General features: G+C 40.0%; 54 protein-coding genes and 1 pseudogene (1 of these 55 running past the window's edge). 45 read left to right on the top strand and 10 right to left on the bottom strand.

Annotation, left to right across the window (positions count from 1 at the left end):
- Positions 1 to 507 precede the first annotated feature (507 nt).
- From flhA to ESZ39_RS08145, 15 genes are all read left to right on the top strand, one after another.
- A complete protein-coding gene (flhA, locus tag ESZ39_RS08075; protein WP_146879407.1) occupies positions 508 to 2,610 on the top strand; it encodes a flagellar biosynthesis protein FlhA in 2,103 nt (700 codons plus the stop codon).
- Positions 2,611 to 2,654: 44 nt separating this feature from the next.
- On the top strand, positions 2,655 to 4,229 hold the full coding sequence (gene flhF, locus ESZ39_RS08080; RefSeq protein WP_146879408.1) for a flagellar biosynthesis protein FlhF: 1,575 nt from the start codon (positions 2,655 to 2,657) through the stop codon (positions 4,227 to 4,229).
- 351 nt (positions 4,230 to 4,580) lie between these two features.
- Complete coding sequence (locus ESZ39_RS08085; RefSeq protein WP_146879409.1) at positions 4,581 to 5,423, top strand: MinD/ParA family protein; 843 nt, start codon at positions 4,581 to 4,583, stop codon at positions 5,421 to 5,423.
- A gap of 242 nt (positions 5,424 to 5,665) precedes the next feature.
- A complete protein-coding gene (locus ESZ39_RS08090; protein ID WP_146879410.1) occupies positions 5,666 to 6,379 on the top strand; it encodes an RNA polymerase sigma factor FliA in 714 nt (237 codons plus the stop codon).
- A gap of 52 nt (positions 6,380 to 6,431) precedes the next feature.
- Positions 6,432 to 6,815, top strand: a complete 384-nt coding sequence (cheY, locus tag ESZ39_RS08095; RefSeq protein WP_146879411.1) for a chemotaxis response regulator CheY — start codon at positions 6,432 to 6,434, stop codon at positions 6,813 to 6,815.
- A 29-nt stretch (positions 6,816 to 6,844) separates the two neighbouring features.
- Positions 6,845 to 7,594, top strand: a complete 750-nt coding sequence (locus ESZ39_RS08100; RefSeq protein ID WP_146879412.1) for a protein phosphatase CheZ — start codon at positions 6,845 to 6,847, stop codon at positions 7,592 to 7,594.
- A 13-nt stretch (positions 7,595 to 7,607) separates the two neighbouring features.
- The gene (locus tag ESZ39_RS08105) at positions 7,608 to 9,740 is read left to right on the top strand and encodes a chemotaxis protein CheA (protein WP_146879413.1); all 2,133 of its coding nucleotides are present in this window, start codon (positions 7,608 to 7,610) and stop codon (positions 9,738 to 9,740) included.
- A 57-nt stretch (positions 9,741 to 9,797) separates the two neighbouring features.
- On the top strand, positions 9,798 to 10,919 hold the full coding sequence (locus ESZ39_RS08110) for a chemotaxis response regulator protein-glutamate methylesterase (protein ID WP_146879414.1): 1,122 nt from the start codon (positions 9,798 to 9,800) through the stop codon (positions 10,917 to 10,919).
- Complete coding sequence (locus ESZ39_RS08115) at positions 10,912 to 11,658, top strand: flagellar motor protein (RefSeq protein WP_146879415.1); 747 nt, start codon at positions 10,912 to 10,914, stop codon at positions 11,656 to 11,658. Before ESZ39_RS08110 ends, ESZ39_RS08115 begins: the two co-directional genes overlap by 8 nt.
- Positions 11,655 to 12,665, top strand: a complete 1,011-nt coding sequence (locus ESZ39_RS08120) for a flagellar motor protein MotB (protein ID WP_146879416.1) — start codon at positions 11,655 to 11,657, stop codon at positions 12,663 to 12,665. Before ESZ39_RS08115 ends, ESZ39_RS08120 begins: the two co-directional genes overlap by 4 nt.
- A 9-nt stretch (positions 12,666 to 12,674) precedes the next feature.
- A complete protein-coding gene (locus ESZ39_RS08125) occupies positions 12,675 to 13,451 on the top strand; it encodes a ParA family protein (RefSeq protein WP_146879417.1) in 777 nt (258 codons plus the stop codon).
- Positions 13,452 to 13,455: 4 nt separating this feature from the next.
- Positions 13,456 to 14,304, top strand: a complete 849-nt coding sequence (locus tag ESZ39_RS08130; RefSeq protein ID WP_223270294.1) for a chemotaxis protein CheW — start codon at positions 13,456 to 13,458, stop codon at positions 14,302 to 14,304.
- 86 nt (positions 14,305 to 14,390) lie between these two features.
- Positions 14,391 to 14,885 carry a chemotaxis protein CheW gene (locus ESZ39_RS08135; RefSeq protein WP_146879418.1) on the top strand — a complete coding sequence of 165 codons (495 nt, stop codon included), beginning with the start codon at positions 14,391 to 14,393 and terminating at the stop codon, positions 14,883 to 14,885.
- Positions 14,886 to 14,943: 58 nt separating this feature from the next.
- Entirely contained in the window at positions 14,944 to 15,411 is a 468-nt protein-coding gene (locus tag ESZ39_RS08140) for a DUF2802 domain-containing protein (protein ID WP_223270295.1), read from the top strand.
- Between the two features lie 165 nt (positions 15,412 to 15,576).
- A complete protein-coding gene (locus ESZ39_RS08145; RefSeq protein WP_223270296.1) occupies positions 15,577 to 16,383 on the top strand; it encodes a VacJ family lipoprotein in 807 nt (268 codons plus the stop codon).
- Positions 16,384 to 16,435: 52 nt separating this feature from the next.
- On the opposite strand, the gene ESZ39_RS08150 is transcribed toward ESZ39_RS08145, so the two are convergent.
- The gene (locus ESZ39_RS08150) at positions 16,436 to 16,744 is read right to left on the bottom strand and encodes a DUF6170 family protein (protein WP_146879419.1); all 309 of its coding nucleotides are present in this window, start codon (positions 16,742 to 16,744) and stop codon (positions 16,436 to 16,438) included.
- Between the two features lie 780 nt (positions 16,745 to 17,524).
- On the opposite strand from ESZ39_RS08150, the gene ribE reads away from it, so the two are divergent.
- The 6 genes and pseudogenes from ribE (at position 17,525) to ESZ39_RS08180 (ending at position 22,585) form a co-directional block, all read left to right on the top strand.
- Positions 17,525 to 17,989, top strand: coding sequence for a 6,7-dimethyl-8-ribityllumazine synthase (gene ribE / locus ESZ39_RS08155; protein ID WP_146879420.1), 465 nt, complete (start codon positions 17,525 to 17,527; stop codon positions 17,987 to 17,989).
- A 12-nt stretch (positions 17,990 to 18,001) separates the two neighbouring features.
- Positions 18,002 to 18,418, top strand: a complete 417-nt coding sequence (nusB, locus tag ESZ39_RS08160) for a transcription antitermination factor NusB (RefSeq protein ID WP_146879421.1) — start codon at positions 18,002 to 18,004, stop codon at positions 18,416 to 18,418.
- A gap of 18 nt (positions 18,419 to 18,436) precedes the next feature.
- Positions 18,437 to 19,408, top strand: a complete 972-nt coding sequence (thiL, locus tag ESZ39_RS08165; protein WP_146879422.1) for a thiamine-phosphate kinase — start codon at positions 18,437 to 18,439, stop codon at positions 19,406 to 19,408.
- 2 nt (positions 19,409 to 19,410) lie between these two features.
- A pseudogene (locus tag ESZ39_RS08170) lies at positions 19,411 to 19,605 on the top strand (phosphatidylglycerophosphatase A); the annotation flags it as partial.
- Positions 19,606 to 20,131: 526 nt separating this feature from the next.
- Positions 20,132 to 20,824 carry a uracil-DNA glycosylase gene (gene ung, locus ESZ39_RS08175; RefSeq protein WP_146879424.1) on the top strand — a complete coding sequence of 231 codons (693 nt, stop codon included), beginning with the start codon at positions 20,132 to 20,134 and terminating at the stop codon, positions 20,822 to 20,824.
- 228 nt (positions 20,825 to 21,052) lie between these two features.
- Positions 21,053 to 22,585 carry an aminotransferase class V-fold PLP-dependent enzyme gene (locus tag ESZ39_RS08180; protein ID WP_146879425.1) on the top strand — a complete coding sequence of 511 codons (1,533 nt, stop codon included), beginning with the start codon at positions 21,053 to 21,055 and terminating at the stop codon, positions 22,583 to 22,585.
- A 66-nt stretch (positions 22,586 to 22,651) separates the two neighbouring features.
- Here ESZ39_RS08180 and ESZ39_RS08185 read toward each other — a convergent pair whose 3' ends face one another.
- On the bottom strand, positions 22,652 to 23,221 hold the full coding sequence (locus ESZ39_RS08185) for a GNAT family N-acetyltransferase (protein WP_146879426.1): 570 nt from the start codon (positions 23,219 to 23,221) through the stop codon (positions 22,652 to 22,654).
- 105 nt (positions 23,222 to 23,326) lie between these two features.
- On the opposite strand from ESZ39_RS08185, the gene ESZ39_RS08190 reads away from it, so the two are divergent.
- Complete coding sequence (locus ESZ39_RS08190) at positions 23,327 to 24,664, top strand: NAD(P)/FAD-dependent oxidoreductase (RefSeq protein WP_146879427.1); 1,338 nt, start codon at positions 23,327 to 23,329, stop codon at positions 24,662 to 24,664.
- Between the two features lie 72 nt (positions 24,665 to 24,736).
- Here the strand turns inward: ESZ39_RS08190 and ESZ39_RS08195 are convergent, their stop codons facing one another.
- The 4 genes from ESZ39_RS08195 to ESZ39_RS08210 all read right to left on the bottom strand — a co-directional run bounded on the left by ESZ39_RS08195 (position 24,737) and on the right by ESZ39_RS08210 (position 27,727).
- Entirely contained in the window at positions 24,737 to 25,690 is a 954-nt protein-coding gene (locus ESZ39_RS08195) for a D-2-hydroxyacid dehydrogenase (protein ID WP_146879428.1), read from the bottom strand.
- 156 nt (positions 25,691 to 25,846) lie between these two features.
- Positions 25,847 to 26,875 carry an NnrS family protein gene (locus ESZ39_RS08200; RefSeq protein ID WP_223270298.1) on the bottom strand — a complete coding sequence of 343 codons (1,029 nt, stop codon included), beginning with the start codon at positions 26,873 to 26,875 and terminating at the stop codon, positions 25,847 to 25,849.
- Positions 26,876 to 27,008: 133 nt separating this feature from the next.
- Complete coding sequence (locus ESZ39_RS08205; protein WP_146879430.1) at positions 27,009 to 27,215, bottom strand: NnrS family protein; 207 nt, start codon at positions 27,213 to 27,215, stop codon at positions 27,009 to 27,011.
- A gap of 266 nt (positions 27,216 to 27,481) precedes the next feature.
- Positions 27,482 to 27,727 (bottom strand): DUF2164 domain-containing protein, encoded by a 246-nt coding sequence (locus ESZ39_RS08210; protein ID WP_146879431.1) that lies wholly within the window; start codon positions 27,725 to 27,727, stop codon positions 27,482 to 27,484.
- Between the two features lie 584 nt (positions 27,728 to 28,311).
- Here ESZ39_RS08210 and iscX point away from each other — a divergent pair.
- The 12 genes from iscX to ESZ39_RS08270 all read left to right on the top strand — a co-directional run bounded on the left by iscX (position 28,312) and on the right by ESZ39_RS08270 (position 41,938).
- Complete coding sequence (gene iscX / locus ESZ39_RS08215) at positions 28,312 to 28,512, top strand: Fe-S cluster assembly protein IscX (protein WP_146879432.1); 201 nt, start codon at positions 28,312 to 28,314, stop codon at positions 28,510 to 28,512.
- A gap of 155 nt (positions 28,513 to 28,667) precedes the next feature.
- Complete coding sequence (locus ESZ39_RS08220; RefSeq protein ID WP_146879433.1) at positions 28,668 to 30,374, top strand: NAD-dependent malic enzyme; 1,707 nt, start codon at positions 28,668 to 28,670, stop codon at positions 30,372 to 30,374.
- A 336-nt stretch (positions 30,375 to 30,710) separates the two neighbouring features.
- On the top strand, positions 30,711 to 31,142 hold the full coding sequence (gene ndk / locus ESZ39_RS08225; RefSeq protein WP_146879434.1) for a nucleoside-diphosphate kinase: 432 nt from the start codon (positions 30,711 to 30,713) through the stop codon (positions 31,140 to 31,142).
- 278 nt (positions 31,143 to 31,420) lie between these two features.
- Positions 31,421 to 32,566, top strand: a complete 1,146-nt coding sequence (locus tag ESZ39_RS08230) for a bifunctional tRNA (adenosine(37)-C2)-methyltransferase TrmG/ribosomal RNA large subunit methyltransferase RlmN (protein WP_146879435.1) — start codon at positions 31,421 to 31,423, stop codon at positions 32,564 to 32,566.
- A 42-nt stretch (positions 32,567 to 32,608) separates the two neighbouring features.
- Positions 32,609 to 33,979, top strand: coding sequence for a type IV pilus biogenesis/stability protein PilW (gene pilW / locus ESZ39_RS08235; protein WP_146879436.1), 1,371 nt, complete (start codon positions 32,609 to 32,611; stop codon positions 33,977 to 33,979).
- 12 nt (positions 33,980 to 33,991) lie between these two features.
- The gene (locus ESZ39_RS08240; protein ID WP_146879437.1) at positions 33,992 to 34,993 is read left to right on the top strand and encodes a RodZ domain-containing protein; all 1,002 of its coding nucleotides are present in this window, start codon (positions 33,992 to 33,994) and stop codon (positions 34,991 to 34,993) included.
- Between the two features lie 47 nt (positions 34,994 to 35,040).
- Positions 35,041 to 36,162 (top strand): flavodoxin-dependent (E)-4-hydroxy-3-methylbut-2-enyl-diphosphate synthase, encoded by a 1,122-nt coding sequence (ispG, locus tag ESZ39_RS08245; protein WP_146879438.1) that lies wholly within the window; start codon positions 35,041 to 35,043, stop codon positions 36,160 to 36,162.
- 133 nt (positions 36,163 to 36,295) lie between these two features.
- Positions 36,296 to 37,570, top strand: a complete 1,275-nt coding sequence (gene hisS / locus ESZ39_RS08250; protein WP_146879439.1) for a histidine--tRNA ligase — start codon at positions 36,296 to 36,298, stop codon at positions 37,568 to 37,570.
- Positions 37,571 to 37,579: 9 nt separating this feature from the next.
- Positions 37,580 to 38,218 (top strand): YfgM family protein, encoded by a 639-nt coding sequence (locus ESZ39_RS08255; RefSeq protein WP_146879440.1) that lies wholly within the window; start codon positions 37,580 to 37,582, stop codon positions 38,216 to 38,218.
- Between the two features lie 14 nt (positions 38,219 to 38,232).
- Positions 38,233 to 39,441: an outer membrane protein assembly factor BamB gene (gene bamB / locus ESZ39_RS08260; protein WP_146879441.1), complete on the top strand. Its 1,209-nt coding sequence runs from the start codon at positions 38,233 to 38,235 to the stop codon at positions 39,439 to 39,441.
- 153 nt (positions 39,442 to 39,594) lie between these two features.
- Complete coding sequence (gene der / locus ESZ39_RS08265; protein ID WP_146879442.1) at positions 39,595 to 41,070, top strand: ribosome biogenesis GTPase Der; 1,476 nt, start codon at positions 39,595 to 39,597, stop codon at positions 41,068 to 41,070.
- A 184-nt stretch (positions 41,071 to 41,254) separates the two neighbouring features.
- Entirely contained in the window at positions 41,255 to 41,938 is a 684-nt protein-coding gene (locus tag ESZ39_RS08270; RefSeq protein ID WP_146879443.1) for a PilZ domain-containing protein, read from the top strand.
- On the opposite strand, the gene xseA is transcribed toward ESZ39_RS08270, so the two are convergent.
- Complete coding sequence (gene xseA / locus ESZ39_RS08275; protein WP_146879444.1) at positions 41,935 to 43,272, bottom strand: exodeoxyribonuclease VII large subunit; 1,338 nt, start codon at positions 43,270 to 43,272, stop codon at positions 41,935 to 41,937. The two genes, ESZ39_RS08270 and xseA, sit on opposite strands and share 4 nt — an antisense overlap.
- Positions 43,273 to 43,462: 190 nt before the next feature.
- Between xseA and guaB the strand changes: the two genes are divergently transcribed.
- From guaB to ESZ39_RS08295, 4 genes are all read left to right on the top strand, one after another.
- Complete coding sequence (guaB, locus tag ESZ39_RS08280; RefSeq protein ID WP_146879445.1) at positions 43,463 to 44,935, top strand: IMP dehydrogenase; 1,473 nt, start codon at positions 43,463 to 43,465, stop codon at positions 44,933 to 44,935.
- Between the two features lie 369 nt (positions 44,936 to 45,304).
- A complete protein-coding gene (gene guaA, locus ESZ39_RS08285; protein ID WP_146879446.1) occupies positions 45,305 to 46,882 on the top strand; it encodes a glutamine-hydrolyzing GMP synthase in 1,578 nt (525 codons plus the stop codon).
- A 264-nt stretch (positions 46,883 to 47,146) separates the two neighbouring features.
- Positions 47,147 to 47,506: a RidA family protein gene (locus ESZ39_RS08290; RefSeq protein ID WP_146879447.1), complete on the top strand. Its 360-nt coding sequence runs from the start codon at positions 47,147 to 47,149 to the stop codon at positions 47,504 to 47,506.
- Between the two features lie 356 nt (positions 47,507 to 47,862).
- Positions 47,863 to 49,815, top strand: a complete 1,953-nt coding sequence (locus ESZ39_RS08295) for an ATP-dependent DNA helicase RecQ (protein ID WP_146879448.1) — start codon at positions 47,863 to 47,865, stop codon at positions 49,813 to 49,815.
- 101 nt (positions 49,816 to 49,916) lie between these two features.
- Here the strand turns inward: ESZ39_RS08295 and ESZ39_RS08300 are convergent, their stop codons facing one another.
- Positions 49,917 to 50,411 carry a peptidylprolyl isomerase gene (locus tag ESZ39_RS08300; RefSeq protein ID WP_146879449.1) on the bottom strand — a complete coding sequence of 165 codons (495 nt, stop codon included), beginning with the start codon at positions 50,409 to 50,411 and terminating at the stop codon, positions 49,917 to 49,919.
- An 8-nt stretch (positions 50,412 to 50,419) separates the two neighbouring features.
- Positions 50,420 to 51,397 (bottom strand): tRNA-modifying protein YgfZ, encoded by a 978-nt coding sequence (ygfZ, locus tag ESZ39_RS08305; RefSeq protein ID WP_146879450.1) that lies wholly within the window; start codon positions 51,395 to 51,397, stop codon positions 50,420 to 50,422.
- 185 nt (positions 51,398 to 51,582) lie between these two features.
- Here ygfZ and ESZ39_RS08310 point away from each other — a divergent pair, with 185 nt between their 5' ends.
- Entirely contained in the window at positions 51,583 to 51,834 is a 252-nt protein-coding gene (locus ESZ39_RS08310) for a succinate dehydrogenase assembly factor 2 (RefSeq protein WP_146879451.1), read from the top strand.
- Between the two features lie 7 nt (positions 51,835 to 51,841).
- A complete protein-coding gene (locus tag ESZ39_RS08315) occupies positions 51,842 to 52,273 on the top strand; it encodes a hypothetical protein (protein ID WP_411266866.1) in 432 nt (143 codons plus the stop codon).
- A gap of 37 nt (positions 52,274 to 52,310) precedes the next feature.
- Here the strand turns inward: ESZ39_RS08315 and nadB are convergent, their stop codons facing one another.
- Positions 52,311 to 53,912: an L-aspartate oxidase gene (gene nadB / locus ESZ39_RS08320; protein WP_146879453.1), complete on the bottom strand. Its 1,602-nt coding sequence runs from the start codon at positions 53,910 to 53,912 to the stop codon at positions 52,311 to 52,313.
- A gap of 239 nt (positions 53,913 to 54,151) precedes the next feature.
- On the opposite strand from nadB, the gene rpoE reads away from it, so the two are divergent.
- The 5 genes from rpoE to lepA all read left to right on the top strand — a co-directional run.
- A complete protein-coding gene (rpoE, locus tag ESZ39_RS08325) occupies positions 54,152 to 54,730 on the top strand; it encodes an RNA polymerase sigma factor RpoE (RefSeq protein ID WP_146879454.1) in 579 nt (192 codons plus the stop codon).
- Positions 54,731 to 54,851: 121 nt separating this feature from the next.
- Complete coding sequence (locus ESZ39_RS08330) at positions 54,852 to 55,445, top strand: sigma-E factor negative regulatory protein (RefSeq protein WP_146879455.1); 594 nt, start codon at positions 54,852 to 54,854, stop codon at positions 55,443 to 55,445.
- The gene (locus tag ESZ39_RS08335) at positions 55,442 to 56,464 is read left to right on the top strand and encodes a MucB/RseB C-terminal domain-containing protein (protein ID WP_146879456.1); all 1,023 of its coding nucleotides are present in this window, start codon (positions 55,442 to 55,444) and stop codon (positions 56,462 to 56,464) included. The genes ESZ39_RS08330 and ESZ39_RS08335 overlap by 4 nt, the downstream gene beginning before the upstream one ends.
- On the top strand, positions 56,461 to 56,937 hold the full coding sequence (locus tag ESZ39_RS08340; RefSeq protein WP_146879457.1) for a SoxR reducing system RseC family protein: 477 nt from the start codon (positions 56,461 to 56,463) through the stop codon (positions 56,935 to 56,937). Before ESZ39_RS08335 ends, ESZ39_RS08340 begins: the two co-directional genes overlap by 4 nt.
- An 88-nt stretch (positions 56,938 to 57,025) precedes the next feature.
- A protein-coding gene (gene lepA / locus ESZ39_RS08345; RefSeq protein ID WP_146879458.1) for a translation elongation factor 4 crosses the window boundary here: on the top strand, positions 57,026 to 57,671 show its beginning. 1,145 nt of this gene lie beyond the right edge of the window; only the first 646 of its 1,791 coding nucleotides appear in the window; the start codon lies at positions 57,026 to 57,028; its stop codon lies off the right edge, out of view.

Raw genomic sequence — 57,671 nt, forward strand, 5'->3', positions numbered from 1 at the left:
TAGTTAAAATAGCTCAAGGCTGTGTTGCTCTCACTCCCAATAGCCAGCTATTGCTCAATCGAGCGCCTTACCTTGAGTTATTTTTCCTGCGCACAACAAGATCACAAACTTAATGGAACTGGTATTATACCAATCCCATTAAGTTATTGCTCACTTGTACTAGTTAAAATAGCTCAAGGCTGTGTTGCTCTCACTCCCAATAGCCAGCTATTGCTCAATCGAGCGCCTTACCTTGAGTTATTTTTCCTGCGCACAACAAGATCACAAACTTAATGGAACTGGTATTATTTTTCCTGCGCACAACAAGATCACAAACTTAATGGAACTGGTATTACCGGTTGACAGACTGAAGTATAAGCTACAAAAAAAATCATTAAGTCTAGATTGAACAGACAAAAGAATACCCCTCAGCGCTATAAAATATAAACGCTTAAATCGCAAAATCAATGACATTGGTCTGATTATTGCTAACTACAAGACACGTCAAAAAATTATCCTTAAGCACTCATGCAGTTAGCCGAAACTTTTAATAAGTTAAAGAAACAAAAACTTAACCTACTTTCAGGTTTAGGTACGCCATTTCTCGTAATGGCGGCGCTCGGTATGGTGATCTTACCTATGCCGGCATTTTTGTTGGATATTCTTTTTTCTTTCAATATTGCCTTGTCTTTGGTGGTCTTACTGATCACAGTTTATACCTTAAAGCCGCTTGAGTTTGGTTCGTTCCCAGCGGTATTGTTAATTGCGACTATTTTGCGCTTAGCGCTCAATGTTGCCAGTACCCGAGTGGTATTACTTGAAGGCCATGAAGGTCCCGATGCGGCAGGAAAAGTTATTGAAGCTTTTGGCTCGGTTGTTATTGGCGGCAATTACGCGGTGGGATTAGTGGTTTTTGCCATTCTAATTATTATTAATTTCGTTGTTGTTACCAAAGGTGCAGGGCGTATTGCTGAAGTTACTGCGCGCTTTACTTTAGACGCTATGCCAGGTAAACAAATGGCGATTGACGCGGATTTAAATGCCGGCTTTATAACCGCAGATGAAGCCAGAGAACGCCGAGTTGAAGTCACCAGTGAAGCCGACTTTTATGGCTCAATGGATGGTGCGAGTAAATTTGTTAAAGGTGATGCTATTGCGGGGATTTTAATTCTTTTTATCAATATTGTTGGTGGCTTAATTATTGGTATGGTGCAACATGATCTTTCGTTTGACCGTGCGGTGGAAATTTATACCCTACTGACGATTGGAGACGGTTTAGTTGCACAAATTCCAGGGTTGTTGCTATCAGTAGGCACAGCAATCGTAGTGACTCGCCAAAACACCTCTCAAGATATGGGCGAGCAAGTCAGCAGCCAACTTGGCCAAGAAAAATCACTTTATATTGCCGCTGGTGTGATGTTTATTATGGGTATTGTGCCCGGCATGCCCCACGTTGCCTTTTTAACTTTTTCGGTATTAATTGCTGCGGTTGCGTTTTTTAATAGTAAATATAAAGCCGCGGCAGCAGCACAATTAATCGAACAAGGTCAGGCGGCAGAAGTTGAAAATCAGCAACAAGAAGCTGAAGTTAAAGACTTAGGCTGGGATGATGTGAACCATGTTGACATTATTGGCCTCGAGATAGGCTACCGTTTAATTCCTTTGGTTGATAAAGCCCAAGGTGGAGAGCTACTTAATCGCATTAAAGGCGTGAGAAAAAAACTGTCACAAGAATTTGGCTTTTTGGTGCCAGCCGTTCATATTCGTGACAATTTAGACTTAGACCCTAACAGTTACCGGATATCGCTGATGGGAGTCACAGTAGGAGACGCGGAAATTCGCCACGATCAAGAACTGGCTATTAATCCAGGTCAAGTTTTTGGCAAACTTGATGGCGTTGCGACCAAAGACCCTGCTTTTGGCTTAGATGCTGTGTGGATAAAAAAAGAGCAACGAGAACACGCACAATCGCTAGGCTATACGGTGGTTGATTCAGCCACGGTACTAGCAACACATTTAAGTCAAATTTTAACTAATAATACCGCGCAGTTATTAGGGCATGAGGAAGTTCAAAACCTACTTGATATGTTAGCTAAGAGTTATCCTAAGTTGATTGAAGGCCTTATCCCAGACGTCTTGTCATTAGGCACAATAGTAAAAGTACTACAAAACCTAATGAATGAAGGGGTGGCGGTACGTGACATGCGTAGCATTATTCAAACCTTAGTCGAATATGGTCCTAAGACCCAAGACCCTGAAGTGTTAACGGCGGCGGTTCGGATAACTTTACGAAAATTCATTGTGCAAGAGTTAGTTGGGCCTGTAATAGAAGTACCTGTCATAACTTTGTCACCAGAGTTGGAACAAATGTTGCATCAGTCTATGCAAATGGCTGGAGATGATGGCGCAGGTATCGAACCAGGTTTAGCAGAAAGACTACAAAAATCTTTGACCGACGGTGCACAACAGCAAGAAATGGCTGGCGACACACCAATTTTATTAACGTCAGGCATTTTACGGGCAGTTTTAGCTAAATTTGTTAAATATACCATCCCGGGATTACGGGTGATTTCTTATCAAGAAATTCCAGATGATAAGCAAATCAAAATTGTTAGTGCTATCGGCCAGTAAAAAAATACTTCAAAGTAAGTTGTACTGAATTATAAGGGTTGGCGATGAAAATTAGACGTTATGTAGCAAAAGATATGAGAAGCGCACTCGCACAAATTAAAGAAGATTTGGGTGTTGACGCCGTCATTATGTCTAATAAAAAAATTGCTGAAGGTGTCGAATTAATGGCAGCGGTTGACTATAACCAAAGTGTTAAGCCCGCCCAACCATCAGTATCTGAGCACAGTAAAACTAGCACGGCTAGTAATAGCCAGCCGACTAATCGAGTGGACCGATTCGATAGTGTCGAAGATACAGTAGCGATTAGCAGTTCACCTCAGTCAGCAGAACAGTCAACAACTTTGCCAGCCGACAGCTTAGCCGCGTTATTGAGCCGACAAGTACAACAAAATGGTTACGATAAATCTCCAGCAACACAGGCATTTAATAGTCAGATAGCCAGTTCAACAGCTGAGGCTAATCATCAAGCTGACAACAAGCCTGGTGCTGCAGCACAAGATATTGAGCAACAGTTTAAAAACTTTACTACGCGTTTAGAGCAAACTACTGATGTAGATTCATCTGATCATGGTGCCAATCAACCAGCAGATGCTAGTCAGCATGGGTCAAATAGTTCAAATTTCAATAACTCGACTGACTCGTCAACAGCTAGACCTGAGAAAATGACTTCACAGGGCGAACGTCAAATAAGTGGCAGTGAATTTGACAATATGCAAAAAGAAATGTCTTCTATTCGTCAGCTGTTAGAACATCAAATGTCAGGGTTAATGTGGCAAGATATGGCACAAAAAGATCCGATGCGCGCTGTCTTGGTGAATAAACTAATGGCGATGGGTCTTAATGAACAAGTGGCGGATCAAATTGCTGGCTACATTCCTGCTAATAGCCTTGAAAAAGATGCCTTTGAGCAAGCAAAACATATTATAGCGCAGCAATTAAATACCACTAACAATGATATTATTCAACGTGGTGGTGTGGTTTCTCTGGTTGGGCCAACAGGCGTGGGTAAAACCACCACTATTGCGAAATTAGCGGCCCGCTTTGCCCAGCTTCACGGCGCCGATCAAGTGGTATTAATTTCTACTGATAGTTATCGTATTGCGGGTTTTGAACAGCTTGCTACTTACGGTCGTATTATTGGTTGCCACGTTAAGTTGGCCAATGACGGTGATGAGCTAGACAGCCTGTTACAACAGTTTTCACAAAAGAAATTAATCTTGATAGATACCGCCGGCATGGGGCAAAGAGATATGCGCCTAACTGAGCATTTGACTACCTTAATCTCGAATGCTCGTGTTAGAATTCGTAACTACTTAGTGCTAGCGGCAAATACGCAGCAGCGTGTTATGCAAGAAAATGTTGAACGCTTTAAACGTATACCTTTAGCGGGCTGCATTTATACTAAATTAGATGAAAGCTTAAGTGTTGGTGAAATTATAACTACGTCATTACAAAATGGTTTAGCTATTGGTTATCTTACTGATGGACAAAGAGTTCCTGAAGATATTAAAGTTGCAAATGCTGAAAAATTGGTTACGCTGGCAGACAGAATGGCCACCAAGTATCAAAATTCAGGGACCGTCTCTTGGCGCAATCCGCTATCAACTGTCGCAGTATAGTCGCCTTATATTAGGTAGAGCAGTTAATAGCAATTGCATTGAGTAAGTAGTTATAAGTGAGCATAACGGGTCAAGAGCAGATGTTTATTGTTCCAGACTAAACATAAGTACTTACATCCATGTCAGCAAGGTGCTTGATTAATTTTTACATAGCGCTTCCTAGCTATTCATGGCTCCACAGCATTAGTTAATCCTTGTAGGTTGAGGTAAGTCAGTAGAGCAATGCAGGAGCATATTGTTGAGCAATAGTGAGCGTATGTGATTAAAAGTAGCGCAGGTATTGGATGTGTAGGCCACCTTAGAATGACTGATTATTTATGGTAATTGGTCTTATATAGAGAAGTTATATAGATGATAGATCAAGCGAGTGGCTTAAGAAAAATGCAAGCTCCCCAATACATAAAAGTCATAGCCGTTTCTGGCGGTAAAGGCGGGGTGGGTAAAACCAATGTCTCATTAAATACCGCCATTTCTTTAGCTAAATTAGGTAAGCGGGTTTTAGTGCTAGATGCCGACTTAGGCTTGGCTAATGTTGATGTTATGCTAGGTTTGCGTGTCAAACGTAACTTGTCGCATGTGCTATCTGGCGAATGTGAACTTGATGATATTATTATTCAAGGCCCTGCTGGCATTAACATTATTCCGGCGACATCAGGCACTCAATCTATGGTGGATTTAACCCCTGCTGAGCATGCGGGGCTTATTCGTGCTTTTAGTGATATGCAAACTAAATTTGATATTTTAATTGTTGATACCGCTGCAGGTATTTCCGATATGGTATTGAGTTTTTGCCGTGCATCGCAAGATGTCTTACTAGTGGTGTGCGACGAACCGACCTCAATCACTGACTGTTATGCCTTGATGAAACTGTTAAGCCGAGATCACGGGCTATTCAAGTTTAAAGTGGTGGCAAACATGGTGCGTACCCCAAATGAAGGTAAAAATTTATTTGCTAAATTAGCTAAAGTCACCGATCGATTTTTAGATGTTACCTTAGAGCTTGTTGCCGTTATACCTTATGATGAAAATATTCGTAAATCTGTTAGAAAACAACAAGCTATTGTCGAGGCCTATCCTAATTCTCCGGCGTCAATAAGCCTTCAAGGGCTTGCTAAAAATATCATTAGCTGGCCAGTGCCAAAAGAAGCTTCAGGGCATTTAGAATTTTTTATTGAGCAATTACTAGAACACTAGGGGTTGTTGGCCTTATAAGTTCTAGACATAACCCAAGTACCTACATCCGTGTAGGCATTAAGTGTGTAGGTTTTTTTACTGCCTGTTAAAGGTCTATCGTTAATGTTTAGCTAATATTGTTGGCAAGTACAAAGTGGCAGAATTCGCTAATATGTTTGTCGATTTGTTAATCAAAACATAAGCTATAGCCGAGACTAAAATTAAAAATCTACGGGCCCTATTTAACAAACAAGTGAGTTATAGTGTTAAAAGTACATACTTATAGTGTTGATAAATCGGCCTTGCTGGAGCGACACACGGTACTCGTGAAACGCATTGCTTATCATTTACTTGCCCGGTTACCTGCCAGTGTTTTGGTTGATGATCTTATTCAATCAGGCATGATAGGTTTACTCGAAGCGGCAAATAATTTTGATAATAGCAAAGGTGCTAGCTTTGAAACTTTCGCGGGTATTCGTATTCGTGGTGCTATGCTTGATGAAATTCGTCGAGGCGACTGGGTTCCACGCTCAGTGCATAAAAATAGTCGTATGATCAGCGAAGCCATAAAAAGCTTAGAAGCGCAATATGGTCGTGATGTTACCGATATTGAAGTTGCTGAAAAACTCGAGATTTCAATTAATGAATACCATCAAATACTTAATGATGTTAGCTCAGGTAAAATTTTGGGCATTGATGACTTAGGTGTTAGTGAGGATGTGATTGAAATAGCCCACAGTCATCACCAGGATGAACCTTACGCCAACATTGAACAGAGTTTCTTTAAAAAGTCATTAGCAGAATGTATTTCCTCTTTACCCGAGCGTGAAGCTTTAGTACTGTCTTTGTATTATGATGAAGAGCTTAACCTCAGAGAAATAGGCCAAGTACTCGATGTGAGTGAATCACGGGTAAGTCAAATACACAGTCAGGCGATGCATAGATTAAAAGCTCGTATGCAATCGTGGCAAAGTTAAGTAGAATATTAGTCATATTGTAAAATTTTAAATGTTATTACCGGAGAGTGCCTTGGAAAAGAATATGAAAGTACTTGTTGTTGACGATTTTTCAACAATGAGACGTATAATCAAAAATTTGTTACGTGACTTAGGTTTCACCAATATATCAGAAGCAGATGATGGTAATACCGCACTGCCGATGCTTAAAGCGGGTGATTTTGATTTTGTTGTTACTGATTGGAATATGCCTGTTATGCAAGGTATAGATTTACTTAAAGCCATTAGAGCAGATGAAAAATTATCGCATATTCCGGTATTGATGGTGACTGCAGAAGCGAAGAAAGATCAAATTATCATGGCGGCTCAAGCGGGAGTGAACGGTTATATCGTTAAACCTTTTACCGCTGCAACGTTAAGCGCAAAGCTTGAGAAAATTTTCCAACGTCTTGGTTAGTCACCAACTTTTTTACACAAGGCTGTTATATGAGTAAAAGTACTAGTACTAGTGTTCACGTTTCTTTAGAACAGGCTAGATTGTTGGTTGAATACCTTGAGACAGATCAACAAAACAAAGCAGATGAATTAATTGCCGAAATTCAAAATCCGATTCAAATTGAACTATTTGAAGAAATAGGTAAGTTAACCCGCCAATTGCATGATTCCTTGAATAACTTTCATTTTGATGCCCGTTTGAACGATTTAGCGACTGCTGATATTCCAGACGCTAAAGAAAGGTTAAACTTTGTGATTAGTCGCACCGAAGACGCGGCTAATAAAACTATGGATGTTGTTGAATCAATTTTTCCGGTGGTCAGTAACATTCAACAACAAATCAATAACGTTAATCCACTTTGGCATAAATTAATGCACAATGAGCTTGAGGTGGGCGAGTTTAAGTCATTATGTCTAGATATCGATGTTTTACTGAAAACAACAGAAAAAGAAGCGAGTAATATTCATCGCTTAATGACTGATGTTTTGATGGCGCAAGATTTTCAAGATCTTACGGGGCAAGTTATTCGCAAGGTTATTGACTTAGTTTGTGAGGTTGAAGACAGCCTAATAAATATGCTGACAGCTTTTGATATTTCTTCTGAACAAAACCAATCAAATTACGTACCACAATTGGGTGAAAATTTAGTCGAAGGTCCAATCGTTAATCGTGAAAGTCGCAAAGATGTTGTCTCAGATCAAGATGACGTTGATGATTTATTATCAAGTTTAGGTTTTTAATAGGAGTTACTAAATGTCATTTGCACAAGATGAAGAAATTCTTCAGGATTTTTTAATTGAAGCTGGGGAAATACTTGAAACCTTGTCAGAGCAATTAGTTGAACTTGAAAATGATCCTGAAAATGCTGAATTGCTCAATGCTATTTTTAGGGGCTTTCATACCGTAAAAGGTGGTGCTGGCTTTTTGTCGCTTGCCGAGTTAGTTGATGCCTGTCACGGTGCGGAAAATGTTTTTGATACCTTAAGAAATCAGCAACGATCAGTTACTTCATCATTAATGGATGTCATTCTTAAAGCGCTTGACACCATTAACGAAATGTTTACTCAAGTACAAAATAAAGAGTCGTTAAGCAGCGCTGAACCGAGTTTACTAGCCGAGTTACATCGATTATCTCAGCCTGAAGGACAAGCAGCGCCAGAGGCAGAACATTTTGTTGCAACGGCTGAAGAAAATATACCGGTCGATAATAGTAGTTCAAGTGACGAAATGTCAGAAGATGAATTCGAACGCTTATTAGATGAACTTCATGGCAGTGGCGCAAAAAAAGCAAGTGCGCCCGTAGCAGAACAGCCGACAACCTCTAGTAGTGACGATGATAGTGGTGATAATAGTGGTGATGATATTTCGGATGATGAATTTGAATCCTTACTGGACGAACTGCATGGCCAAGGTGGATTCTCTTCTGCTGTGACCCCAGCGCATGCCAAGACAGTAAGCTCAACATCAAGCGATGAAATAAATGATGATGATTTTGAGTCGTTACTAGACCAACTACACGGTAAAGGTCAACGACCTAAATCGGAAACAACCGCATCAGTAGCAGCTGCTGAGAAAGTGACAGCGGTTACAAAAGCAGTAAGTGTCCCTGCGGCGGATAATATCAAGGCTAAACCGGCAATAAATCAGGTATCAACAACGGCTGACAAAAAACCGGCACCCGCACAGCCCGCTCAAGGTGAAACAACAGTTAGGGTTGACACCAAACGACTAGATCAGATCATGAATATGGTTGGTGAGTTAGTTTTAGTGCGTAATCGTCTGACTAGTTTAGGGATGACAAAAGAAGATGAAGAGTTAACCAAAGCGTTATCAAACCTAGATGCGGTGACTACTGACTTGCAAGGCGCGGTAATGAAAACGCGTATGCAACCGATTAAGAAAGTGTTTGGACGTTTTCCTCGTGTAGTACGTGATTTAGCCCGTAGTCTCAATAAAGAAATTAAACTTATTCTTGAAGGTGAAGAAACCGACCTAGATAAAAATTTAGTTGAAGCTTTAGCCGATCCTTTAGTGCATCTTGTGCGCAACTCGGTTGATCACGGGATTGAAGACCCTGATAAACGTGAAGCGGCTGGTAAGCCACGAGAAGGTATCGTGCTATTGTCAGCATCACAAGAAGGCGACCATATTCTACTAACCATTCGTGATGACGGCGCTGGCATGAATGCTGAAAAATTAAAAGAAATAGCCATAGAACGCGGGGTTTTGGAGGCCGATGCTGCAGCGCGTATGTCTGACAAAGAAGCCTTTAGTTTAATTTTCGCCCCTGGATTTTCAACAAAAACCGAAATTTCAGAAGTATCAGGCCGTGGCGTTGGTATGGATGTGGTGAAAACAAAAATCACCCAGCTAAATGGTACGGTTAGTATCGACTCAGAAATGGGTGTAGGCACGATACTTGAAATTAAAGTGCCATTAACTTTAGCCATATTGCCAACCCTAATGGTGGTGATTGGCAAACAGACCTTTGCATTACCGCTTGCCGTGGTTAATGAAATATTCCACCTTGATTTGACTAAAACTAACGTTGTTGATGGACAGCTGACCATCATTGTTCGTGAAAAAGCTATCCCATTATTTTATCTTGATCAGTGGCTAGTGCGAAATTATGTTGAAAAGCCGCGAGATCGCGGTCATGTTGTTATTGTGCAGCTAGGCAATCAGCAAATTGGCTTTGTTGTTGATAGCTTAATTGGCCAAGAAGAGGTGGTTATCAAACCGCTAGACAGATTATTAAATGGCACGCCAGGTATGGCTGGAGCTACAATAACCAGTGACGGCGGTATTGCCTTAATCATTGATGTACCTAATATGCTTAAATTTTACGCAAAAAAAACGCTAGTGAAGAAAAAATTACGTTCATAATATCCATGGGTAATAGCCCGCGGTAAACATATAATCACGACAGGAAATAGATTGTAAATGTCATTTAAAGTATTAGTAGTTGATGACTCCAGTTTTTTTCGACGCCGAGTAACCGATATCCTCAATAAGGATGCTGATCTTGAGGTTATCGGTGTTGCTATTAATGGTATTGATGCAGTAGAAAAGGCGATGTCATTAAAGCCTGACGTAATCACTATGGATATAGAAATGCCGTTATTAAATGGCATTGAAGCGGTGAAACAGATCATGGTGAAAGCACCTACGGCCATTATTATGTTTTCTTCATTAACTCATGATGGCGCTAAAGCGACGCTGGAAGCACTCGATGCCGGTGCGTTAGATTTTCTGCCGAAAAAGTTTAACGAAATAGCTAAAAATACTGAAGACGCTGGTGATGTACTACGTCAACGCGTTAAGCAATTAGCTAGAAAAAAAGTGCTTAGAACCGCACGAGCTTCAACCTTTCGTTCACAGGCTGTTGCTGAGGGAAAAAATAAGGTAAGTCATGTTGTTACCCCAAATTCTGCTGTAAAAATTACCCCACAGCAAAACGCATCCTTTAGAAAAAGTTCCGGCAAAAAATACAAATTACTCGCAATAGGTACTTCAACTGGAGGGCCTGTAGCACTACAAAAGTTGTTAACTCAATTACCTGAAGACTTCCCGTTACCCATCATTATGGTGCAGCACATGCCAGCGGCATTTACTTTAGCTTTTGCCAACCGCTTAAATAGTATCTGTAAGATAAATGTGAGCCAAGCGAATTCAGGTGACATCTTAAAACCTGGTCATGCCTATTTAGCGCCTGGTGGCAAACAGATGATCATTGACGGTACAGAAAGTGCTGCAAAACTAAGAATACTGGCAGACAATTCTGAACGGATTGCTTTTAAACCGAGTGTAGATATTAGTTTTGCTTCAGCCGCTAAAATTTTTGGTGGTAAAGTTTTAGGGATCATTTTAACCGGAATGGGCGCAGATGGTCGTGAAGGCTCACGATTATTAAAAAGTAAAGGTGCAACCATATGGGCGCAAGATGAAGACTCTTGTGTTGTTTATGGTATGCCGCAAGCGGTCAAGGTTGCCGGATTATCTGAACGTTCATTGGCGCTTGAAAGTTTTCCCGCTGCAATTCTTAAGGAAATACAGCATGGATAAACTGAGTATAGCGGGACTGCTAATTGCTATTTCTGCTATCTATTTTGGTTTCATTATTGACGGCGGTGCTATATCTTCGTTGTTGGAACTACCTGCCTTTATTATCGTGTTTGGTGGTACGCTTGGCGCTGTTATGTTGCAGTCATCGCAAAGTCAGTTTTTTCACGCAATAAGCTTACTCAAATGGTTGTTTGTGCCACCTAAATACGATATTGAACAGGGTATTGAATCGATTGTACTTTGGGCTGAAAAAGCACGAGAGTCTGGTTTTTTGTCACTAGAATATATTGCTGAAGAAGAAAATGACTTTTACGTTAACAAAGGCTTAAATTTACTTGTTGACGGTATAGAGGTTGAAAACCTAAGAGTGTCATTAGAACTTGATTTAGATTTATATCGTGAACATAATTTACGCTCTGCCCATGTTTTTGAGTCAATGGGCGGTTATAGTCCAACCATTGGTATTTTAGGTGCTGTGCTGGGTTTAATACATGCCATGTCTAATTTGGCTGATCCGCAATTATTGGGACAAGGTATTGCCACAGCATTTGTTGCCACTATTTATGGTGTCGGTTTTGCGAACCTACTTTATTTACCGGTTGCCAATAAAATTAAAGCCATAGTGCACGAACAAACTATGTATCGCGAAATGATGACCGAAGGTTTAATTGCCATAGCCTTAGCAGAAAATCCACATGCCATTGAAAACAAACTGTCGGCATTTCGGTTAGAGCAATGAATCGTCTTCGCGCCAGACGCCACCTAGTAGAACATGAAAATGTCGAGCGTTGGTTAGTGTCTTATGCGGATTATATGACCTTATTATTTGCACTTTTTGTCGTGTTATATGCTATGGCAATGGTCAATGAAAAACCGTTTGAAACCGCGACAGCATCTCTAGGTCGTGTATTTCAAGCGCATGAAGAACAAGCTAAAAATCGTGGCCATGGCGATGACATTTTACCAGTTAATAGTTCAAAAACTAAGCGAAAATTATTTGGCGATACTATTTTAGAGGATGTTGGAGCTAAACCTGTTTCAGGTAACATCCCCTTATCAACTGTCTCAGATGCACAAGTAGGCACTAGCTTAACGTCTTTGGAAAAAAATCTTCATGAAGCTTTATATGAATTAGTTGAGTCCGGTTATGCGCAACTGAAAATTGATGGTGACTGGTTGGAAATTGAATTAAACAGTGGTTTATTGTTTCCAAGTGGCTCAGCCTCGCCAACCCATGCCGCAAAAGATATTTTGTTGGTTATCTATCAAATTATTGCCGATACTAGCAACTATATTAGAGTGAGAGGTTATACCGATAATCAAGCGATTAAGACTGAAATTTTTTCTTCTAATTGGGAATTATCGGTATTTAGAGCAACAGCAATTTTACGTGCATTAGAAGCGCTAACCTTAAACCCTGCTCGAATGGCTATTGAAGGTTATGGTCAGTATTATCCAAGTGCTAATAATGCAACGGTAGCAGGGCGGGCAAAAAACCGTCGTGTGGTTATTGCGCTTTCTAAATATGGTTTACAAAAAGCCAATGTAGTAGCAACAACGACAGCCGAAGCTACTATTTCAGTTGCAGATGTAAAAACGATTAGCAGCACTAGTACTGAAATAAAAGATGATGAAATTCGTATTATCCAACTCGATAATGGGGGTATTCGTATTACTACTCGACCTGAGACTAATGCTAACAATGAAGCCACTAAGCCAGCACAAGCAAAAACTAATGAACAATAGGAATTCAACTTGGTAGTTTGGACCGTTGCAAATCAAAAAGGTGGCGTGGGCAAAACGACCACAGCTATTGCCTTAGCCGGTTTATTAGCTGAGCAAGGCCAGCGCGTACTTTTAGTTGATACCGACCCTCATGCATCATTAAGTTATTATTTTGGTATTGAATCTGAAGACCTAGAGCTCAGTGTTTACAATCTGTTTTTACAGGTATCAACCAAAGAACAGATCATGCAAAGTTTATGTCCTACACATTATGATAATATCGACATACTCCCTGGCACCATGGGCTTAGCGACACTTGATCGTGCACTGGGCAATAAAGGTGGTATGGGCTTAGTGTTAAAAAAAGTGATGCGAGCAATCGAAGGTGAATATGACTATGTATTGATTGATTGCCCGCCGATTTTAGGGGTGCTGATGGTGAATGCATTAGCCGCTAGCGATAGAATTATAGTACCGGTTCAAACTGAGTTTTTAGCGCTAAAAGGTTTAGACCGGATGATGAAAACTTTAGAAATTATGCAGGGTCAACAGCCTTTGCCGTTCAAATATACTATTGTCCCTACCATGTTTGATAAACGCACTAAAGCATCAAAAACGACTCACCAAAAGTTGCAAGATCTTTATGGCCAGTCTGTTTGGCCTTCAGTAGTACCCATTGACACTAATTTTCGTAACGCCAGTGTCGCCCAGAAAGTACCTTCAGATTATGCTGCAAAATCTCGTGGTATCATTGCTTATAAAAATTTATTAAAATATCTCATTAACTTAAACACAAAGAGTAAGTAAGCCGATGCCAAAGCCTTTAGCTGCAAGTAAAAAACTGATGCAGACTTATTTGTCAGAATTGCTTACTGAAGAAGCCGTAGAGCAAAAATCAGCATTGCCGGTTAAAGAGAGACAATATCAGCCACTAGAGAAATTACTGAGTAGTGCTACTTTTCCACAAACTTTCTCATCAAACGACACCGAAAGATTAAGCTTGGCTAAAGCTGAAAGTCAAAGTAAAGTTCAAGACTCTGCACTTAGCCACAGCGATAAAAGTAAGGTAAAAGTTGAACCAATACTGGCAACAGCAGCGGCTGAAGTTACGCTAAAACAGCCAACCATAAACCCTATTGACCCTAGCGAAAATATAATTGAAACCCGTAAAAGTGCTGCTAACGTTGCAGCGACTCAACAACGCAGTTATCGCCAAGGCGACTTTCAGGTGATGTTTTTTGAGGTTGCGGGTTTAATGATTGCTGTGCCATTGATCGAGTTAGGTGGTATTCATAATGCCGATAAAACCACGCCACTGATGGGTAAACCTGATTGGTTTAAAGGTGTTATGCTGCACCGAGCAGCAAAAGTTAATGTGGTTGATACCGCGCTATGGGTAATGCCTGAAAAGTGTGACCCAGCATTAATTTCAGCGCTTAATTACCAATATATTATTATGTTAAATGACTCATCTTGGGGCTTGTCGGCTGAGAAATTAGTCGATACGGTAACGCTCAAGCAAGAAGATGTTAAGTGGTTAGATACCCCAAACAAGCGTCCTTGGCTGGCAGGATTAGTAAAAAACCGGATGTGCGTACTGTTAGATGTTGAATCTTTAATCAAGTTATTGGACAAAGGTGTAAATATAACCCAAGAATAATTGATGAATGTAAACTTGCCAGTATACTGAGAGCCTAAGTATTCTGGTCATGAAAATAACAACTAAAATTTAAAGAGGTCAGCAGTATGTCTGATGAAAGACGCAATGCAAGCGAACGTGTAAACATCAATGATGAAATACTACAGTGGGTAACGTTTAAGCTCGACCGAGAAACATACGGTATCAACGTAATGCAAGTGCAAGAAGTGTTACGTTACACTGAAGTAGCGCCTGTACCCGGGGCGCCAATTTATGTTATGGGCATTATTAACTTACGTGGTAATGTCGTTACCGTCATCGATACTCGTGCAAGGTTTGGGCTTGAATCTGCTGAAATAACCAACAACACTCGCATTGTCATCATTGAAGCTGAAACACAAGTTATTGGCATTTTAGTTGATAGCGTTGCTGAAGTTGTTTATTTAAAAGCATCAGAGATTGATGTTGCACCCAATGTTGGCAACGATGAAAGTGCCAAATTTATTCAAGGTGTGTCAAACCGAGAGGGTGAATTACTCATTTTGGTTGATCTAAACCAATTACTCTCTGACGAAGAGTGGGACGAACTCAAGCAATTCTAATTTTAGCCAATAAGCCTACTTGAGTAGGCTTTTATTTCCAACGAAGCCAATTAAACTTATGGAAAATATATCTGCTAATCTGATCAGCTTAATCACATTCGTTATGGTGATACTCGTTGCTATATTTTTGTTGGCACGAAAAAATCGTTTTGCTCAACAAATAGATGAATTACAACATCAAGTAAACAGTCAAGAAATACAACTAATAGACTTACAAAACTTGCTTGCTAGACATCAAGCGCAGTTAGAAATCAATCAGCAAGACTGCACTGAGTCGCAAAGAGAAAACGAACAAGTTAGCAAGCAATTAGAACACCGGATTAAAATGATTCAGGAACAGTTTAATAGCCAATTTCAAAGTATTGAAAAGCTATTACATCAGCAACCTGAAGATAAGTTATATACTCGAGCACAAAAATTGGTTGAGCTGGGTGCAGGCCTTGCTGAAATAATGCGAGAGTGTGATATTCCAAGAGCTGAGGCCGAAATGTTGCTTTCTATTCACCAAAAAAAAGCAGCAAAATAGTACCATGGTTAGAAAATAGCGAGTTTAAACCTTACATTTTAAGTAAACCCTTAAACGCTCTCGTGATAAACTGCCGATAGTAAAATTTTATTTTTAGCTTTATAACCCCTATAACCCCTATAACCCCTATATATTATATAACGGTTATAAAATAAGGATCCTGTAGTGAATAGAATAAAAAAAGTTGTCTTGAAAACCCAAGCAATAGTTAGCTTTAAACTCTTGCTAACGGTAATGTTTTCGTTTTTTTTAACGGCCTGTTCGACAACACCTTCGTCAGAGCAAACGCTATCTGATCCAAAAGACCCGCTAGAAGTGATTAACCGACCTTTTTGGACCTTTACTTGGGATTATGCCGACAAATATGTTCTCAAGCCGGCATCACAAGGCTATGTTGAATATATGCCAACAGATTTACGCAAAGGTGTTCATAATATGGCACTGAACCTCAATGAACCCTCAACAATAATTAACCATTTATTACAAGCAAAGTTCACTGATGCAGCAAAGTCAACCGGACGCTTTGTGTTGAATTCTACTGTTGGCTTATTAGGTTTTTTTGACCCAGCGAGTGACTTTGGTTGGAACCGAAAACAAGAAGAATTTGGCGAAGTACTTGGCAGTTATGGTGTGGGTGATGGGCCTTACTTGGTTGTTCCTGCGCTGGGTCCTTCATCGGTACGTGAGGAGGTAGGCGACTTTGTTGATGGTTATTACTGGCCACTGGTTATTATTGATTTTTGGCCTAATTTACTGCGAGCCGGTGTTTTAGGCCTGGAAGCTCGCGCATCGTTTGCTGATCAAGAAACTATTATCAATGATGCTATTGATCCCTATGAGTTTGTTAAAAATGCTTATTTTCAAAATATGCAGTTTAGAGTTTACGATGGAAATCCTCCGATTGAACTTAACCAAGCAGAAGAGGCAAGTATTGACGCTTATCTAGAAGAGCTTGAAGAAATGCAGCCTTAATCTTTGGATTAAGACTAAGGTTAGCAACAAGGTAAAGAATAAAAAAAGCGAACTAAAGTTCGCTTTTTTTATATTGCTCGATGGCGTTAGCTAAGTATTTTTGTGCAAAAAATAACATAACAGGCCTTAATAACAAAAAATAGGCAATCAGCACTATCACAACGGACGCTGCCAAGGCAAAGCCTTGTAAATTTGCGATAAAGAAAAACGGTGGGATCAGCAGCGATAACTTAATCATATTTAAAATAAACTTTTCAGGCACAGTAAGCTTTGCTTGCGCCAAGGCCAGAATTGCTTGTCGTTGATGTAAACTAAATGCCTGCAAGGCTGGTATTTTATTGGAAGATAAATAAATGGTCATAAAATTTCAAGTAAATATGCGCTAAAATTATAGGTAACGCTATCATACAAAAATGACACTTAATGTGCCATGGGCAAATACGATAGTGAGTGATTTATTAACCTTGTTGCTGGTTATTTGCTCAGAAAGATAGCGGTTAAAAGATAGCGGTAAGCTATCAGTTTGAAGCTATCAGTTAAAAGAGAGCAGTTAAAGGTAGCGCTCAGTTATTGGGAGAAGAGCAGGAGGACTGCAGGAGGAAAGACCAAAACATAAAACGCTTTTTAAATATCTAAAGCCCTACCTCATTCTTTTCTCATTGTTTCCTCCCTGTAAAAAAATAACAAAATTATTCACAGGGAGAAGAGCAGGAGGACTGCAGGAGGAAACACCAAAACATAAAACGCTTTTTAAATGTCTAAAGCCCCACCTCATTTTCTTCTCATTGTTTCCTCCCTGTAAAAAAATAACAAAATTATTCACAGGAAGAAGAGCAGGAGGACTGCAGAAGTAAAACACTACAAAAGCTGTTTTAAAAAGTTTTTTTAACTTACTGAAAGCTGACAGCTAATAACTTAGAACTTCACTTAACACCATGGGCAGGTCTTATTTATGTCGTCAAGTAGCTTGAAAAACACTAAATAAAAATGACAGGCTAAAGACCAACTGACAAGCAAGCGATAAGAAAGCCAAAATATCGACTTTAGGAGCACAATTTCCTATAAATTTGTTAAAACGAGTTCCTCAGTCGCGTGCAATTTGCTAGAATTGCGGCAATTTTTATCAGTAGGTGATTTTTAAATGAATATCATAGAAGCTAATTTTGACGCAACCGGTAAGAAATTCGCGATTGTTGTCTCTCGTTTTAATAGTTTTGTTGTTGAAAACTTACTTGAAGGTGCAGTAGATACACTTAAACGCCATGGCAACGTTGCAGATAACGACATTACGATTATTCGTGTTCCTGGTGCCTATGAGCTACCAGTAGCGGCTAAAAAAGTTGCTGCGAAAGGTGGATACGATGGCATTATTGCTATTGGCGCGGTTATTCGTGGCGGAACGCCGCATTTTGATTTTGTTGCTGGCGAATGCAATAAAGGCTTAGCACAAGTTGCCATGGAGTATACCCTACCAGTGGCATTTGGTGTCATTACCACCGACTCTATTGAACAAGCCATTGACCGTGCCGGCCTTAAAGTAGGCAACAAAGGCGCTGAAGCAGCACTAAGTGCTTTAGAAATGGTTAACGTGCTCGATAAGTTATAACAGGATATTTTTGTGAAACCATCACCTAGAAGAAAAGCCAGAGAGTTGGCAGTACAAGCAGTATATTCTTGGCAATTAAGTCAAAATAACATTGCTGAAATTGAACTGAATTTTTTGACTGAAAATAGTGCGCGTCGTTTTGACATTCCTTATTTTCAACAATTGTTCCGCGGTATTTCAGCACAAATTAGCAGCATTGATGAAAAAATATCACCTCATGTTGACCGTCCACTAAAGGATGTTGACCCGGTTGAAAAAGCTATTTTACGTGTTGCCGTGTTTGAATTATCTGAATGTCTAGATGTGCCATATCGTGTCATCATCAATGAAGCCATTGAGTTAGCAAAATCATTTGGTGCAGATGATAGTCATAAGTTTGTCAACGGTGTTTTAGATAAAGTTGTTAAGCTTGTTCGTCCGAACGAATAGTTATAATTTGGTTGTAATATGAAAGAGTTTGAATTGATCAAACGCTTCTTTAGTGAGCAAGCGATCAAACGCAAGGATGTGGTACTCGGGATTGGTGATGACTGCGCGATAGTCAGCCCTTCTGAGCGTCAAAATATTGCAATAACCACAGATACCTTAGTCGCTGGCGTTCATTTCCCTCATGAAACCAGCGCACGCGCCATTGGCCATAAATCAATAGCAGTCAATTTATCAGACCTAGCGGCAATGGGCGCTGAACCTACTTGGCTTTCTTTGGCGATCACTATGCCAGAAGTTGATCTGAAATGGATTGAAGAGTTCTGTCTTGGTGCCTTTGAATTGTGCGAATATTATAATGTGCAACTCATTGGCGGCGATACTACGCAAGGGCCTTTGAGTATTACCATTACAGCCCAGGGTTTAGTGCCAATAAATAAGCACCTGACCCGCTCAGGCGCTAAAGCGGGTGATTGGATTTATGTTACCGGTGAAATTGGTGATGCGGCCTTAGCCCTTAAGCATATTTTGCATGAGGTCAATGTTGCCCCCGAATATCGAGAAAGTGTGCAGCGCAGTTTAGACTTTCCAACGCCTAGGATACTTGCTGGGCAAGCACTTCGTGGATATGCCAGTGCAGCGATAGACTTATCTGACGGTATTATTGCAGACTTAGGTCATCTTTGTACTGCTTCCAAGGTAGGCGCTAATATTGTGTTAGATTATTTGCCGATATCTAAAGCATTACGAGCGACTGTTGGCATGGAAAAAGCTTTTGAAATAGCGCTCACCGGTGGTGATGACTATGAATTGTTATTTACGGTATCTGAAGATAACAAAGTGGGTATTGAAACTGCCTTAGCCAATACCAGTAACACGATAACGTGTATTGGTCAGATTAATCGCAGTGAAAAAATCACCACAACTTTAAACCGTAAAGCTGTGGCTATTAAGACTAAAAGCTTCGAACACTTTTCTAGCAGCAGAGAGTGAGGATGAAATCTTCTACAGCCAATTTTCGACTGTCAAACCCAGTCCATTTTTTGGCCTTAGGTTTTGGTAGTGGTTTAGCGCCTAAAGCACCGGGCACTTTTGGTACCTTAGCTGCAATTCCACTATTTTTGCTGTTCGCACCACTTAACAATATGCTTTATTTATCGTTGTTAGTGGTGATGAGTGTCGCAGGTATCGCTGCTTGGGCTTGTATGATGCTGATTTTTTACTAAAGTTAAAACAGGCTCCACTTATACTAATTACTAATAAAAAGTTAATAAAGAGCCAGTAACGAATTAACAACATAAGCAATAAAAAAGCCAAAGAATGAATTCTTTGGCTTTTTTTGTAGCTAAAATGGGCTTTAGTAGATAAAAGCAGCTAAGAAAATAAGGCTAATGGCGGTTCAAGGTGGGTAATTGTAGCTCGCTATTTATGCCGCTAGTTATAGTTATGCCGTCAAATAGGTGATTGAGCATAGTGTTATACCAGTTCCATTAAGTTTGTGATCTTGTTGTGCGCAGGAAAAATAATTCAAGGTAAGGCGCTCGATTGAGCAATAGCTGGCTATTGGGAGTGAGAGCAACACAGCATTGAGCTATTTTAACTAGTACAAGTGAGCAATAACTTAATGTAATTGGTATTACTCATTGCAATACTTGCTCTTATGACATGAGTTTTTTACAGGCTATTTAAAATATTCGCTATTTAAGGAGGAATAATATGACTAAGTTAACACCGCAATGGCAAAAAATCATTGCTACTGAGCAACAACAAGATTACTTTCAACAATTATCACAAGAAATTGCTCAGCAACGAACGAATGGTGAAGTGATATTGCCAACTGAAGAGGATGTTTTTAATGCTTTTTCTACCGTTGATTTACCGGATGTGAAAGTGGTTATTCTAGGTCAAGACCCTTATCATGGCATGGGTAAAAATGGTGAGTCACAAGCACACGGTTTAGCTTTTTCGGTGCGCAAGGGTATTAAAGTCCCGCCTTCTTTAGTCAATATCTACAAAGAGCTCAAGCAAGATGTTACTGACTTTAGCATACCCCCTCATGGTTATTTGAACGAGTGGGCACAACAAGGTGTTTTGCTGCTCAATACCGTGCTAACAGTTAAGCAGGGACAAGCGCACTCTCACGCTAAATTGGGTTGGGAAACTTTTACAGATAAAATTATTGCGGAAATAAATCAGCATAATGCTGGCTGTGTATTCTTACTCTGGGGTAGTCATGCACAGAAAAAAGGTAAAAATATTGATCAGCAAAAACATTTAGTATTAAACGGTCCACACCCATCGCCGCTCTCTGCTTATCGAGGTTTCTTCGGTTGCCAACATTTCTCTAAAGCTAACCTATGGTTGCAAGCACACAATAAATCCATCATCAATTGGCAAATTAGTGACTAAAATATCGTCATTATTGCTCACTTTTAAGAAAAAAATTTCACTTTAAGTCAATGAGTAAAATTTATTTTCAGATCAGAGTTAAAATCAAGCAATAAAGGTATTTTTTTTCATTAATATCTTTATTTTTAAACTCAATTTGCTATTAATGTTACTTTGTTGGTTTTTTGTTGCTGAAAGTAGCGATGGTGCTAGTATGCTTTTATTATAGAAAGTTAAGGGCGTACTAGCATGTCATTGGAAAAATATTTTTTACCCTTTCGCCAACATATTATTGGGCAAAATTTACAACATCAAATTAATGGTCAACAGCTTGATATTATTTATGCAGATTGGACGGCAAGTGGCCGATTATACCAACCTATTGAAGACTATTTGACCCAAGAGTTAGGACCTTATGTCGCTAATACGCATACTGAGACGAATCTAACCGGTAGTGCCATGACCCATGCTTATCATGACGCACAAGATATTATTAAACGCCATGTAAATGCCTGCAACAATGATGTGTTGATCACCGCTGGTGCTGGTATGACGGCAGTAGTTAATAAATTTCAACGCATTTTAGGCTTGCGAATTCCTGAGCGTATGCAAGCGCAAGTTGCGTTTGCAGAAAATGACAGGCCAGTAGTTTTTATTACTCATATGGAGCACCATTCTAATCAAACGTCTTGGTATGAATGTGATGTAACACTGGAAATTGTTGAGCCTGATAGTCAAGGTCTACCTTCTTTAGCGCACTTAGAATTATTGTTAGAAAAATACCAAGACCGTAAAATGAAAATAGGCTCTTTTTCTGCTTGTTCAAATGTCACGGGTATTAAAACGCCGTATTATCAGCTGGCAGAAATTATGCACCAACATGGCGGTTTGTGTTTCGTCGATTTTGCCGCTTCTGCGCCCTATGTTGATATTGACATGCATCCGAGTAATCCTAAGCAAGCGTTAGATGCGATTTACTTCTCGCCACATAAATTTTTAGGTGGCCCTGGTAGCTCAGGAGTGTTGGTTTTTAATAAGGCACTTTATAAAAACAAAGTGCCAGATCATCCCGGTGGCGGCACAGTAACCTGGACTAACCCTTGGGGCAAACACAGCTTTTTTAATAATATAGAGCTGCGTGAAGATGGCGGCACACCTGGCTTTTTACAATGTATTAAAACCGCGCTAGCGATCAAGTTAAAAGATGCTATGGGCGTTGAAAACATTCAGCAACGTGAAGCTCAAATAAGCCAATATGTTATGGATAACTTAGCTAAGAATGAACATGTGGTGATGCTTGAACCAAATATTCGTCAGCGTTTAGCTATTGTTTCGTTTTATGTGCCGGGCGCGCATTATAATTTAGTAGTGCGCCTACTGAATGATAAATTTGGGGTACAAACCCGTGGTGGCTGTTCGTGTGCAGGTACTTATGGTCATATTTTATTAAATGTCGATCAAGAGACCTCATCAAAAATAACCCAGCAAATAGACTTAGGTGATTTTGCCGAAAAGCCCGGCTGGGTTCGAGCTTCATTTCATCCTACCAGCTCAGATAAGGAAGTGGCGTTTGTGGTTGAAGCCATCAATCAAGTGACTGAAAACTTAGCACTCTGGAGTAAAGATTACCGTTTTAATCCAGCGTCAGGTGATTATGAACATGGTAAACCAAACATTGATTTTCCGAGTCTATCTGGCTTTAACGCCTTGCCAGAAACTCGGGCAGTAGTGAGAAATAAAGAGGTAGAAGCGCCATCAATATTACGTAAAATATTTGGCTAGAGGATTAAAAGATTATTGGTGATTAATAAAAATAATCACCAAGAAAGATGTTGTTCAGAGATGGTGTTATTGATTAAAAACAATCATCATTTCAGCGGCTTCGCAATGACAGTTATGATGACATATTGTACATTTATAGCCTGCTAAGCTTAATTCATGCCAACGCTCTGGATGGTCTTTAATTAAGATACCACCGCATTTAGTAAAATATTTTACCGCACTATTACCCGGGCTTTGTTTCCATAGGTGACTCACGCCAGCAATCGCACCTTGTTGCTTAGCAGCAGTAATTGAGCGCTTTAGTAGTTCACCACCAATACCATGGCCACGGTAATGCTCGTCAACCGTATTACATTTAAAATAGCAAACTTGCTCGGCAGGTACTGGCCAGAGTTCAGTAGAACACCATTTGTCTATCTGCCATTGCTGCAAGGCATAAGTAATTCTAAAGCCAACCAATTTTTCATCATGATAAACCACAAAACCCGCGTTAATAGCGTTTTTAAGTCCTTTATCATACCAAGCTTGCATGCTGCTTTGATCAAGGTAACCGGCACCGTGCACCTCGGTAGCTAATTGAATAACTTTATCAAAATCAGTAGGGGCTAATGATTGATAGTTGAGCGTTATGGCCATAAAATTATTTTTTTTTAGTGAGTTATTACAGCATTGTACTGCTTTTTTTGAGATACTTTAAGTGCGCTAGTGTGTGAAACTAATATAAAATTTTTGGAAGTGAAAATGTACGATCCTTTACATGATTTATCCCCCGGCTGTAATGAGGCCTATCCCGAAAGTTATTGGGCTAATGTCTCAGGCGTAGCACCGGAACACGATGGCGCTGTTATCGCTGATCTTGATGTTGATGTCGCTATTATTGGCGCAGGATATACCGGTTTATCTTGCGCGCTACACTTGGCTCGTGAGCATGGTATTAAAGCCCATGTCTTAGAAGCTAACCAAACGGCATGGGGTTGTAGCGGTCGAAATGCCGGTTTTATTTTGAAATCTTCAGGTCGCAAGTCTTATGGCCAAATGGCTAAGCAATGGGGCGAAGAGGTTATGCGCGGCATTTATCAAGAAATGGCCGCGGGCGTTGAAACAGTGAATTCATTAATTAATGAAGGCATTGATTGTGATAAGCAAAGTGCGGGTTATATTAAAGTTGCCCATAAGCCTAATAAACTTAAAGAATTAGTTGAACTAGCAAAACTTCAGCAGAAAATGTTTGGTTATGATGTTGAGATTCTGTCGCAAAACCAAGTGCGTCAGCAATACATGGACGATCGTAATGCTTATGGCGCTATTCGCTATCAAGACGGTTTTGGTTTAAATCCATTAAAACTTGCTTGGGGCTACCAAAAATTGGCGCGACAAGCTGGCGCTAAAGTACATTGTGCGACACCGGTTAATCACTGGCAATCACAAGGCAACAAACAACAACTGCATACCCCTAATGGTATTGTTAGTGCGCAAAAAGTGGTGATAGCCACCAACGGTTATACTCCGAAAAATTTTCACTCATTAACGACCGACAGAACATTGCCGGTACTTTCGCAAATTATCGTTACCCAGCCGTTGAGTACAGCGCAATTAGCCGCGTGTAATTTCTTAACCTCGAATGTTGTGATGGACACGCGAGCGTTAAAGTATTATTACCGCAAGTTACCTGACAATAGAATATTATTTGGTGGCCGCGGGGCTATAACCGGTAAAGGTGCTGACGACCCTTATTACGCTCAGCGTTTACTGGCGGTATTAAAAACTAGTTTCCCAGCGTTAGCTAATATAAATTACAGTTATGCTTGGTCAGGCTGGATTTGTATGGCGTTGGACGATTTGCCACACATTCATCAAAACGACGAACAATCGGTATTTTATAGCATGGGCTATTGTGGCAGTGGCGTGTCGTTCTCAGTCCAAGCAGGAAAGCGTTTAGCTGAAAAAGTGGCTGAAAAGCCAGTGCCTAATTTACCTTTGTATAATAACGCACTACCTAAATTTCCATTTGCCCCACTACGACGCGTAGGGCAATGGGGTTATTTTCATTATGGTAAAATAAAAGATCAGTGGTTTTAAGTGTCCAATATAGAAACTTCAAAGATCAATAGTGTAGGGTAGAGGCTTTAAAGTGAATTTTTTACCTCAGCGTTAATCGATGCGGTTAGTACGCTCGCCTTGTTTAAATGCCGTTATATTTGCGGCGACTAAATTAAGTAAGGCTTGCTGTGCTTGTTTGCTTGCCCAAGCGATGTGCGCGGTTATTTTCAATTTAGGTGACTGTGCTGCCAACAGGATATGATCTTTTGCTGGCGGCTCTTGCTCTAATACATCTAAAATTGCACTCGCCAATTGGTTATTATTTAATGCCGCTAATAAGTCATGATTATTAATTAAAGCGCCTCTGGCGGTGTTAATAAGTACTGCACTATCCTTCATGCAGTTGAAGATGTTTTTATCGAACAAGCCTTCAGTTTCTGCGGTTTGTGGGCAGTGTAAACTAATGATATCGGCTTGAGCAATCACTTGCTTAAAAGCTACTCTGTCGCTCCGTATTTCCACGGCGTTAGGCCTTTCAGCAATGAGTACAGCCATATCAAAAGCGTGAGCAATGCTTGCTACTTTACTGCCTAAAGCGCCATAGCCAATAATCCCCATGGTTTTTCCAGCTAACTCATCACTGCCTTTGCCGTGCATGCAAAATGTCTCACTAGTTTGCCATTGACCATTACGGGTGTTGTTATTGTGATCTTCTATTTGGCTATAATAGGCCAGTAGTTGGGCAAAGACATATTGAGCGACTGAATTTTTGGCATAACCACTGACGTTAGTTACCGCAATGCCCAGCTCGCGCGCAGCGTCAATATCAACATTATTAATGCCGGTCGCGGTAATACAAATAAGTTTTAAATCTGGCAATTGGCTTAATATTGCACGGTTAAGTAGCACTTTATTACTTAAGATAATTTCAGCGTTTATGCAGCGTAGTAATACTTGTGCTGGTGTTGTGATAGCGTGTAAATCTAATTGACTGACGACCTGATGAAGAACAGACAAGTTAAGTGAAGGGCTAAAGGTTTGATAGTCTAAAAATACCGCGCGCATGTTATCTACTCAGAGTGAAATTTTACTCAGTTTATATCATTTCTAATGAGTGACTCAATCAATGCTGATTTTTATTGCATAAAATAACCAATGCTTAACCATAAATAGCAAGTTAATAAAATAGCAAGTTAAGGTGTTTAATACCATTGAACCCCGCTAACCAGGTCGGCCATCAACCCGTGCTTTTAGTAACATGGGTGCATAATATATAGTAAACAGCGTAAAACTCACTATCCAAAGCAAGCCACTAATATCAATAAATATCATCGATTTTTCCGGAAAGCCCCAAGGGCCAAAACTACGAACTAAACTTGCTAGTACTAGCGATGCAAAGGCCAATGACATCAGTTTCGGTGCTTGTAACGGTCTACCAGTATGGCCTAAAGACACCCGTGAAATCATAGCAAGAATAACACCGCCGATGCCACCTACCGTTATTAAATGCCAAATATGGCTACTGGGCATTTCAGGGATTAAATAACTCAGACCAAGCAATATCAAACCAAAGGCCAACGCTTTGATTGCTAAGTGTAATGACCATAGCAATGGTACGCCTAAGGTGATCCAAGGACGCCATCTTAACCATCGAATTGTTTGAAAAATGCCAGCAAAAATTAATATTAATCCTATATAAAAATTGTTTATGCCAATGGCGGGATGCAGTAGCAGCAGTATAGTGATTAAGGCGAGAGAGCCATTAGTGAGTTTATCAAGCCAAGGTAGTGCTGTTGCTTTTGGCGTTTGTGTGCCATTAGCGGTAAACATGGGCACTACGCGGCCGGTCATAACTGAAATAAGTAAAGTCATTAACATCACACCGGCATAACCTGCATATTGGGTAGAGACTGAACTCGGGTAATATATGCTTGCGTGCATTTCAGCATTAGCGATAGTGAAAATGGTCAATAAAGGCACGAAGAATAAGTTGTGATATTGTTTGACGGCTAATATAGGTTTCGCTAATACAAAAGCCACACAAGGTAAAAAGGCCAAATCTATTATCGTGGTTAATGTTGCACCAAGTAAATCAGGAAACATTAAGCAAACTCGCCCTATTAGCCACAAAAGAAACAAAGCCGCGAGCATTTTTCCTTGCACACCGGGCAGCCCAGTCCAGTTTTGTACTGCGGTTAAGAGAAAACCGGCAATGATGGCACAACCAAAACCAAAAATCATTTCGTGAATGTGCCACCAGTAATACCAATTTGATTAATTAAGTGATCTACTTTTTCATGAGGAAAAATGGATAAATACAAGGCATAAAATTTAGTAAGTAGTTATTCTACTTATAAATTTTATAACGCTGTAGTTATTCATTTTAACCATTAAAAATGAGAAGGTAATTAATCAACTTGGTATAACCACCACCTAAAGGCTGAAAATTTAGCACACCTCGGTATAGCATGAGCCACAAGAGCATGGCGATAACACTAAATACGGCGCCAGCGAGAAAGAAAGGACGAAAGCCGAGCCTAAATAACGGCACCATTTGTTGTTCTTTGTTTAAATCGGTAATTTGCATCATAGGTGCAACCCTTAGTGTTTATGTTGTGGCTATCATAAAGCAATCAATCAGCATTACTTTGGGGTAATACCAATCCCATTAAGTTATTGCTCACTTGTACTAGTTAAAATAGCTCAATGCTGTGTTGCTCTCACTCCCAATAGCCAGCTATTGCTCAATCGAGCGCCTTACCTTGAATTATTTTTCCTGCGTACAACAAGATCACAAACTTAATGGAACTGGTATAAATCAAGTAATGGGTTGTTATTTAGAATTTTTAATGGTTATTAGGATATTGGTAACTCTAATTCAACAATTTGCTCTGAAATTAATTCAAGTTTTTCTGCCATTAATGCTTGGGCATCATACAAACCGCGATTGTAATATACTGCACCTAATTCTTCAGTAAAAAAGTCGAGTAAAAAGTCAGCATCAAATTGCCCTAAATCTTGCTCTAATTCATTAGTAAAGTAGCGTTGTAGTTTTTCGATTAACAGCAATTTTTCGGTATGGGTAAATTTTATTGGCGACATAAAAGCATTTTCCTTGAATGACAAATGATCTAATAATTTAATTAATTGGTATTATACCCAAGTCACTTCAAGATGCATTCTTGTGACTTTTACAACGACCTAACTTTAATCGGTAACCTTGTATAAAGGTTTTTTTTCGTAACTGCTCTTGCTCCTGGGTTACTCTACTTCACTAAGTCCATGTGGCTAAATTTTTAAACATTACAACGTAGAAGGTATGTTTTTCCTTGCAGACTGGGTTAAAAATTATCTATGCGGTGTTGAGTTTTAGTTAGCGAATGACGCCTGAAAACCATCGTCTTGCATAAATCGTTCTTAACTGCCACTGAAGTGAGTATGTTGAAGTAATTTGGGTATATACTCTGCATATGAAAAACTAATTTAAGTAATACACTGTGAATAAATCGTCGTTTAAGCAATGGTGGCAAACAGACTGTCAATTTTGCCGTAAATCAAGAATGATTATTTTATGGTTGGTGTTGATGTTAATTGCTGATAGTTTGTGGTTTGGTTTGATACCCATTTGACTCATTAACTAATTAATTTGGCATAATTATTCACTAACAAAATAAAGAGGTAATACTATGACTTATCGTTGGACCGACTCACTTGAGATTGCACTTGATTTGATCGAAGCACATCCTGATGTAGACCCGATGAAATTACATTTTCCAGAATTAATGCAATGGGTGTTAGCGCTAGAAAATTTTGAGGACGACCCTAAACATTGTGGCGAACGCATACTTGAAGCTATTCAGTTAGCCTGGATTTCAGAAGCGGACTAGCGTGGGTTCAACTGTTTAGTTGTCAAAATAAGCAGTTAAAAAAAATGAGTAAGCGTTATTACTTTTCAAAAAGTGATATTTGGCTATAATGAGCCATCATTATTCTTATGATGAATCTTCGTCATTCACTCAGTATATAAAGAAAGCATGTAACTATGACATCTGAAAAGACATCTGAAAAAAATAAACGGCCACTATATATCCCCTATGCAGGTTCTAGTTTACTGGAAACACCTTTACTCAATAAAGGCAGCGCATTTAGCGAAGACGAGCGCTCACACTTTAATTTAACTGGCTTATTACCGCCACGTTTTGAAACTATCGATGAGCAAGTTGAACGTGCCTACATGCAATACCGTAGCTTTGAAACCAACTTAAATAAACATATTTACCTACGTGCCATTCATGACAACAATGAAACCCTGTTTTTTAAGTTAGTGCAAGAAAATTTGGCGGAGATGATGCCCATTATCTATACACCAACTGTGGGTGATGCTTGTGAGCAATTTTCAGATATTTATCGTAGCTCTCGGGGCTTATTTGTTTCTTATGACCAGCGTCATCAGCTTGACGACATTTTACGTAATGCGACAAAAAACAAAGTCAAAGTTATTGTGGTGACTGACGGCGAGCGTATTCTAGGTTTAGGTGACCAAGGTATTGGTGGCATGGGTATCCCCATAGGTAAACTATCGCTTTACACAGCCTGTGGCGGCATCAGCCCAGCTTACACCTTACCTGTGATGCTTGACGTGGGTACTAATAATGAAAAATTATTAAACGATCCTATGTATATGGGCTGGCGTCATCATCGTATTGAACAAGATAAATACGATGAGTTTTTAGCTATGTTCATTAAGGCTGTTAAACGCCGTTGGCCAGACGTTCTATTACAGTTTGAAGATTTTGCTCAACCTAATGCCACCCCGTTGTTAAACCGTTATCGCGATGAACTTTGTTGTTTTAACGACGATATTCAAGGGACAGCGTCGGTTACTGTCGGTACCTTATTAGCCGCCTGCCGTATCAAAAAAACACCCTTATCAGCGCAACGTGTGGTCTTTGTTGGCGCGGGCTCTGCAGGTTGTGGTATTGCCGAGCAAATTATCTCACAAATGGTCAGTGAAGGGATTTGTCAGCAACAAGCACGTAGCCAAATATTTATGGTTGACCGCTTTGGTTTATTAACTGAAGGTATGGCTGGCCTACGTGACTTTCAAGCAAAACTAGTACAGCAAAAATCTGCGATAGCGCCATGGAATGTGCAAAGTGAGTATGCTGCTTTACTTGATGTTATGCATGGCGCTAAACCGACGATTTTAATTGGCGTTTCTGGCGTGCCAGGTTTGTTCACTGAAGCGGTTATTAAGGCGATGAAATTACACTGCAATATGCCGATAATATTTCCACTAAGTAACCCCGGTCGCCAAGTAGAAGCAACACCTGAACAGGTTATAAATTGGACCGAAGGTGAGGTAATTATTGCCACAGGTAGCCCGTTTGACCCGGTTGAGTACAAAGGCCAGATATTTACTATCGCCCAATGTAATAACAGCTATATCTTTCCCGGTATTGGTTTAGGTGTGGTGTCAGCCAATATTAATCGCATTACCGATGAAATGCTAATGGCGGCAAGCGCGATGTTAGCGCAAGCTTCACCATTAGCTAATACCGGTACTGGCGAGTTGTTACCTCCTTTAGTCGCAATTGCTGATTTAAGTAAAAAAATAGCGTTTGCTGTCGGTAAAGTTGCTTTCGAGCAAGGTTTCGCCTTACCGCTATCAGATGAACAACTTGTGGAAAATATTGAGCGTAATTTTTGGACACCTCAATATCGCCAATATCGTCGAGTCAGTATTTAAGCCGCGATAAAGCTTGATTCAAACGACATAAAAGCGAACGAAAACGCTCACACGGCTAAGCGTTTTCTGTTTAATATCAGTGGTAAGTTTTTTATTTCAAATAAAAAAATAAGTACCAATTTTCATGTCACAGGTGCTTATGTTGAGTCTTGAACAATAAACATAGAACTTGATTTATTTTCTCTGTGCACAACAAGATCACCAAGCTAATGAAAGTAGTATTAGCTTGGTTTAAGTAAGCTAAAAGTGATAGCCCTAGGAATTTGCTTTTAATTCGTCTATAATCGCGCCAAAATTTATCCCGTATTTTAATTCTAATTTATTGAGAGGGCTATTATGGCTATCGAACGTACTTTTTCTATCGTAAAACCTGACGCAGTTGCTAAAAACTTTATTGGTCAAATCTACAACCGTTTTGAAACTGCTGGTTTAAAGATTGTTGCTGCTAAAATGATTCATTTATCAAAAGAAAAAGCAGAAGGCTTTTACGCTGAGCACAGCGAGCGTCCTTTCTTTGGTGCTTTAGTTGAATTTATGACTTCTGGCCCAGTAATGGTGCAAGTTTTAGAAGGCGAAAACGCTGTGCTTAAAAACCGTGAAATCATGGGTGCTACTAACCCAGCTGAAGCACTTGCTGGCACTATCCGTGCTGATCTTGCTGATTCAATTGACGAAAATGCAGCTCACGGTAGCGATGCTTTAGAATCTGCTGCCCGTGAAATTGCTTACTTCTTCGCTGATGAAGAACTTTGTTCACGTACACGTTAATTTTAAATATTACCTAATAAGCTAGCTCATTATTGGGTAGCTTAATGTAGTTTAAAAATTAATTTGAAGGATTTTACTGATTAATCGGTAAAGTCCTTTTGTCTATTTTAAGACCGTATAAAATTGAGTGTTTTTGCTAGTAAACATGCTACGAAGAACATTGACTTTTATTGATATAGTGCGAATAAATATCTAATATCGATCCACTAAATTGTTTATTTTGCCTAAAAAGCGTACAATTTATTCTGTAATTTTTGTAGTATTGAGAAGTTTTTATCATGAGTGATGTAACCGAAGTAGTAACCCCAGTGAAGAAAAAAATTAACTTACTAAACCTTGACCATCAAGGAATGCGAGAATATTTTTCTTCAATCGGCGAGAAGCCATTTCGTGCTGACCAGATTATGAAATGGATCTACCATTTCGGTTACGATGACTTTGAATTGATGACCAATATAAATAAAAAATTACGTGAAAAATTGCAACGTGATACTGAAATTAAAGCGCCCGAGATATCTGAAAAACTTGTATCAAATGACGGCACAATTAAGTACGCGTTAAGCCTTGAAGGTGGTCAAGAAATTGAAACCGTTTGGATCCCTGAAAATGGCCGTGCAACGCTTTGTGTTTCATCGCAAGTGGGCTGTGCATTGGAATGTACCTTTTGTGCAACAGCGCAGCAAGGCTTCAACCGCAATCTCACGATGGCTGAAATTATTGGTCAAGTTTGGCGAGTAGCCAATGATATTGGCGCAACGCGCATTGCCGGTACCCGCCCGATTACCAACATTGTGATGATGGGGATGGGCGAGCCATTGCTCAACATGAAAAACTTGATCCCAGCATTAGATACTATGTTAAATGATCTAGGCTACGGCTTATCGAAACGTCGTGTTACGGTCAGTACCTCAGGCGTTGTACCTGCCTTAGATATGTTAAAAGAGAAAGTTGATTGCGCGCTGGCGATATCTATCCATGCGGGTAACAATGCCTTACGTGACGTATTAGTACCAATTAACAAGAAGTATCCACTAGAAGAGTTTTTAGCGGCTGCGGGTCGTTATATCGAAGGTTCAAAAGCCAATAAGCAGGCGACGATAGAATACGTAATGCTTGATCATGTAAACGATAGCACCGAACAGGCACATGAATTAGCTCTTGCTTTGAAAGATTTACCCAGTAAAATCAATCTTATTCCATTTAACCCTTATCCGGGTTCACCCTATAAACGTTCGAGTAATTCTCGTATTGATCGCTTCGATAAAGTCTTACAAAGCTATGGCTTAACGGTAATTACCCGTCGCACTCGTGGTGACGATATTGACGCAGCATGTGGGCAATTAGCCGGCGAAGTGTTGGATAGAACTAAACGGACAGGAAAAAAAGAGCTGAAAGCTGAGCCAATTTCAGTAAAGATGGTTTAAGTGCTCTTGAATTAATATTGACTAAGTGACAGTGCTTTTATTATGAAAAAATTATTACCATTTTTTATTGCGTTACTAACGACAAGTACATTAACAGCTTGTGTGACGCAAAATTATGGCAATGATAAAGACACCCCGATAATTGAAAATGAAGCCAGTAATAATGAAATAGCCATGACCCGTATATCACTCGGATTAGGTTATTTAAAAATGGGCAATACTCAACAAGCCAAGCTTAACTTAGAAAAAGCCAAACGCTTTTCGCCCAATTTAGTGCAAGTATATACCGCTTTTGCCCATTATTATGACACGGTGGATGAGTCCGAATTAGCGACTCAAGCCTATGAACATGCGCTGAGTATTGATAACCAAGATGCTGATACGCTTAATAATTATGGCGTTTTTTTGTGTCGACAAGCAAAGTATGCCGCCGCTGAAAAGAAAATGTTACAAGCGATAGCCATTCCTAGCTATATTTTAGTGGCGCAAAGCTACGAAAATTTAGCCTTATGCCAGCTTAAAGCAAAACAGTTTGATAACGGCCAAACTTACCTTGAAAAAGCCATTGCTCATAGCCCAAATAGAGCCAGTTCGCTGTTGCAAATGATGCGATTACAATATGCAAAAAGTGACTATAAGTCAGCGCAAACTTACCTGTACCGCTATGAAAAATCAACACGTCGCTTTAATGCAGATGCACTAGCTTTAGCCTTTAAGATATTTGCTAAGCAAGGCAATAAAGCTATTGCTAAAAATTATGGCAATATGCTAGTTAAAATGTTCCCAAGTTCTTTTGAAGCTAAACAATATATTTTAAATGAACTTTATCAGATTGATGCAGACAAACTAGCTGAAGACTATCGAGCCTCTCTGTTGGGTGGTAATAGCGAACAAAGTAAAAAACGTATAGTGATATTATCGCCAAAAACGACAGCAACTGTTGCTAATGCCAGCTTAAGTCGTGATGGTTTAAAGCCTATTATGGCTAATTCCGTTATGCCAACGACAGAGCAAGTAGCTGAGACAAAAGCAAAATCAGCAGACAAAAGCCTTGAAAGTAATATGCAGGCAAAAAATAATCAGCCAGTTGGGGTGAAAGAAGTTGCGCCAAAGCAACAGACGAGTCAAAAACAAAGTAGTCAAACACAGAGCAGTCAAACACAGAGTGACAAAAAAATAATAGCTGAATTGATGGCTGGTGAAGCACAAATTAAACAAGAAAAAAATAGCACACTTATGGTGTCTTTACCCATTCATCTTGTTATAGAAGGTGATAATTTGATGATTATTGCTAAACACTACAATGTCGTGATGAAAAATCTAGCGCGTTGGAATAAGTTACGCCGCCCCTATCTTTTAAAAACTGGTGATGTTCTTTATCTCTCAGATCCAAAATCAGCGATTAAACGCTAAGAGAAATACTTGATGAATCAAGATTTTGAAGTATTAAAAAATGAAAATGATGACTTGGCAGACGCCATTGACGATATCAATATCGTGGGTCCGGGCTTTATGCTCAAAGCAGCACGAGAAATGCGAGGGTTAAGCCAACAGCAAGTGGCTAATAAACTCAACTTTAGAATAGGCTTAGTCGAAGATATCGAAGTAGATAAATTTGACTGTAGTTTACCTGAGGCCTTTAATCGTGGTTATCTGAAAAATTATGCCAAGTTGGTCAATATTGCCCAAGAAGACGTCTTAAAAAGCTATGAAAAGTTAGCGCTAACACAAAACCAATGTGCTGACATGCAAAGCTTTTCTAAAGGCACAGAGAAACAGGCCGAACACAATCGGTTGATGTGGATCACTTATCTTATTTTAGCCATATTAGTTACAGCAACTGTAGTCTGGTGGCTTCAAACGCCTTCTGAGCAACCTGAGCCGATAGTGGCAAGCACGGTTGAAACCTCAGCTGGAGATAATAATGCGCCTGAACAAGGCAATCTATTGAATGAAAGTAACGCAAATAATTCAAGCGTTATGCCAAATGGCGAGTTAACGGTTAGTGTAGCTGAAGTGATTAAAACTAAAACTAAAACAAATGCCAATAACAACGTAGAAAACCTCGATAAAGCAGCGGCACTTGCTGTTGAACAGACGTCGTCAAGCTCTGCTTTAACTGATGCTCAAGTCGACTTAAATAATAACAAAGCGGTTGCTGAAAAGGTATTATCTGCGTCAATTGACACGGTTGTTTTTACTTTCGCTGGTGACTGTTGGGTTAATATATTTGATGCTACTGGCGAGCGAATTGCTTGGGGTGTGAAAGAGTCGGGGTATATTATGCGAATTTCTGGTCAAGCACCTTTTTCTATCACCTTAGGTAAACCAGAATTGGTAAAAATAGATTATAATGACGTTCCGGTTGATATGGCGGTATATAATGCCGGTAATATTGCCAAGTTTTCATTACCACTAGCGCCTTAATACGGTAAAATTTTTTTTAATTAACGCAACACTATTGAAGTTTTATTATGTTTAAAGAATCTCCTATTATTCGTCGAAAGTCCCGCCAGATCATGGTTGGCAATGTTCCTGTTGGTGGCGATGCCCCGATTACAGTACAGTCAATGACCAACACACTGACCACAGATGTGGCGGCAACGGTTGCACAAATTAAAGCACTTGAGGCCGTTGGTGCCGACATTGTAAGAGTCAGTGTGCCAACAATGGACGCGGCGGAAGCATTTCGTGAAATCAAGCTGCAAAGTAATATTCCGTTAGTAGCTGATATTCATTTTGATTACCGCATTGCTTTAAAAGTAGCAGAATATGGCGTTGACTGCTTACGTATTAATCCAGGAAATATTGGTCGAGAAGACCGGGTGCGTTCTGTAGTTGAGTGTGCTCGAGATAATAATATTCCGATTAGGATTGGGGTCAACGGCGGTTCGTTAGAAAAAGACATTCAAGAAAAGTACAGAGAACCAACGGCTGAAGCCTTATTAGAATCTGCCATGCGTCATGTTGATATTCTTGATCGGTTAAATTTTCATGAATTTAAAGTCAGTGTTAAAGCCTCAGATGTTTTTCTTGCTGTTGGGGCTTATCGCTTGTTAGCTAAACAAATTGATAACCCCCTACATTTAGGCATTACCGAAGCTGGCGGTTTACGCTCAGGCTCTGTTAAATCATCAGTAGGGCTAGGCTTACTGCTTGCTGAAGGCATTGGCGATACCTTACGGGTTTCATTAGCCGCTGATCCTATTGAAGAGATTAAAGTTGGCTTTGATATTTTAAAATCACTGAAACTGCGCAGCCGCGGCATCAACTTTATTGCTTGCCCAAGTTGTTCGCGCCAAGAATTCGATGTTATTTCAACAGTAAACGCTTTAGAGCAACGTGTTGAAGATATCACCACGCCGATGGATGTTTCAATTATCGGCTGTATTGTTAACGGACCCGGCGAAGCACTAATTTCTGACTTAGGCTTAACGGGCAGCAGTAAAAAGAGTGGTTTTTATCTTGACGGTATCCGTCAAAAAGAGCGTTTTGATAACAACAATCTTGTTGATCAACTAGAGCAACGAATCCGTGCGAAGGCTAAAAAACTTGATGCGAGTTATAAAATAGCCATACAAGAAATTGATTCATAATGGCGAATTAATGCCACCATTGCGCTGTTATTTACGTTTGATAGTAAACTGCCTATAATGCCCGCGATAATCATTGTTCTTTGTATAAGCAAACAAATAATTAAACCGATCAACACTAGCGAGAAAATAATACGTGAGTAAAGCACTTCAAGCAATTAGAGGTATGAACGACTGTTTACCGGCACAAACAGGTATTTGGCAAATGGTAGAAACAGTACTGCGCCGCGTTGCCAGTAATTACGGTTTTGCTGAAATACGTATGCCGATTGTCGAGTCAACAGCGTTATTTAAACGCTCTATTGGTGAAGTAACCGATATTGTTGAAAAGGAAATGTATACCTTTGAGGACCGTAATGGCGATAGCTTAACATTACGTCCAGAAGGTACAGCAAGTTGTGTTCGTGCTGGTAATCAACATGGATTACTGTATAACCAAGAACAGCGCTTATGGTATATGGGACCGATGTTTCGTCATGAGCGACCACAAAAGGGGCGTTATCGTCAATTTCACCAATTTGGCTTAGAGGCCTTTGGTATAGCAACACCTGATATTGACGCTGAAATTATTATGTTAACGGCTCGACTTTGGCGGGAACTTGGCATCAACGAATTTGTCACACTAGAGCTAAATTCACTAGGTTCAAACGAAGAGCGCGGACAATATCGTGATGCGCTAGTGGTATTTTTAACTGAAAAAGAACATCTTTTAGATGAAGATAGTAAACGCCGCATGCACACTAACCCATTGCGCGTGCTGGACAGCAAAAACCCAGAGGTACAAGCGGCATTGGTTGGCGCACCTAAATTAGCTGACTATTTTGCTGAAGAGTCAAGCACACACTTTGCATCAGTTTGTCAGCGCTTAGATGCCGCTGGTATTAAGTATGTGATTAATGAACGTTTAGTACGCGGTTTAGATTATTATAATCGTACGGTTTTTGAATGGGTTACCTCAAGCTTAGGTGCTCAAGGCACTATTTGTGCTGGCGGACGCTACGATGGTTTAGTCGAGCAGCTTGGCGGTAAATCGACACCAGGCTTTGGTTTTGCTTTAGGCATTGAGCGTTTGGTGTTGATGATGACCAGTTTAGAAAAAGCCAATAATATTAGAGCGCAAGTCGATGCTTACGTTATTATGTTGGGCGATGACGTTGAAATCACCGCCAACGGCTTAGCTGAGCAATGGCGCGATCAAGTACCTGATATTCGCTTACAGTGTCACTGCGGTGGCGGCAATATGAAAAAACAAATGAAGCGTGCAGATAAATCGGGTGCCCAAATAGCATTGATTCTTGGTGAAGATGAAATAGCTCAACAGACGGTAACCGTGAAATATTTGCGCGGACAACAAGAACAACAAAGTTTGCCACTTGAGCAAGTGCCAAGTCTTTTAACAAATTTACTTTAAGGGTCAGTTTTGGATATAAATCAAACAGAAGAACAACAAGTCGAATCAATCAAAAGGTTTTGGAGTGATAATGGTAATGCGATTATCGCGGGTTTAACTATTGGTTTTGCAGGGTTTGTTGGCCTTAACTATTATAATGATTATAAATTACAACAAGAGCTAAATACCTCTGAAGCCTATCAAACGATGATTGAGGTAGCGACTGAAGATCGCGCTGCTTTTGCAGCAGCAGGCAAAGTCTTTATGGCTGAACATAGTGCCTCTAGTTACACCATGTTAACCGCTATTGCTTTGGCCAAAGAAGCGGCTGAAAAGCAAGACTGGGTAAAAGCTGAAGCCTATTTAAGCACAGCAATTGAAAAGTCAGTAGATGACGGTATTAAAGCGATTGCTATTGTGCGCTTAGCGCGCGTGCAATTACAGTTAGAGCAGTATGAACAAGCGCTAGTAACATTAAGCCTAAAACTACCGGCTTCATTTGACGCTAGCGTTGAAGAAATCAAAGGTGATATTTACTTTAAACAAGGTAAAACAGGGTTAGCCCGAAATGCTTATCAAGCGGCAATTGATGGTGCCACTGAAGGCACTAATCCAGCATTACAAATGAAATTAGACGACTTAGCGCAAGTAATTAACTTAAGCGAATAGAGGGTAATATAAGCATGTTTATAACTAAACGCTTTAACAAAAGCCTCCTTGCTATCTGTTTGCTAGCGGTAGGTATTTCTGCCTGTTCATCAACCGATGACGAGGACGAAGAATTAAGGGTCGCGGAATTAACCGACATAAAAGCATTATTTGAGCCTGTGGTAAAATGGGATGCAAGTGTTGGTAATGGTGTTGGAGATTATTTTTCTCGTATTCAGCCAGTAGTTGCTTACGGCAAAGTATTTAGTGCCAGTCGTGACGGTGAAGCCTTCGCCTTCGACGAAAATAGCGGTGAACAAGTTTGGCATGCAGATTTAAGTGACATCGATGACAAACGTGGCTTTTTCGACGATAAAGAGCCAGCTTTAATTAGTGGTGGCGCTGTCGTTGGCATTAATAAAGTATTTTTTGGTAGTGAGAATGGCGATGTTATTGCCCTCGACGCAGAAAGTGGCGCTTTATCGTGGCAGGGAAAAGTTAAAGGTGAAGTTATTGCTGCACCTGCACTCGATTCTGGCAAACTAGTGGTCAATACTGCGTCTGGTGTCATGAAGGCATTTAATGCTTCAAATGGTCAAGACGATTGGCAAATTGAGCAAGACGTACCTCCGCTTACTTTACGTGGTATTAGTGCCCCGGTTATTGCGGGTGGTGGTGTTATTGTTGGCTCAGCTGACGGTTCTCTGTCAGTTTATTTGTTAGAACAAGGTCGTCAAGGTTGGACTGTAGATATTGGTGAAGCAGCAGGTTCGACAGAATTAGAACGCGTTATTGATGTTGACTCAACGCCGCTGATATTTGGTGATAATATTTATACTGTGTCTTCGCGTGGTAATTTAAGTGCGGTTGAATTACGTTCAGGCCGGGTGTTATGGCAACGTCAATATTCATCTTATCTTGAATTAGCGATCAGTGGTAATAGCTTGTTTTTAACTGATGTTAAAGGCCATGTTTATGCCATCGATCGTAATAATGGCTTAGAGCTTTGGAGTCAATTATCACTTACTAACCGCGGCCTAACTGGACCAGCCCCTATCGCTGGCTATGTTGTAGTTGGCGATTTTGAAGGCTATCTACATTGGTTAGATCAAGCAACGGGCGAAATTGTTGCTCGTCATCACGTTGACAGCAGTGGTATTCACGCCACACCAACAGTTGAAAATGGTATTTTGTATAGTCAAGCGCGTAACGGTGACTTAGAAGCAATTACCATCGCAAAATAAGTTACTTAACTAGTTTATAATTATTAACTAGTTGAGTAAGTAGATTAAAATTATAAACGGCTCCAATGCAAAAAGCACTGGAGCCGTTATTTATTAATAAAACTGATATAGTTATTTAGTTATATTAAGTTTAAAGAGAGATTTGAGGTGAACATGCTTCCTGTAGTAGCACTTGTTGGCCGACCTAATGTCGGCAAATCAACATTATTTAACAGACTAACGCGTAGTCGAGATGCTTTAGTTGCCGACTATCCAGGGTTAACCCGTGATCGTCAATACGGAAAAGCGGAAGTTGAAGAACACCCTTTTATTGTCATTGATACCGGTGGTATTGAAGGTAATGAAAAAGGTATTGATGCCTTAATGGCAGAGCAATCACTGATTGCTATTGATGAAGCGGATGCCGTGCTATTTATGGTTGATGCCAGAGAGGGTTTAACGTCTGCTGATCAAGGCATTGCTAGCCATCTACGTAAGCAAGACAAAAAAGTATTTTTAGTCGCCAATAAAATTGATGGTATAGATGCCGATTCTGCGGTTGCCGACTTTTACTCTCTTGGCTTAGGTGATGCTGTACATCAAATTGCCGCTGCACATGGCCGTGGTGTTACGCAACTATTAACTTTGGCGCTAACCCCTCATATCGAAGAGCTTAGTAAACCTAAAGTACAAGAAAATGATGAATTTGACGGTGATTTTGATGAAAATATAGACCATGAAGCGTTAGATCAAAAAAACATTGACGAAGCACCAGAAGAAACTGACACCATTAAGTTAGCGATCATTGGTAAGCCTAACGTCGGTAAATCAACTTTAACTAACCGAATTTTGGGTGAAGATAGGGTAGTGGTATTTGACATGCCAGGGACCACACGTGATAGCGTTTATATTCCAATGGAACATAAGGGTCGTCCCTACACCTTAATCGATACCGCGGGTATTCGTCGCCGAAAAAATGTTACTGATATTGTAGAGAAGTTTTCTGTCATTAAAACTTTACGTGCAATAGAAGATGCCAACGTATGTTTATTGATTATTGATGCACAAGACGGCATTAGCGATCAAGATTTAAGCCTACTCGGTTTTATTTTAGAAGCAGGTCGTTCTTTAGTCTTAGCGGTAAACAAATGGGACGGTTTAGATGATCACGTTAAAGAGCGTATCAAGTCTGAATTAGATCGTCGTTTAGGTTTTATTGATTTCGCCCGTATTCATTTTATATCAGCGCTGCATGGCACGGGTGTTGGGCATTTATACGAGTCGGTAGAAGAAGCTTTTGTTTCAGCGACTAAGCGTATTTCTACTTCTATGGTAACTAAAATTTTAGATATGGCGGTGTTTGATCATCAGCCGCCTATGCATCATGGTCGTCGTATTAAACTAAAATATGCCCATGCCGGTGGTTATAATCCACCGATTATCGTTATTCATGGTAATTTGGCGAAGAATCTTCCACTTTCGTACAAGCGCTATTTGATGAACTACTACCGTAAATCATTAAAAATCATGGGTACGCCAATAAGAATTGAGTTTAGAGAAACCTCTAATCCGTTTGCCGGTAAGAAAAAACTGACCTATACCGAGCAAAAGAAAATGGCACGTGCGACACAAGGTTATAAAAAAGACTAGTTGCCATTATGATAAAAAAGCTGATGATAACATTAGCTTTTTTTATGACAAATTATAGTCAAAAAAGCAATAAACCATATTGCTTTCATACCAATACTCCGCTACTGTAAAATTGCTAAATAGCTTATTTTATTATGCTTTATTGTTTTGTTTTGTTTTGTTTAAACTCACACCTTGGAAATTTATGCCTGATAATGCTATGAAAGTGGAACTGACTGGGCGATTAAGTCGCAATTTAGCGTTGTTAAGTCCAGGCGCTATCGTGACCTTAGATATGACAACTCCTGCGGGTCAACGTGGTAAGTTTCGTTCAAGTTTTATCGGCTATATGCCAAAAAAATACGTGCTAGTGCAATACCCTGACAGTTCAAAACTGGGCAGTTTTTCACAATATATCACGCAAGGTATCGGCGTGACAGTTCGCGGGTTAATTGAAGGTCATGAAGGTGCTGTCGTCGCCTTCATTTCTAACATTAGGCAAACAATACAAATTCCATCACGTATTATTGTGCTTGATTTTCCACGTGAAGTTAGCTTACAAAATCTGCGTTCCTCGATGCGAATTGAAACTTATATTAAAGCAAAAGTTAAAGTGAACAATGAGTATTGGGCGTCGATAATATATGATATTTCTGTTACAGGCTGTCAAATTATGATTAATAATGGCGAAAAACTCATTTTAACTAACAATAAACCTGTAGAAATCATTATTGAAGCTTTTCAAGACTTAAAAAATCTTAAGCTTAATGCCGAAATTTGTAATACCAAATTCCAAGCTGATGGCGTGATGCTTGGTGTTAAGTTTGATAACTCAAGTAAAGTTGAAGTCACCAAACTCTTACAACAGGCGGTTATCTTACCGCATTAATTTACTTGTACTGCTGTCACTTTAGCGTCTATTACACCATCTGAAATTTCTACTTTAATGGTATCAGCGATATTTATATCTTTGGTACTTTTAATCATTTGCCCCTGCGCATCACGAGTTATACTGTAACCGCGAGCAATGGTGGCTAATGGACTAACCATATGTAGTTGTTCGCATTGATGGGCAAAATTTTCTCGCTTGGTGATTAATATCCGCTGCTGTGCGCCAATAAGCTTTGTGTTGAGGTGAGTCACTTGCTGCAGGTTTTGTTTTATCTGGTTTGATGGTGAGGCATTGAGTAATCGCTGTTCAAGGTATTGAGGCTTATGCTTAAGTTGGTTTAACGCCCGGATAATTAGCCCTTGTAAGCGCATATTCAACTCATCTGACTTTTGTTGTTTATTTTGTAGTTGTTGCTCGGGATGCACTTGGGCTAACCTATGGTTTAAACTGGTTAGCGAGTGCGTAGAGCGCTTTAATTGTTGCTTAAGCGCTAAGTGCGCACGACTGAACAGTTCAGTCATTTTATTAATACGCTCGTCAACATCAGCAGAAACTATTTCTGCCGCTGCAGACGGTGTTGGCGCTCTTAAATCGGCAACATAGTCAGCTAAGGTGGTATCAATCTCATGTCCAACAGCACTGATGGTGGGTAAGCTTGACTGGAAAATGGCCCGAGCAACTATCTCTTCATTAAAGGCCCATAAATCTTCCAACGAACCACCGCCGCGACCAATTAATAAAACGTCAACTTCATGGCGTTCATTCGCCAAGTTAATGGCTTGGGCGATTTCATATTTAGCCTGCTGACCTTGTACTAAGACTGGGTAAATAATAATCTTTAATAGTGGATTTCTTCGGTTTAATACTGTGATGATATCTTTTACCGCAGCGCCGGTAGGAGAGGTGATAATGCCAACAGTTTGAATCAATTTAGGCATGGCTTGTTTGTGGTGTAGTTCGAACAAGCCTTCGCTGTGTAGCTGGTCTTTTAATAATTGATATTGTTGTCTTAACAGCCCTTCACCTGCTGACTCCATTTGCTCAATAATTAACTGGAAATCGCCTCGCGGCTCGTACAATGACACTTTAGCGCGCACCAATACTTGTTGACCATTTTTTGGCTGCATTCTTACCCGGCGATTATTGCCTTTGAACATGGCACAGCGAACTTGTGATTTTTGATCTTTTAAGGATAAATACCAATGGCCAGAGCTGGCAGCAATAAAATTGGATATTTCGCCACATAACCAGACAGTATTTAACTCACTTTCTAAGATAAAACGTACTTTTTTGGTGAGTTCACTTACTTGTAGAATCTGCTGTTGAGCCATATATACTTTACTTTTTATATTGTTAAGAGATAATAATGGGTTAATTGCTAAGTATTATATATTTTTTTAAACAATCACCGGCAGTTAATTTTCGATTAATTGCAACTTTAAGTTTACCTTAGTAGGGAAAACGGTTAAAATTCTGCCGCAATATTCACTCCCTAACCACTCACTTTAGAGAGATGTTGCGATGCTAAGAATTGCTCAAGAAGCGTTAACCTTTGACGATGTTTTACTGGTACCTGCCCATTCTACGGTACTGCCCCATACTGCTGATTTAAAAACTAAATTAACTCGAAAGATAAATTTAAATGTACCTATGATCTCTGCGTCGATGGACACAGTGACCGAAGCGCGTTTAGCCATTACCTTAGCACAAGAAGGTGGCCTCGGATTTATTCATAAAAATATGACCATAGCTGAACAAGCTAAAAATGTTTCTCAAGTTAAGAAATATGAAAGTGGTATTGTTTCAGATCCCGTTACGGTCAATCCCAGTGCAAGTATCGAAGATACCATGCGCTTAGCCGATGAACTTGGCTTTTCTGGTTTCCCTGTTGTTGATGAAAAAAATAAGTTAATTGGTATTATTACTGGCCGCGACTTACGTTTTGAAACCGATTTAACAAAACCTGTTTCGGCATTGATGACTAAAAAAGAGAAATTAGTTACGGTGAAAGAAGGTGCGTCACGTGAAGTGATTTTAAGTTTAATGCATGAACATCGCATTGAAAAAATTCTTATGGTTGATGACGCTTTCACACTAAAAGGCTTGATCACGGTTAAAGATTACCAAAAAGCTGAAAATAAACCTAATGCTTGTAAAGATGAATTAGGCCGCTTACGCGTTGGTGCTGCTGTTGGTGTCGGTGCGGGTACCGATGAGCGTATAGATGCCCTTGTTGTTGCTGGAGTCGACGTCTTGTTGATTGATACCTCTCATGGCCATTCACAAGGTGTGCTTGACCGCGTTGCTGAAACACGTGCCAGATATCCTGACTTACAAATTATAGCGGGTAATGTCGCTACTGGCGCTGGTGCTAGAGCATTAGCTGATGTCGGTGTTGATGCGGTAAAAGTTGGCATAGGCCCAGGTTCTATTTGTACTACTCGTATCGTCACTGGTGTCGGTGTACCACAATTAACCGCCATTTCTAATGCGGTTGAAGCTTTAAAGGGTACCGGTATTCCGGTTATTGCCGATGGCGGTATTCGTTTTTCTGGTGATATTGCTAAGGCATTAGTAGCCGGTGCGCATTGTGTGATGGTCGGTAGTATGTTGGCAGGTACTGAAGAAGCGCCAGGTGAAGTAGAGCTTTATCAAGGTCGTTACTACAAGTCATATCGCGGTATGGGCTCTTTAGGTGCCATGAGCCAAAAAGAAGGCTCAAGTGACCGTTACTTCCAAAAATCAGATGGCGAAGCAGACAAGTTAGTACCGGAAGGAATTGAAGGCCGTGTTGCTTATAAAGGTCCTGTTGCTGCTATTATTCATCAACAAATGGGTGGCTTGCGTTCATCAATGGGTTTAACTGGCTCAGCAACGATTGAAATAATGCGTACTAAGCCTGAGTTTATGAAGATTACTTCTGCCGGCATGGGCGAGTCGCATGTGCATGATGTAGCCATCACTAAAGAAGCACCAAACTACCGTATGGGCTAGTCGAACAGGAGATTTTATCGCTATTTAACTTGCTAACGGTATCAGAAGTACTGATTGACTAACGTCAACTCTGTGTTTCTTCTTTGCCAGAACGTTAACTAGCTTTAAAATCAACTATTCTTAAATTTTGATGAGATTCTTTAAACGCAATATCATCGTTGAAAATACCTATTGACTGGTGTCGACTCTGGATTGCCGTTTCGCACTAAAGCTGACATATTTTCAAATGGATATGGATAGAAAGTACCGAAACTGATGAAGGCGAATACTTCATCGACAAAAATTCAAATAGGCTGAGCTGAAACTCATAGAGAGAAAACGCTCAGCCTGTTCATTTTATATAGATAAAAATAAAAGTAGGAAAACAACATGAGTAAAGACATTCATGATCACCGCATACTCATATTAGATTTTGGTTCACAGTATACTCAACTCATTGCACGTCGTGTGCGTGAAATTGGGGTTTATTGTGAATTATGGGCTTGGGATGTTACAGAAGAACAACTGAAAGCTTTTAATCCAACCGGTATTATTTTAGCTGGCGGACCTGAGTCAGTCACTGAGCATAATTCGCCGCGTGCGCCAGAATATGTGTTTAATGCTGGTGTACCAGTATTAGGCATTTGCTACGGTATGCAAACCATGGCTGAGCAATTAGGCGGTAGCGTTGAAAGCTCTGAGCAAAAAGAATTTGGTTATGCCGCGGTTGAAGTTATTACTAAATCTGCTCTTTTTAATGCCATTGAAGACCACGTGAGTGCAAACGGTAACGCCTTGCTAGACGTTTGGATGAGCCATGGCGATAAAGTGTCTGCTATTCCTGCCGGTTTCGTTACGGTTGCACAAACCCCTAGCTGTAAATATGCCGCGATGGTTAATGAAGAGAAACAATTTTACGGGGTACAATTTCACCCTGAAGTGACTCATACCAAGCAGGGTTTACGTATTCTTGAGCATTTTGTTGTTGATATTTGTCAATGTGAAAAACTTTGGACATCAGCGTCAATTATTGAAGACGCGATTGCGAAAATGAAAGCGCAAGTCGGCGATGATGAGGTTGTACTGGGTTTATCAGGTGGTGTTGACTCTTCCGTTGTCGCTATGCTGCTACATCAAGCTATTGGCGATAAGTTAACTTGTGTGTTTGTTGATAACGGTTTATTGCGGTTAAATGAAGGTCAACAAGTCATGGACATGTTTGGCGACCACTTTGGCTTAAACATCATTCATGTTAATGCTGAAAATCGCTTCTTAGACCGTTTAGCGGATGAGAATGATCCAGAGAAAAAACGTAAAATTATTGGTAATGTTTTTGTTGAAATATTTGATGAAGAAGCCAATAAACTCAGTAATGCTAAATGGTTAGCACAAGGTACTATTTACCCTGATGTCATTGAGTCAGCCGCGTCAGCAACCGGTAAAGCCCATGTGATTAAGTCGCATCATAATGTCGGTGGTTTACCTGAACATATGAAACTTGGTTTAGTTGAGCCATTACGTGAATTATTTAAAGATGAAGTACGTAAAATAGGTCTTGAATTAGGTTTGCCCTACGATATGTTATATCGTCATCCGTTCCCTGGACCGGGTTTAGGGGTACGAATTTTAGGTGAAGTGAAAAAAGAATATGCTGACTTATTACGTCGAGCTGATCACATCTTCATCGAAGAATTGCACAAGCATGACTTGTATAAAAAAGTCAGCCAAGCCTTCACGGTATTTTTACCGGTACGTTCAGTGGGTGTGATGGGCGATGCACGTAAATATGATTGGGTAGTAAGTCTACGTTGTGTAGAAACTATTGACTTTATGACCGCGCGTTGGTCACATTTACCCTACGAGTTCTTAGGCCTAGTGTCTAATCGCATTATTAACGAAGTGGATGGTATTTCTCGCGTAGTTTACGATATTTCAGGTAAGCCACCCGCGACTATCGAATGGGAGTAACTTTGTCTTAAGCTGGTTATAACATTCAATTTCTGTGTTGGCAGTACTCACCTAGTAAACTAGGCTCCGTGCTTTCGCCTTGAATGCTTTGCCTTTGCTTATAAACTAGGTTATTGCTTCATTCATATTATAAAACCCTAAGCTTGAAACCTTGGGGTTTTTTATGTGTAGGATTTATATCCTATACAGTATGCGGTGAGCACATGATTGTGAAGGAGCCGCGATTTTAAATATATTAATCAACTTGGTATTAAGGCCACAATAATGACGATTGAAAGACTAGAGACTAAACCCCGTATGAGCCGTATTGTTAAACACAATGGTACAGTTTATTTATGCGGTCAGGTTTGTGCTGACGCCAGCCAAAGTATTACTGAACAAACGCAAACCATGCTAGATAAGGTTGAGGCCTTATTGCTCAAGGCAGGTAGTTCAAAGCAGCATATGTTATCAGCAACCATATACCTAAAAACTATGGCTGATTTTGCCGCTATGAATACCGTATGGGATGCTTGGGTGCCAGCAGGTTTTGCCCCCGCTCGTGCTTGTGTGCAAGCGGCAATGGCAAGAGAAGTACTTTTGGTCGAAATAAGTATTGTTGCTGCCTTATACCAATTTGATTAATTAAGTGATCACCTTTTTCATGAGGAAAAATGGATAAATACAAGGCATAAAATTTAGTCAGTAGTTATTCACCTTATAAATTTTATAACGCTGTAGTTATTCATTTTAACCATTAAAAATGAGCAGGTAATTAATCAATTTGGTATTATACCAATCCCATTAAGTTATTGCTCACTTGTACTAGTTAAAATAGCTCAAGGCTGTGTTGCTCTCAATCCCAATAGCCAGCTATTGCTCAATCGAGCACTTTACCTTGAATTATTTTTCCTGCGCACAACAAGATCACAAACTTAATGGCACTGGTATTACTACCATAGACTAAACTAAACCGTAGATATTTAAAAAGTAGGGCAATTATGTCGATGTTACAGCAATCATTAAAAGCTAGCTTTGGGTTTGACGAGTTTAGAACCGGGCAAGAGCAAACGATAACACAGTTACTTAATGGTGACTCTTCACTAGCCATTTTCCCAACGGGTGCCGGTAAATCATTATGTTATCAACTTGCGGCGATAAATTTACCACATTTAACCTTAGTGGTATCGCCCTTATTGGCCTTGATGAAAGACCAACTCGCATTTTTGCATACCAAAGGTATCGCAGCGGCTAGTATTGACTCAACGTTATCATTTGAAGAGAGTCAGCAAATTACCCGTGACGTTCGTTCAGGTAAAATAAAAATTTTGATGGTCTCGGTAGAGCGTTTTAAAAATGAGCGTTTTCGTCAGTTTATTGAAGCTATTGCTATTTCTATGTTGGTGGTAGACGAAGCACATTGTATTTCAGAATGGGGTCATAATTTTCGACCTGATTATTTAAAATTGCCACGTTATCGACAAGAGCTCAATATTCCCTTAGTGCTTTTACTTACGGCGACCGCCACTAAGCAAGTTAAACAGGATATGGCTAATAAATTTGCCATTACTGATAACCATATAGTGCAAACAGGTTTTTATCGCAGCAACTTGGATTTATCTGTTTTACCGGTCGCAGAAAGAGATAAAAACCAAACACTGGTTGATGTAATTCGCCAGCATGAGGGTTGCGGTATTATTTATGTGACTTTGCAACACAGTGCTGAAAAAGTGGCTGACTTTCTGCAACAACAAGGTATAGCTGCAAAGGCTTACCATGCCGGTTTTAAAGATGATGTGCGCAAGCAAATTCAGCAAGACTTTATGCAAGGAGAAACGCCTATTATTGTCGCGACTATTGCCTTTGGTATGGGGATAGATAAAGCTAATATCCGTTTTGTTATTCACTACGATCTCCCCAAATCCATTGAAAACTATAGTCAAGAAATTGGTCGGGCAGGTCGAGACAAAGCTAATGCTGCCTGTTTTACTTTGGCTAACCTTGATGGCATTCATACCGTAGAAAATTTTGTTTATGCCGATACGCCTGAGCGCTCAAGTATCGACTATGTTTTACAAAATATACGTAACGAGATGCATAATGGCCAATGGGAACTGCAAGTGCTGAGCTTATCAAATGCTAGTAATATTAAACAGTTGCCATTAAAAACCTTACTAGTTCAGTTAGAACTGCTCGGGGTTATTAACGCTAAGTTTAGTTATTTCGCTGATTTTAAATTTAAATTTGTTACACCAAAAGAGCAAATTATTAGCGCATTTAATGCTGAGCGCAACGAGTTTTTAGCACAAGTTTTTAATTGTGCAAAAATGAAAAAAATCTGGGGTGAGCCCGACTTTGATCTAATGTATACGCGTCATCAAGCACCAAGAAAACGCATTGTCGCCGCGCTTGAGTATTTAGCAGATCAGCAGCATATTGTCTTGGAAACAAAAAAGGCCACTGAAGTCTTTAGTGTCAACATGGCGGCGTTAGAAAATAATGCCTTGGTTGACACGCTTTTTCATTATTTTTTTGACAAAGAACAAGCGGAAATTGAGCGTATCACTAAGCTGGTCGCGTTTTTCCAAAGCGACAGTTGTTTAACCCAGCAGCTTTCTCATTACTTTGATGATCAACGTGCACCAAAAAACTGTGGACATTGTTCGGTTTGTCGTGGGCAGGTGGCAATATTAGCTTATTCGAGCAATCATCAAGCGGTGAGTTCAGATACCATTGCTCTTGGTATTGCGCAGTTGCAACAGCACTTTTCAACGTTGAAGTCTGCTGCCGATCAACCAACGAATATCTTGTCTATTGACACTATTTGTCGATTTTTATCGGGTATGAGTGTGCCGTTATTTACCCGCGCTAAAGTCCGACAACTAAGTTATTTTGGTGTGTGTCAGTACATGCGGTATGGCGAGATTAAAGCACAAGTAACAGCTTTGGTATAACGTGATGTTTGTGAGGTAAAGCTGATCAAAAAAGGCACTATATCAGTGCCTTTTTTTAATCTAAGCTTAGGTTAATCTAGTCTTGGCTGAGTTCATAAATGCTAGTGATCGTGGCCACAACCGTCTTCACCTTCAACATGTACATGGCCATGTGCTAACTCTTCTTCAGTAGCATCGCGTACTTCTAAAATTTCAACATCAAATTTTAAGTCCATGCCTGCCAACGGGTGATTACCATCAACGGTAATCTCGTCTTCTTTTGCGTCAATCACGATAACGGTTTGCTCGCCTTCATCGGTCGTAGCGCGTAGCTGACTACCTACGTCTAAATCTTCAATGCCAGCAAACATTTCTTTGGGTACAGTTTGTACAAAGCCGTCTTCACGTTGTCCATAAGCATCGTCAGCACTAACTTCAACTTCAAATTTATCACCCGCTTTGTGATCAACTAAGGCTGCTTCCAAGCCAGGGATCAGATACTGTGAGCCTTGAATGACCGCTAATGGACTATGATCGTATGAACTATCAATTAAGGTATCTTCGTTATCTGATACCGCGTAATGCAGTACAACTACTTTGTTGTCGGTAATTTTCATATTATGTCCTATTCAATGTCTGTACTTAATTTATAAGGTAAGGGTATTATTGTTAAAGTTGAGTTCTGGGTTTTAATTCTTAGCTCGGTGCTATTATCGACATCGTTGGCTAAAACGCCTTGAATATAAGTCTGCAGATTACTGGCTTGATAAACCGCTAATACGTCACCGGCCTTACGCCAATTTTCCCCGAGCTTTTTCTCGATGATATCACCGACGTTAGCCACCATATCTTTACCTGTCAGGGTAAAAAGCGCACGTTTGTTTTTGCCTAAATATTGCATACGAGCAACAGTTTCTTGGCCTAAATAGCAACCCTTAGTAAAGCTGATGCCATTGATGGCTTGCAGGTTGAGCATTTGCGGTACATATTCTGCGACATACTGCTGAGAAAGCATGGGAAACCCTGCGGAAATCTCCAATAAGTTCCACAGCGCGTCGTCATAGGTTGGGAAGTCAAAAGTTGCAGAAATTTCAGCTAACTTATCAATCTTATCAATGATGAGGTAGCGGCTAATGTCACCAGCAATATAAACCAAGGTGGTATTTTTTTCGTGCACGACGGGGGTGATTTTGTCAGGCACTTGTTGAAATAATTCAGCCATTTTTACTGATGCTTGCTGGCCCGCAATAGCGAGGTAAGCGTATTCAGTGTCTCGGGTTATTTCAACTTTAGCAAAAACACCAAATTTCTTTAGCTCTGCCAATGACTGCTCAATTGAACTTATCGGTTGTAAGAGTAAAAATTTTCCTTGACGCTCTAGTAGACGAAAAGCAGAAAATACTTTGCCTTTGGCGTTACAGTGCGCGCCAATAAGCAGTTTTTCCTGTGCCAAGCTGTCAACGTCACAGGTTACTTGCCCTTGTAAGTATTTGATTTGCTCTTCACCCGATAAGGTAATGACGCCAACACTATCAAGGTTGATGGCAAATACTTCTGGTAATTCGTTATAACTAGGTAAGTTATGATTCATTATGTTCATCATCCGGCAATATTGCTGAAAAAAGCTATTACCCTCTAAGGTGAGGACATTTATTTAAATTACAAGCATATGCTGTTTTTTTTCTGCTATTTCACGAGTAAAAGTTTACTAATTTAATGATCAATTCGTGGCTATTTTAACTTTGGATTTGTTAGAATACGGTAAGATTTTACTAATTAGAGTGATGTATGACATTAAAAGATAATAAACCTCGACTTCGCTGGGCTTGTCGACGCGGTATGCTAGAGTTAGATATACTTTTTATGCCATTTGTTGAAGAAGCTTACGATGAACTCTCTATTGAAGACAAAGCTAGCTTTGAGCGTTTATTAACCTGTCAAGATCCTGAGTTATTCGCATGGTTTATGGGGCACGAAACTTGTGAAGACAAAGGGCTTAACGCCATGGTACAGACTATATTACAGCGAGTTAAATTATAATATTAAGGTGTCGCCCTCTACGCACAGGGCGATATTTAACTTATTATTCTACCTTGTTTTTGCTTATCTTAGCTTAACGATTCTTTTTGGCATTAAGTTTTGGCTTGGAATTTTTATGGCTGCTTTGTTGGGCTTTATAATTTTTCTGACTTGCCAAGCTCCTGCGTCACTAGTAAGTCAGTGGCTGATGTTATTCACCTCAAGCAAAGATAAAACTACAACTAATTTTGTTTTATCAGATACTGGCGAGTGTCAATTTCACCATCAAAAAGTCTTACAAATATCCGCTAATTCACAAATCAATCTTTGGGGTTATTGGCTGGTATTTACCCGCAGGGATGCCGTAACTGCTCAACACTTTATTTTCAAAGATAGCTTGTCTAGCAAAGATCAAGCGCGTTTAGCTCGCACTATCTTGCGGGTGAAAAGTTATGGATGAAAAGCTGTGAATAAAAGTTACGGGTAAAAATGCCCAACTAATCTAGTGGTTTAAGTATAGTAATTTTTGCCTCTGTCAACAAATCAGGGAAGTCCAAGGTATAGTGTAAGCCTCGACTTTCTTTACGATCTAACGCTGATCTAATAATGAGTTCAGCCACTTGCACTAAGTTGCGTAATTCTAATAAGTTATTACTGACTCTAAAGTGTCGGTAGTACTCTTCAATTTCACTTTGTAACAGTTCGACTCGGTGCAAAGCACGCTCTAAACGTTTTGTTGTGCGTACAATGCCGACATAATCCCACATAAATAATCGCAGTTCGTGCCAGTTATGTTGAATAACAACCTCTTCATCTGAGTCGGTAACTCGGCTTTCATCCCAGGCGGGCAGTGTTATAGAAGGTTTTGATGTGTCTATTTTTTGTTCAATATCAAGCGCGGCGGCTCGAGCAAACACTAGGCACTCTAGGAGTGAGTTACTTGCCATGCGATTAGCGCCATGTAGTCCAGTATAAGCGACTTCGCCTATTGCATATAAATTATCAATGTCAGTTTGACCCTGTTGATTAATCATCACACCACCACAGGTGTAATGGGCAGCAGGTACCACTGGCATAGGTTGTTTTGTAATGTCGATACCAAGGGCTAGTGTGCGTTCGTAAATGGTTGGAAAATGCTGCTTAATAAAGTCACTTGATTTGTGGCTGATATCTAAATACATACAATCAGCGCCCAATCGTTTCATTTCAAAATCAATTGCGCGCGCGACAATATCACGTGGCGCCAATTCAGCCCGTTCATCAAAGCTTGGCATAAATCGGCTACCATCAGGGCGAAGTAATAGTGCGCCTTCGCCTCTTAGTGCTTCGGTCAATAAAAAGGTACCGGCCTCGGGATGAAATAAACAAGTGGGATGAAACTGATTAAATTCCATATTAGCAACACGACAACCGGCGCGCCATGCCATGGCAATGCCATCACCACTGGCGACGTCTGGGTTTGAGGTGTATTGATAGACTTTACTCGCACCACCGGTTGCTAGAATTATTTTTTGGGCAAAAATGCGTTCAACGTGTTCATCATTTCGATTCCATACGTAGGCACCAATACATTCACGTTTAGCCTTTACTTGATTTTGTTGGTAAACCAGATCAATCGCGTTATATCGTTCAAAAATTCGAATACGAGGATGATTTTTAACTTGTGATGCTAGGGTTGTTTGAATGGCTTGACCCGTTGCATCCGCTGAGTGCAGAATTCTTCGGTGACTATGTCCACCTTCACGCGTTAAATGATAACGAACATCCCCATTAGCAGCAGGAACATCTTGATCAAAATCAACACCTTTATCAATCAACCATTCTAGGCATTTTTTGGCATTTTCAGCGGTATGTTGCACGATAGCTTCGTCGCATAATCCCGCGCCGGCGACTAAGGTATCAGCAACATGCGACGCAATACTGTCATTCTCATCAAAGACTGCAGCAATGCCTCCTTGCGCATAAAATGTTGAGCCTTCGTTAACTTGGTCTTTGCTTAAGATAAGTACGTCAGCATTTTTAGCCAGATGTAGAGCAAGCGATAATCCTGCTGCGCCACTACCGATAATTAAAACGTCACAGTTGTGTTGTTGATTCATATATTCTTAAAATTAAGGTACAATAATTCATAACCTAATATAGCTTTTATTGCTGTTATAAAACAGCATAAAACTATTTTTATAAACAAAATTTAATTTTTTTCAATATTTATCGAACTTTCTAACATAAGGCTAGTCTCACTTGTTGCGTTTGCTATGAGTTGTTACGTTTACTATGAGCCAGATGTAAACCAAATGTAGATAAGTGAAAATAATGGCGAGTAGGAGATGGAGCTCAAATGAGCGAACAGAACGTTGACCAAAAGTTGGTTGAGCGGGTGCAACGTGGTGATAAAAACGCATTTAACCTGCTAGTGATTAAATACCAACACAAAGTAGCAAATTTGGTTTCACGCTATGTAAAAAATCATAGCGATGTGCCAGATATAGTACAAGAAGCATTTATCAAAGCTTACCGAGCTTTACCTAATTTTCGAGGAGATAGTGCTTTTTATACTTGGTTATACCGCATCGCTGTTAATTGTGCGAAAAACCATTTAGTCGCCGGGGGACGCAAACCTCCAGGTTCAGATATTGAAATTGAAGATGCAGAAATGTATGACTCAGGTGAAGCGTTACGAGAAAACTCCTCACCAGAAAAGCTATTACTAACCAATGAAATTAAAAATGTCATATTTAAGACCATAGAACAATTACCGGAAGATTTGCGAACTGCGATCAACCTTAGAGAGTTAGAAGGCTTAAGTTACGAAGAAATTGCAACGGTTATGGATTGCCCAGTTGGCACAGTACGTTCGAGAATATTTAGAGCACGTGACGCAGTCGATAAAAAAATCAGGCCATTGTTGCAACAGTAGTGCATGCAGTAATAGTAAGCTCACAGCAGTACGTGCAAGCATAATAAATAGAGTATTACCTGACAAAAGCTTAGTTTTTTGTTGAGTAATGAATGAAAAGTTATTTTTTTAAGGTGTCTTTATGAGTGAAAATAAGTTTGAGGCAGTATCGTCAATGGTTGATGATTATCAACAAAATGATGAACTATTTGATGAAGTCCTCAATGACTCACACTTGTCAGCAACTTGGCAACGTTACCATTTAATGGGTGATGTCATGCGCGGTGAAACTGCTGATGTTATTAATTTTGACCTTTCATCACAAATAGCGACCGCCATTGCCGATGAGCCAACAATTTTAGCGCCCCACACTAGCAATAATTTTGCTGAAAAACTAAAAGCGAAAGTGGTGCAATTTGCCAAACCGTTTGGTCAAATGGCTATTGCAGCATCTGCAGCCGGTCTTATGGTGATGGGTGTGCAACAGAACAGTACTGATACCGATGCTTTGTTGCCGGCTAGTCAAGTGGTTAAAACCATGCCGTTTGGTGGCATTGCAGAACCAGTAAGCTTAAATTTTCAACAAACTAGTCGTAGCAGTGAAAAACAAGCTTTTATTGAACAACAAAGACGTTTTCAAGCGTTATTATCTGATCATCAACAACAAATTAAATTAAGTTCAGTTGATGTAAACAATACACCGCCAGAAAATAAGGCTGAAGAATCAGCTAAATGAAATTAATATCAAGTCTGCTGCTATTGGTTACCATTAGCACACCAGTAGCGGCCAATGAAAACAGTAGCGCTCCAGTAGTGGCTAACGAAAACAGTAGCACACCAATAGCGGCTAATGAAAATGAACAAGCTGAACCTTGGCTTGAGCGCCTGGCAAACTCTTTACAAACGCTTAACTTTAGTACGTCTTTTGTGGTTGTTAAAAACAACCAAGCAGAGCCTTATCACTGGTTTCATGGTGTAGATCAAAGTGGCAATGAGTTAGAAATTCTGTCTTTGTTAAACGGCCCGCGCAGGGATGTTTTACGCAAGGACAATATTGTTAGTTATATTGAGCCAGAACTACCTCCGTACTCAGTTTCTTCGCAACAAATAACCGGTCCTATTCCGGCTGTTTTACGTGAAGGCGTCACTACGCTTGCCCAAACCTATGATTTTATTTCTGTTGGCCGAAGTCGGGTACTAGGGCGTCCGGCACAATTAATTCGTATTGTTTCTAAAGATGTCTATCGTTATGGACATTGGCTATGGTTGGACCAAAAAACGGGCATGTTATTAAAACTGGCCTTGGCTAACCGTACGGGACAATTACTCGAACAAATACAGTTTACCCATTTAGATATCACCACTGATCTAGGCGATAGTTTATTGCAATTACAGCAAACAACCTTGCCAAAAGTCATTGAAATTCCAGCAGGATACCAAGAGCAAGTACTACAATGGCAAGTTAAATGGTTACCTGAGGGCTTTAAACGTTTAAATGCTAATCGTCATCGAATTTCTACCACTAAAAGGCCGGTCGAATTTATGCTTTTTAATGATGGCTTAGTCGATGTTTCTGTCTACGTAAACCCTAGTGAAGACAACCAACGTGCGACAGACTATGTTATGGACGGTGCAACTGTGGTACTAAATCAAGTGATCAATGGTTTTGAAGTCAGCGTTGTGGGTAAAATCCCAGCTAAAACGGCAAAAGCTATTGCCGATTCTGTTACTTTAAACGCTAAGTTGGCGCCATGATAGAAGAACAAGCCACTGTTGTCGCTATTGACCATGACAATGTTACTGTGACCAGTTTGATAAAATCAGCTTGTGGTGGCTGTCAGCAAGTCGATAATTGCGGCAGTGGCCAAGTAGCAAAAGCTTTTCCACAGAAAAAACTTTCCCTAACTTTAAAATCTTCATTAGCCTTGGAACTTGGCGATGATGTTATTTTAGGGCTAAATGAAAGTGCACTCTTACAATCTGCATGGCAAGTTTATTTATGGCCGATATTAGGCTTGTTGCTGGCTTCGTGGCTTGGACAATGGTTGGTGATTAACACCATACTACCTCATGAAATTTTTGCTATCGTACTGGGTGTGATCGGTGGTTTTTTCGGTTTTGCTCTAGCTAAAAGGCAACAATTAAAAAGCGCAACATGTGCAAAACTGGCTCCAAAAATTATTCGACGAGAAAATCAAAACATCATGATTACAGAAATCACTGATTGAATCGCAACAAAAGATAGCCCCAGCGCGCTAAATTCGCTAAAATCTCATCATTATTGAATTAACTACAAACTTATTTGACTTCCCATTTATGAAACATATTCGAAATTTTTCTATTATCGCCCATATTGATCACGGTAAATCAACGCTTTCAGATCGCCTAATTCAACATTGTGGTGGTCTACAAGAACGTGAAATGGAAGCCCAAGTACTTGATTCTATGGATATTGAGCGCGAACGTGGTATTACCATAAAAGCGCAAAGTGTTACGTTAGACTACAAAGCGAAAAACGGTGAGGTGTATCAACTCAACTTTATCGACACGCCAGGTCACGTTGATTTCTCTTACGAAGTTTCCCGTTCATTAGCATCATGTGAAGGTGCTTTACTGGTTGTTGACGCTGGTCAAGGTGTTGAAGCCCAAACAGTTGCTAACTGCTATACCGCACTTGAAATGGACTTGGAAGTTATCCCGATTCTAAATAAAATCGATTTACCACAAGCCGATCCTGATCGTGTGAGTGAAGAAATTGAAAATATTATCGGTATTGACGCTACCGGTGCTGTTACCTGTTCAGCTAAAACGGGTTTAGGTATTGAAGACGTACTAGAAACTATTGTTGAGAAAATTCCATCGCCGGAGGGTGATCCTAATGCGCCGCTGCAAGCACTTATTATTGATTCGTGGTTTGATAACTACCAAGGAGTAGTATCATTAGTGCGAATTATGAACGGCC

The organism is Colwellia sp. C1TZA3, assembly GCF_007954265.1.
GTDB lineage: Bacteria > Pseudomonadota > Gammaproteobacteria > Enterobacterales > Alteromonadaceae > Cognaticolwellia.

Coding starts and splice junctions, on each gene's coding strand:
- ESZ39_RS08130 (WP_223270294.1), top strand. CDS start 13,456: ATGCCAAAGCCTTTAGCTGCAAGTAAAAAACTGATGCAGACTTATTTG.
- ung (WP_146879424.1), top strand. CDS start 20,132: ATGACTAAGTTAACACCGCAATGGCAAAAAATCATTGCTACTGAGCAA.
- guaB (WP_146879445.1), top strand. CDS start 43,463: ATGCTAAGAATTGCTCAAGAAGCGTTAACCTTTGACGATGTTTTACTG.
- ESZ39_RS08135 (WP_146879418.1), top strand. CDS start 14,391: ATGTCTGATGAAAGACGCAATGCAAGCGAACGTGTAAACATCAATGAT.
- ESZ39_RS08185 (WP_146879426.1), bottom strand. CDS start 23,221: ATGGCCATAACGCTCAACTATCAATCATTAGCCCCTACTGATTTTGAT.
- ESZ39_RS08230 (WP_146879435.1), top strand. CDS start 31,421: ATGAGTGATGTAACCGAAGTAGTAACCCCAGTGAAGAAAAAAATTAAC.
- nadB (WP_146879453.1), bottom strand. CDS start 53,912: ATGAATCAACAACACAACTGTGACGTTTTAATTATCGGTAGTGGCGCA.
- ribE (WP_146879420.1), top strand. CDS start 17,525: ATGAATATCATAGAAGCTAATTTTGACGCAACCGGTAAGAAATTCGCG.
- thiL (WP_146879422.1), top strand. CDS start 18,437: ATGAAAGAGTTTGAATTGATCAAACGCTTCTTTAGTGAGCAAGCGATC.
- ESZ39_RS08295 (WP_146879448.1), top strand. CDS start 47,863: ATGTCGATGTTACAGCAATCATTAAAAGCTAGCTTTGGGTTTGACGAG.
- flhA (WP_146879407.1), top strand. CDS start 508: ATGCAGTTAGCCGAAACTTTTAATAAGTTAAAGAAACAAAAACTTAAC.
- ESZ39_RS08210 (WP_146879431.1), bottom strand. CDS start 27,727: ATGTCGCCAATAAAATTTACCCATACCGAAAAATTGCTGTTAATCGAA.
- ispG (WP_146879438.1), top strand. CDS start 35,041: ATGTTTAAAGAATCTCCTATTATTCGTCGAAAGTCCCGCCAGATCATG.
- ESZ39_RS08205 (WP_146879430.1), bottom strand. CDS start 27,215: ATGATGCAAATTACCGATTTAAACAAAGAACAACAAATGGTGCCGTTA.
- ESZ39_RS08140 (WP_223270295.1), top strand. CDS start 14,944: ATGGAAAATATATCTGCTAATCTGATCAGCTTAATCACATTCGTTATG.
- ESZ39_RS08195 (WP_146879428.1), bottom strand. CDS start 25,690: ATGCGCGCGGTATTTTTAGACTATCAAACCTTTAGCCCTTCACTTAAC.
- ESZ39_RS08340 (WP_146879457.1), top strand. CDS start 56,461: ATGATAGAAGAACAAGCCACTGTTGTCGCTATTGACCATGACAATGTT.
- der (WP_146879442.1), top strand. CDS start 39,595: ATGCTTCCTGTAGTAGCACTTGTTGGCCGACCTAATGTCGGCAAATCA.
- ESZ39_RS08115 (WP_146879415.1), top strand. CDS start 10,912: ATGGATAAACTGAGTATAGCGGGACTGCTAATTGCTATTTCTGCTATC.
- iscX (WP_146879432.1), top strand. CDS start 28,312: ATGACTTATCGTTGGACCGACTCACTTGAGATTGCACTTGATTTGATC.
- ESZ39_RS08180 (WP_146879425.1), top strand. CDS start 21,053: ATGTCATTGGAAAAATATTTTTTACCCTTTCGCCAACATATTATTGGG.
- ESZ39_RS08085 (WP_146879409.1), top strand. CDS start 4,581: ATGATAGATCAAGCGAGTGGCTTAAGAAAAATGCAAGCTCCCCAATAC.
- bamB (WP_146879441.1), top strand. CDS start 38,233: ATGTTTATAACTAAACGCTTTAACAAAAGCCTCCTTGCTATCTGTTTG.
- ESZ39_RS08120 (WP_146879416.1), top strand. CDS start 11,655: ATGAATCGTCTTCGCGCCAGACGCCACCTAGTAGAACATGAAAATGTC.
- pilW (WP_146879436.1), top strand. CDS start 32,609: ATGAAAAAATTATTACCATTTTTTATTGCGTTACTAACGACAAGTACA.
- ESZ39_RS08335 (WP_146879456.1), top strand. CDS start 55,442: ATGAAATTAATATCAAGTCTGCTGCTATTGGTTACCATTAGCACACCA.
- ESZ39_RS08310 (WP_146879451.1), top strand. CDS start 51,583: ATGACATTAAAAGATAATAAACCTCGACTTCGCTGGGCTTGTCGACGC.
- xseA (WP_146879444.1), bottom strand. CDS start 43,272: ATGGCTCAACAGCAGATTCTACAAGTAAGTGAACTCACCAAAAAAGTA.
- ESZ39_RS08110 (WP_146879414.1), top strand. CDS start 9,798: ATGTCATTTAAAGTATTAGTAGTTGATGACTCCAGTTTTTTTCGACGC.
- ndk (WP_146879434.1), top strand. CDS start 30,711: ATGGCTATCGAACGTACTTTTTCTATCGTAAAACCTGACGCAGTTGCT.
- ygfZ (WP_146879450.1), bottom strand. CDS start 51,397: ATGATGAACATAATGAATCATAACTTACCTAGTTATAACGAATTACCA.
- ESZ39_RS08220 (WP_146879433.1), top strand. CDS start 28,668: ATGACATCTGAAAAGACATCTGAAAAAAATAAACGGCCACTATATATC.
- guaA (WP_146879446.1), top strand. CDS start 45,305: ATGAGTAAAGACATTCATGATCACCGCATACTCATATTAGATTTTGGT.
- ESZ39_RS08330 (WP_146879455.1), top strand. CDS start 54,852: ATGAGTGAAAATAAGTTTGAGGCAGTATCGTCAATGGTTGATGATTAT.
- flhF (WP_146879408.1), top strand. CDS start 2,655: ATGAAAATTAGACGTTATGTAGCAAAAGATATGAGAAGCGCACTCGCA.
- ESZ39_RS08100 (WP_146879412.1), top strand. CDS start 6,845: ATGAGTAAAAGTACTAGTACTAGTGTTCACGTTTCTTTAGAACAGGCT.
- ESZ39_RS08190 (WP_146879427.1), top strand. CDS start 23,327: ATGTACGATCCTTTACATGATTTATCCCCCGGCTGTAATGAGGCCTAT.
- ESZ39_RS08105 (WP_146879413.1), top strand. CDS start 7,608: ATGTCATTTGCACAAGATGAAGAAATTCTTCAGGATTTTTTAATTGAA.
- ESZ39_RS08300 (WP_146879449.1), bottom strand. CDS start 50,411: ATGAAAATTACCGACAACAAAGTAGTTGTACTGCATTACGCGGTATCA.
- ESZ39_RS08150 (WP_146879419.1), bottom strand. CDS start 16,744: ATGACCATTTATTTATCTTCCAATAAAATACCAGCCTTGCAGGCATTT.
- rpoE (WP_146879454.1), top strand. CDS start 54,152: ATGAGCGAACAGAACGTTGACCAAAAGTTGGTTGAGCGGGTGCAACGT.
- ESZ39_RS08270 (WP_146879443.1), top strand. CDS start 41,255: ATGCCTGATAATGCTATGAAAGTGGAACTGACTGGGCGATTAAGTCGC.
- ESZ39_RS08290 (WP_146879447.1), top strand. CDS start 47,147: ATGACGATTGAAAGACTAGAGACTAAACCCCGTATGAGCCGTATTGTT.
- ESZ39_RS08240 (WP_146879437.1), top strand. CDS start 33,992: ATGAATCAAGATTTTGAAGTATTAAAAAATGAAAATGATGACTTGGCA.